The sequence below is a fragment of the Nostoc sp. NZL genome (assembly GCF_015714705.1).
Lineage (GTDB): Bacteria > Cyanobacteriota > Cyanobacteriia > Cyanobacteriales > Nostocaceae > Nostoc > Nostoc foliaceum_A.
The window spans coordinates 1-57,671 of record NZ_WBKL01000185.1 but is presented as its reverse complement, the minus strand read 5'-3'; the positions used below and the strand labels follow the sequence as shown (position 1 = coordinate 57,671).

Annotated in this window: 56 protein-coding genes and 1 pseudogene (1 of these 57 running past the window's edge); 41 read left to right on the top strand and 16 right to left on the bottom strand. The window is 41.9% G+C overall.

From position 1 onward, the window contains the following. On the bottom strand, nt 1-1,859 hold the 5' portion of the coding sequence (locus F8R90_RS27790) for a sucrose synthase (RefSeq protein WP_196513362.1). It extends 559 nt beyond the left edge of the window; the window shows 1,859 of its 2,418 coding nt (coding positions 1-1,859); the start codon lies at nt 1,857-1,859; its stop codon lies off the left edge, out of view. Nucleotides 1,860-2,402: 543 nt separating this feature from the next. Between F8R90_RS27790 and F8R90_RS27785 the strand changes: the two genes are divergently transcribed. Beyond that, nucleotides 2,403-2,720 (top strand): HetP family heterocyst commitment protein, encoded by a 318-nt coding sequence (locus F8R90_RS27785; RefSeq protein ID WP_196513361.1) that lies wholly within the window; start codon nt 2,403-2,405, stop codon nt 2,718-2,720. 325 nt (nt 2,721-3,045) lie between these two features. Here the strand turns inward: F8R90_RS27785 and F8R90_RS27780 are convergent, their stop codons facing one another. From F8R90_RS27780 to F8R90_RS27770, 3 genes are all read right to left on the bottom strand, one after another. Continuing rightward, nucleotides 3,046-3,429: a beta-lactamase hydrolase domain-containing protein gene (locus F8R90_RS27780; RefSeq protein WP_196513360.1), complete on the bottom strand. Its 384-nt coding sequence runs from the start codon at nt 3,427-3,429 to the stop codon at nt 3,046-3,048. A 115-nt stretch (nt 3,430-3,544) separates the two neighbouring features. Beyond that, entirely contained in the window at nt 3,545-4,978 is a 1,434-nt protein-coding gene (locus tag F8R90_RS27775; RefSeq protein ID WP_196513359.1) for an ATP-binding protein, read from the bottom strand. Nucleotides 4,979-4,986: 8 nt separating this feature from the next. Then, nucleotides 4,987-5,355 carry a response regulator transcription factor gene (locus F8R90_RS27770; protein WP_196513358.1) on the bottom strand — a complete coding sequence of 123 codons (369 nt, stop codon included), beginning with the start codon at nt 5,353-5,355 and terminating at the stop codon, nt 4,987-4,989. On the opposite strand from F8R90_RS27770, the gene F8R90_RS27765 reads away from it, so the two are divergent. Then, complete coding sequence (locus tag F8R90_RS27765) at nt 5,347-5,508, top strand: hypothetical protein (RefSeq protein ID WP_196513357.1); 162 nt, start codon at nt 5,347-5,349, stop codon at nt 5,506-5,508. The genes F8R90_RS27770 and F8R90_RS27765 overlap by 9 nt on opposite strands. A gap of 52 nt (nt 5,509-5,560) precedes the next feature. Here the strand turns inward: F8R90_RS27765 and F8R90_RS27760 are convergent, their stop codons facing one another. After that, entirely contained in the window at nt 5,561-9,844 is a 4,284-nt protein-coding gene (locus tag F8R90_RS27760) for a PAS domain S-box protein (RefSeq protein ID WP_196513356.1), read from the bottom strand. 879 nt (nt 9,845-10,723) lie between these two features. Between F8R90_RS27760 and F8R90_RS27755 the strand changes: the two genes are divergently transcribed. Next, on the top strand, nt 10,724-10,975 hold the full coding sequence (locus tag F8R90_RS27755) for a hypothetical protein (RefSeq protein WP_196513370.1): 252 nt from the start codon (nt 10,724-10,726) through the stop codon (nt 10,973-10,975). Between the two features lie 54 nt (nt 10,976-11,029). After that, nucleotides 11,030-11,191 carry a hypothetical protein gene (locus F8R90_RS27750; RefSeq protein ID WP_196513355.1) on the top strand — a complete coding sequence of 54 codons (162 nt, stop codon included), beginning with the start codon at nt 11,030-11,032 and terminating at the stop codon, nt 11,189-11,191. A 321-nt stretch (nt 11,192-11,512) separates the two neighbouring features. Here the strand turns inward: F8R90_RS27750 and F8R90_RS27745 are convergent, their stop codons facing one another. Then, complete coding sequence (locus F8R90_RS27745; protein WP_190895342.1) at nt 11,513-11,734, bottom strand: DUF4327 family protein; 222 nt, start codon at nt 11,732-11,734, stop codon at nt 11,513-11,515. Between the two features lie 305 nt (nt 11,735-12,039). Here F8R90_RS27745 and F8R90_RS27740 point away from each other — a divergent pair, with 305 nt between their 5' ends. Continuing rightward, nucleotides 12,040-13,272, top strand: a complete 1,233-nt coding sequence (locus tag F8R90_RS27740; protein ID WP_196513354.1) for a cysteine desulfurase-like protein — start codon at nt 12,040-12,042, stop codon at nt 13,270-13,272. Here the strand turns inward: F8R90_RS27740 and F8R90_RS27735 are convergent. Then, nucleotides 13,269-14,534: a molybdopterin molybdotransferase MoeA gene (locus F8R90_RS27735; protein ID WP_196513368.1), complete on the bottom strand. Its 1,266-nt coding sequence runs from the start codon at nt 14,532-14,534 to the stop codon at nt 13,269-13,271. The genes F8R90_RS27740 and F8R90_RS27735 overlap by 4 nt on opposite strands. Before the next feature lie 259 nt (nt 14,535-14,793). On the opposite strand from F8R90_RS27735, the gene F8R90_RS27730 reads away from it, so the two are divergent. The 13 genes from F8R90_RS27730 to F8R90_RS27670 all read left to right on the top strand — a co-directional run bounded on the left by F8R90_RS27730 (nt 14,794) and on the right by F8R90_RS27670 (nt 26,188). Beyond that, complete coding sequence (locus tag F8R90_RS27730; RefSeq protein WP_196513353.1) at nt 14,794-15,351, top strand: RDD family protein; 558 nt, start codon at nt 14,794-14,796, stop codon at nt 15,349-15,351. A gap of 43 nt (nt 15,352-15,394) precedes the next feature. Beyond that, entirely contained in the window at nt 15,395-15,589 is a 195-nt protein-coding gene (gene rpmG / locus F8R90_RS27725) for a 50S ribosomal protein L33 (protein WP_094333178.1), read from the top strand. Nucleotides 15,590-15,591: 2 nt separating this feature from the next. After that, the gene (rpsR, locus tag F8R90_RS27720) at nt 15,592-15,807 is read left to right on the top strand and encodes a 30S ribosomal protein S18 (RefSeq protein WP_012411240.1); all 216 of its coding nucleotides are present in this window, start codon (nt 15,592-15,594) and stop codon (nt 15,805-15,807) included. A gap of 175 nt (nt 15,808-15,982) precedes the next feature. Further along, nucleotides 15,983-18,043: a ribonuclease catalytic domain-containing protein gene (locus F8R90_RS27715; RefSeq protein WP_196513352.1), complete on the top strand. Its 2,061-nt coding sequence runs from the start codon at nt 15,983-15,985 to the stop codon at nt 18,041-18,043. 199 nt (nt 18,044-18,242) lie between these two features. Continuing rightward, the gene (gene rpmI / locus F8R90_RS27710; RefSeq protein ID WP_109007939.1) at nt 18,243-18,440 is read left to right on the top strand and encodes a 50S ribosomal protein L35; all 198 of its coding nucleotides are present in this window, start codon (nt 18,243-18,245) and stop codon (nt 18,438-18,440) included. 19 nt (nt 18,441-18,459) lie between these two features. Beyond that, a complete protein-coding gene (gene rplT, locus F8R90_RS27705) occupies nt 18,460-18,816 on the top strand; it encodes a 50S ribosomal protein L20 (protein ID WP_069069781.1) in 357 nt (118 codons plus the stop codon). A gap of 12 nt (nt 18,817-18,828) precedes the next feature. Beyond that, nucleotides 18,829-19,644: a transporter substrate-binding domain-containing protein gene (locus tag F8R90_RS27700; protein WP_196513351.1), complete on the top strand. Its 816-nt coding sequence runs from the start codon at nt 18,829-18,831 to the stop codon at nt 19,642-19,644. A gap of 93 nt (nt 19,645-19,737) precedes the next feature. Continuing rightward, nucleotides 19,738-20,262: a tetratricopeptide repeat protein gene (locus F8R90_RS27695; protein WP_196513350.1), complete on the top strand. Its 525-nt coding sequence runs from the start codon at nt 19,738-19,740 to the stop codon at nt 20,260-20,262. Nucleotides 20,263-20,417: 155 nt separating this feature from the next. Then, entirely contained in the window at nt 20,418-22,424 is a 2,007-nt protein-coding gene (locus F8R90_RS27690; protein ID WP_196513349.1) for a primary-amine oxidase, read from the top strand. 119 nt (nt 22,425-22,543) lie between these two features. After that, nucleotides 22,544-23,113, top strand: a complete 570-nt coding sequence (locus F8R90_RS27685; protein ID WP_190895335.1) for a peptidylprolyl isomerase — start codon at nt 22,544-22,546, stop codon at nt 23,111-23,113. Nucleotides 23,114-23,590: 477 nt separating this feature from the next. Continuing rightward, the gene (gene bchB, locus F8R90_RS27680; protein WP_196513348.1) at nt 23,591-25,117 is read left to right on the top strand and encodes a ferredoxin:protochlorophyllide reductase (ATP-dependent) subunit B; all 1,527 of its coding nucleotides are present in this window, start codon (nt 23,591-23,593) and stop codon (nt 25,115-25,117) included. A 302-nt stretch (nt 25,118-25,419) separates the two neighbouring features. Continuing rightward, nucleotides 25,420-25,818, top strand: coding sequence for a hypothetical protein (locus F8R90_RS27675; RefSeq protein WP_196513347.1), 399 nt, complete (start codon nt 25,420-25,422; stop codon nt 25,816-25,818). A 16-nt stretch (nt 25,819-25,834) separates the two neighbouring features. Continuing rightward, entirely contained in the window at nt 25,835-26,188 is a 354-nt protein-coding gene (locus F8R90_RS27670) for a hypothetical protein (protein ID WP_196513346.1), read from the top strand. Between the two features lie 305 nt (nt 26,189-26,493). On the opposite strand, the gene F8R90_RS27665 is transcribed toward F8R90_RS27670, so the two are convergent. Beyond that, nucleotides 26,494-27,018 (bottom strand): hypothetical protein, encoded by a 525-nt coding sequence (locus tag F8R90_RS27665; protein ID WP_196513345.1) that lies wholly within the window; start codon nt 27,016-27,018, stop codon nt 26,494-26,496. A 547-nt stretch (nt 27,019-27,565) separates the two neighbouring features. Here F8R90_RS27665 and F8R90_RS27660 point away from each other — a divergent pair. Further along, a complete protein-coding gene (locus F8R90_RS27660) occupies nt 27,566-30,721 on the top strand; it encodes a plasmid replication protein, CyRepA1 family (protein ID WP_196513344.1) in 3,156 nt (1,051 codons plus the stop codon). A 114-nt stretch (nt 30,722-30,835) separates the two neighbouring features. Here F8R90_RS27660 and F8R90_RS27655 read toward each other — a convergent pair whose 3' ends face one another. After that, nucleotides 30,836-31,120 carry a DUF2470 domain-containing protein gene (locus tag F8R90_RS27655; protein ID WP_196513343.1) on the bottom strand — a complete coding sequence of 95 codons (285 nt, stop codon included), beginning with the start codon at nt 31,118-31,120 and terminating at the stop codon, nt 30,836-30,838. A gap of 253 nt (nt 31,121-31,373) precedes the next feature. On the opposite strand from F8R90_RS27655, the gene F8R90_RS27650 reads away from it, so the two are divergent. Further along, nucleotides 31,374-32,129 carry a metallophosphoesterase family protein gene (locus F8R90_RS27650; RefSeq protein ID WP_196513342.1) on the top strand — a complete coding sequence of 252 codons (756 nt, stop codon included), beginning with the start codon at nt 31,374-31,376 and terminating at the stop codon, nt 32,127-32,129. 154 nt (nt 32,130-32,283) lie between these two features. On the opposite strand, the gene F8R90_RS27645 is transcribed toward F8R90_RS27650, so the two are convergent. Then, entirely contained in the window at nt 32,284-33,147 is an 864-nt protein-coding gene (locus F8R90_RS27645) for a M48 family metallopeptidase (protein WP_196513341.1), read from the bottom strand. A gap of 376 nt (nt 33,148-33,523) precedes the next feature. On the opposite strand from F8R90_RS27645, the gene F8R90_RS27640 reads away from it, so the two are divergent. Next, on the top strand, nt 33,524-34,057 hold the full coding sequence (locus F8R90_RS27640; RefSeq protein ID WP_190895322.1) for a DUF4330 domain-containing protein: 534 nt from the start codon (nt 33,524-33,526) through the stop codon (nt 34,055-34,057). A gap of 96 nt (nt 34,058-34,153) precedes the next feature. On the opposite strand, the gene F8R90_RS27635 is transcribed toward F8R90_RS27640, so the two are convergent. Together F8R90_RS27635 and F8R90_RS27630 are read right to left on the bottom strand one after the other, a co-directional pair. Then, nucleotides 34,154-35,146 (bottom strand): metal ABC transporter solute-binding protein, Zn/Mn family, encoded by a 993-nt coding sequence (locus tag F8R90_RS27635; protein WP_196513340.1) that lies wholly within the window; start codon nt 35,144-35,146, stop codon nt 34,154-34,156. Nucleotides 35,147-35,716: 570 nt separating this feature from the next. Beyond that, nucleotides 35,717-35,854 carry a hypothetical protein gene (locus F8R90_RS27630; protein WP_196513339.1) on the bottom strand — a complete coding sequence of 46 codons (138 nt, stop codon included), beginning with the start codon at nt 35,852-35,854 and terminating at the stop codon, nt 35,717-35,719. Nucleotides 35,855-35,918: 64 nt separating this feature from the next. Here F8R90_RS27630 and F8R90_RS27625 point away from each other — a divergent pair, with 64 nt between their 5' ends. The 6 genes from F8R90_RS27625 (at nt 35,919) to F8R90_RS27600 (ending at nt 40,714) form a co-directional block, all read left to right on the top strand. Further along, nucleotides 35,919-36,245, top strand: coding sequence for a hypothetical protein (locus F8R90_RS27625; RefSeq protein WP_196513338.1), 327 nt, complete (start codon nt 35,919-35,921; stop codon nt 36,243-36,245). A 94-nt stretch (nt 36,246-36,339) separates the two neighbouring features. Then, on the top strand, nt 36,340-36,690 hold the full coding sequence (locus F8R90_RS27620) for a YtxH domain-containing protein (RefSeq protein WP_190895319.1): 351 nt from the start codon (nt 36,340-36,342) through the stop codon (nt 36,688-36,690). Between the two features lie 11 nt (nt 36,691-36,701). Then, nucleotides 36,702-37,241 carry a DUF948 domain-containing protein gene (locus tag F8R90_RS27615; protein ID WP_196513337.1) on the top strand — a complete coding sequence of 180 codons (540 nt, stop codon included), beginning with the start codon at nt 36,702-36,704 and terminating at the stop codon, nt 37,239-37,241. A 410-nt stretch (nt 37,242-37,651) separates the two neighbouring features. Next, complete coding sequence (locus F8R90_RS27610; RefSeq protein ID WP_190895317.1) at nt 37,652-38,461, top strand: TPM domain-containing protein; 810 nt, start codon at nt 37,652-37,654, stop codon at nt 38,459-38,461. Between the two features lie 104 nt (nt 38,462-38,565). Continuing rightward, complete coding sequence (locus F8R90_RS27605) at nt 38,566-39,195, top strand: precorrin-8X methylmutase (RefSeq protein WP_196513336.1); 630 nt, start codon at nt 38,566-38,568, stop codon at nt 39,193-39,195. 100 nt (nt 39,196-39,295) lie between these two features. After that, nucleotides 39,296-40,714 (top strand): DUF1565 domain-containing protein, encoded by a 1,419-nt coding sequence (locus tag F8R90_RS27600; RefSeq protein ID WP_196513335.1) that lies wholly within the window; start codon nt 39,296-39,298, stop codon nt 40,712-40,714. A 427-nt stretch (nt 40,715-41,141) separates the two neighbouring features. On the opposite strand, the gene F8R90_RS27595 is transcribed toward F8R90_RS27600, so the two are convergent. Next, nucleotides 41,142-41,828, bottom strand: coding sequence for a phosphate ABC transporter permease (locus F8R90_RS27595; RefSeq protein WP_190895314.1), 687 nt, complete (start codon nt 41,826-41,828; stop codon nt 41,142-41,144). Between the two features lie 39 nt (nt 41,829-41,867). Next, nucleotides 41,868-42,704, bottom strand: coding sequence for a 4-hydroxy-tetrahydrodipicolinate reductase (gene dapB / locus F8R90_RS27590; protein ID WP_196513334.1), 837 nt, complete (start codon nt 42,702-42,704; stop codon nt 41,868-41,870). A 540-nt stretch (nt 42,705-43,244) separates the two neighbouring features. Between dapB and F8R90_RS27585 the strand changes: the two genes are divergently transcribed. From F8R90_RS27585 to F8R90_RS27575, 3 genes are all read left to right on the top strand, one after another. After that, nucleotides 43,245-43,427, top strand: a complete 183-nt coding sequence (locus F8R90_RS27585) for a hypothetical protein (protein ID WP_196513333.1) — start codon at nt 43,245-43,247, stop codon at nt 43,425-43,427. 42 nt (nt 43,428-43,469) lie between these two features. Continuing rightward, the gene (gene psbP, locus F8R90_RS27580; protein ID WP_196513332.1) at nt 43,470-44,015 is read left to right on the top strand and encodes a photosystem II reaction center PsbP; all 546 of its coding nucleotides are present in this window, start codon (nt 43,470-43,472) and stop codon (nt 44,013-44,015) included. An 82-nt stretch (nt 44,016-44,097) separates the two neighbouring features. After that, nucleotides 44,098-44,691: a Maf family protein gene (locus F8R90_RS27575; RefSeq protein ID WP_196513331.1), complete on the top strand. Its 594-nt coding sequence runs from the start codon at nt 44,098-44,100 to the stop codon at nt 44,689-44,691. Here F8R90_RS27575 and F8R90_RS27570 read toward each other — a convergent pair. Continuing rightward, a complete protein-coding gene (locus F8R90_RS27570; protein WP_196513330.1) occupies nt 44,672-44,938 on the bottom strand; it encodes a hypothetical protein in 267 nt (88 codons plus the stop codon). The two genes, F8R90_RS27575 and F8R90_RS27570, sit on opposite strands and share 20 nt — an antisense overlap. Nucleotides 44,939-45,139: 201 nt before the next feature. Between F8R90_RS27570 and F8R90_RS27565 the strand changes: the two genes are divergently transcribed. From F8R90_RS27565 to F8R90_RS27550, 4 genes are all read left to right on the top strand, one after another. Beyond that, on the top strand, nt 45,140-45,889 hold the full coding sequence (locus tag F8R90_RS27565) for a phycocyanobilin:ferredoxin oxidoreductase (RefSeq protein WP_196513329.1): 750 nt from the start codon (nt 45,140-45,142) through the stop codon (nt 45,887-45,889). Between the two features lie 947 nt (nt 45,890-46,836). Next, nucleotides 46,837-48,261, top strand: coding sequence for an HlyD family efflux transporter periplasmic adaptor subunit (locus tag F8R90_RS27560; RefSeq protein WP_196513367.1), 1,425 nt, complete (start codon nt 46,837-46,839; stop codon nt 48,259-48,261). A 263-nt stretch (nt 48,262-48,524) separates the two neighbouring features. After that, on the top strand, nt 48,525-49,679 hold the full coding sequence (devC, locus tag F8R90_RS27555) for an ABC transporter permease DevC (RefSeq protein WP_196513328.1): 1,155 nt from the start codon (nt 48,525-48,527) through the stop codon (nt 49,677-49,679). A 127-nt stretch (nt 49,680-49,806) separates the two neighbouring features. After that, nucleotides 49,807-50,517, top strand: a complete 711-nt coding sequence (locus F8R90_RS27550; RefSeq protein WP_196513327.1) for a DevA family ABC transporter ATP-binding protein — start codon at nt 49,807-49,809, stop codon at nt 50,515-50,517. Between the two features lie 43 nt (nt 50,518-50,560). Here the strand turns inward: F8R90_RS27550 and F8R90_RS27545 are convergent, their stop codons facing one another. After that, nucleotides 50,561-51,382 carry a hypothetical protein gene (locus F8R90_RS27545; protein WP_190895349.1) on the bottom strand — a complete coding sequence of 274 codons (822 nt, stop codon included), beginning with the start codon at nt 51,380-51,382 and terminating at the stop codon, nt 50,561-50,563. A gap of 104 nt (nt 51,383-51,486) precedes the next feature. Between F8R90_RS27545 and F8R90_RS27540 the strand changes: the two genes are divergently transcribed. The 7 genes and pseudogenes from F8R90_RS27540 to F8R90_RS27510 all read left to right on the top strand — a co-directional run. Beyond that, entirely contained in the window at nt 51,487-52,284 is a 798-nt protein-coding gene (locus F8R90_RS27540) for an HAD-IIB family hydrolase (RefSeq protein ID WP_196513326.1), read from the top strand. Between the two features lie 50 nt (nt 52,285-52,334). Continuing rightward, nucleotides 52,335-53,075: a Uma2 family endonuclease gene (locus F8R90_RS27535; RefSeq protein WP_196513325.1), complete on the top strand. Its 741-nt coding sequence runs from the start codon at nt 52,335-52,337 to the stop codon at nt 53,073-53,075. A gap of 784 nt (nt 53,076-53,859) precedes the next feature. Continuing rightward, entirely contained in the window at nt 53,860-54,027 is a 168-nt protein-coding gene (locus F8R90_RS27530; protein ID WP_190895302.1) for a hypothetical protein, read from the top strand. A gap of 226 nt (nt 54,028-54,253) precedes the next feature. Further along, nucleotides 54,254-55,048: a 30S ribosomal protein S2 gene (gene rpsB, locus F8R90_RS27525; RefSeq protein WP_190895301.1), complete on the top strand. Its 795-nt coding sequence runs from the start codon at nt 54,254-54,256 to the stop codon at nt 55,046-55,048. 221 nt (nt 55,049-55,269) lie between these two features. Further along, nucleotides 55,270-56,214, top strand: a complete 945-nt coding sequence (gene tsf, locus F8R90_RS27520) for a translation elongation factor Ts (protein ID WP_196513324.1) — start codon at nt 55,270-55,272, stop codon at nt 56,212-56,214. Nucleotides 56,215-56,433: 219 nt separating this feature from the next. After that, nucleotides 56,434-57,297, top strand: coding sequence for a hypothetical protein (locus F8R90_RS27515; RefSeq protein ID WP_196513323.1), 864 nt, complete (start codon nt 56,434-56,436; stop codon nt 57,295-57,297). A gap of 70 nt (nt 57,298-57,367) precedes the next feature. Next, nucleotides 57,368-57,671, top strand: a pseudogene (locus tag F8R90_RS27510) (ATP-dependent DNA helicase RecG); the annotation flags it as partial.

Genomic DNA, 57,671 nt, shown 5'->3' with positions numbered 1-57,671 from the left:
ATTTCTTCTGCTTCTTCTAGGTTTGTAGCTTCATGTGGATGCAGTTTACTACTTAAGAGGATCAGATTACAACGCTCTTGCAACGCCTGACTTTGACCAAAGCATTCAGCTAACCCAGTGAGATTTTTGATTGAGGTGATGGGAGCAAGGGCAAAGATTGGTCGCTTATTAAGGTGATCTAAATGTCCAAAGATTTGGGGGTCTTCGCGGCTAAAGAGTAGGTCGTGGACTTGTGTGCAAAGTTTAGAATCTCGATCTTCTTTTCGGCTATAGGGAAAGAAAATATTTTCATTTACTCCCGGCGGCACTAAGTTGAATTTAGGACTAAACAAATCAATCCCATCAACTACATGATACAACTGCGGCATTGTAAAGCACTTGTACGACTCGTATTGCCCTACAGTATCGGGTGTACCAACAATTTCTTGATAGGAGGATGTGATGATAAATTCGGCTGCATTCATGCTAATCAAATCGGCAGTGAATTGTACCGAGAAGTGATATTGGTCTTCTAAATCTTGCCAATATAAATTACTAAATAGATATTTAGGTTTTTCCAAGGAATGGGCAATGTTGCATTGGGTAACTTTCATCCGGCGAGATAAAAGAAAAGCTACTAAGTTACCGTCGCTGTAGTTGCCAATAAGAAGATTAGGTTTACCTTGGAATTGGGCTAGTAATTCTTTTTCTGCATCTAGGGCAAATTGTTCTAAATAGGGCCAAATCTCAAATTTAGAAATCCAATTGTTAGTAATTTCGGGATTGAATTCACCAAAAGGAACGCGCAATATCCAAGCATTTTCAGTATCTTGAACTTTTTCTAAGCGCAGGTTGCAAAATGTCCCTTCACAGTTAGGGATTAGCCGGGTGAGAATAATCACATGGGGTTTTATACCCAGCCTGTCAAGACCGGCGAGTTTGATTTGTTCACGCAGTTCGTTTTCTAAGCTGCGGGCTTGTTCGAGGACGTAGATAACTTGACCGAGTGTTTCATCTCTTCCCAAAACATCTTCCTGTCCAACCCAGCCGTGGATGGAAATCAGGACAACGCGAAAGACGGCGGGGACGCGGGCTACAAATGCTTCTAAGATGCCAGGTTCTGGAGAGTAAATGAGTCGGTCGAGGAGTTCTAGGGTTTCGGAGACTCGCCCCGCAGTGTTACCCCAACCCGGCTCAAAGCCGAGTTCTTGGAGAGCAAAGCGGAATTTTTCATAAGGTTCATCAGGCGATCGCTGATTCAGCAATTTGAGTGCTAGCTTAATTTGTTTGGCTAGGTGAATCCCTGAGGGAATGCGATCGCTCAACAGCAGGCGAATTCCATCGTGTTGCAGCCCCTGTAATGCTTGAAATAACATTTCTAGCCAATATTGGGGGTCAGCCAACAATTGATTGCACAGGTAACGATTAAGGAAGGTTAAACCTTGACCAATATTTCTGGGGTCGTCAATTCTTGGGGAACTTTCGTAAAAGGGGTGGAGGTCGATTTCGAGAATGTGGGGTTGGTAGCGATTGACTAAGCGATCGCTCACATCTAGCAGTGCTTGAGGTGTCATCTGCTCGAAATTATTAAAATCGGCTGTCAGTTTCCAAACTTCCTGGTTAGCAATTTTGGGTCGAACTACGAACCAAGTACTTTCCTCTTCGAGAATTATTTCGTGGGTGTACTGGATCAGTTTGCCAACATCAGAAGAGTAATAAAAATAGGCTGGCTTTTGGGATTGATGACAGTAATCGGCAAAGAAGAGCAAAATCTCATTTCTTAGGAAGTAACGCTTCCCTGAAGCACTCAACGCATAAATTAACTGACGTAGAGCAGTTTTTTCATCACCGTTGAAGACAGCTTGAACTAGTTCATACATGATGACGAATTCCAGAACTTTAGCTAGGTCACGACCTCATATTTTTCTCCAGTTCTGTGAGGTACATTTCCCCTTTAATGCTATACAACCATGAAAACCCCTCGCTTCTAGCTCTGGGATGAAACGCTGTGAGGACTTCAAATCTATGGGATGAGAGAGAGCAGGAAGTTGGGGGAGTGCGAGAACCCAATGCCCAATTCAAACAAAAAACTGCCAATTTGGCTGGAGTAGTGGCAAAGAGAGATTATTCTATGTATATAAGTTAGTTCTTATCAGGCATAAAACACTATTCCCGGTCAAGCAGTACAGTGAAATTTGCGCGATCGCCAGTAGAACATCACCCTATAAATAAATTAAATCCAGCAAGTTTTAGCATAATCAAACCAAATGTAAGCAGATTAAAGGCTGCTAAAACAGTCACTGCCAAAATTATCATCTGTCGTCGTTGTATTGCAGATATACTGTTCAACCCAATTCAGGAAACAGAATATTGTGGGATAAACTGATACACCTCGATTTAGATAAGTTACATCAGGGTTAGCTATGAACTACCACATTTCTCCTTCTCAGAAAAATGCTCAAAAAGCCATTAGTCCAGAACAATTAGACCAAGTGATGGAAGCCATTTCCGATGGTCGATATTCCTGGGCTTGTGTACTGATTTTACGTTTCGTTGGTTACAATCCACTGCATTTCATTCCCCAACGGACTTACAGTCGTTTAATCAAAGACAATAACCATCTTCCAAACTCGCCTGCATCTACAACAAATCAGAACCAAGTAAATACCAAATCCTCTGTGACTAGCTCTAGTGGTCAAGCATCTTCTCAGGTTTTAAATATGCTGAAAAATTTAAATTAATAAATTAATTTAAAAAACATGACATGAGTGCCTAATGCACCATGTTATACCATCTCACAAAAATCTTGAATATAGATTAGATTCCCGTGGGGCGCACATCTGTCATCCGTGTCAACTTAAGCTAAAACTCCTTTAAAACCTCGTTTCCAGCAAGAGGCTAGAAATGCTACTCCTAGCGGCTCTGCCGCCAGCAAGAGAGGCGGCAGCCTCAACGACGGGCATTCCCAGTCGGAGACTGGGAACGAGGTAAGAGAAAATCTTTAAAAGCTTTTTCTAGACTGGCTTTCACCTTAAGTTGACACCAATGCACAGATGTGATTTCATACTATATCAAGCCTAAGGTAATAACTTTTTGCAGCGCTTTTTCAAATGTTATGCCCTGTTTGATGGCGATATACAACAATACTATTGCGGCTGAACGAATTGAATTATCACAATGTATCAGAGTGGGTTTGGGTAATTCAGTGATGGTCTGATATATCTGAAGCATACCTTCATGATTTATGTCTTCAGTTTTAGTTGGCACGTTAAGGTAGTACAACCCCAAAAACTCAGTTTTCTCCTGTTCATTAGCCAGCAAGTCTATTTCGTTGGGCAAACGTAGGTTTAATATAGACTTATAACCCTCGCTAGCTATTTGTTCTAGCTGGTCTAGTGTAATTTGTCCAGCGATCGCTAACTCATCATTAATCTTCCTAACAGTATTCATCAGCTGGATTAACCCTATTTTGCCGATTTTGCCCACATTCTAAATTTAGGAAAATAATTTGAGGAACTTGTGAGGAAATTATCGAATTAAAAGCGATTGGGAAATGGGGCATGGGTCATGGGTCATTTGCGATCGCTTTTAGCGGTAGGCAAATCGTAAAAGTTGCGCCCTGACTGGCGACGCTGTTGGCTGTAATGCTGCCTTTATGGGCTTCTACAATGCGCTTGGCGATCGCTAACCCTAGCCCGTTACCGCTGCCTTTACGGGAGGGGTCTGTTGTATAAAACTGCTCAAAAATTCGGGGCAAATCACCCTCACTAATACCTGTTCCCTGGTCTTGAATTTTCACAACTGCTTGCTTACTCTCGCTATATCCAGAAATAAAGACTAGAGAATTGGGTACTGAATGTTTGATAGCGTTGTCTAGCACATTTAAAATCGCCTGTAATAGCCGCTCTGGATCGCCTTCTAGTTGTAGGTCAACCACGTTTAGGCGCACAGATACGCCAATAGCTTGCATTCGAGGTTCCATCGCGCTGACAGCACGGTTAATCAGACCACGCAGTGAGAAATTCTGCTGTTCGAGTTGAGTAACTCCTGCTTCCAAGCGTCCGAGATCCAGCAGATCATGAACCAATCGTGATAGGCGTTTGATTTCGTTCTCAATAGTTTGAAAAAAGCGATCGCGCAATTGTGGTTCTTCGTATGCGCCACTTCTAAGTGCATCTATCGTTACCTGAACGTTGCTGATCGGTGTGCGGAGTTCGTGGGAGACATTTGCTAAAAAAGCCCGGCGTTCTTGATCTAGCGAAGCCAACCGTTCACTCATTCGGTTTAACTCTGCGGCCAACTGATCTAACTCATTGTTTTCATGGATAATCAGCTTGTCACCAAAATGACCACTACCTAAGCGAATCGCAAAGTTCCGCATAGTTTCAATTGGTTTTGACAGACTCCGAGCAAAGCGAGTACTGATTAGCGCACATAGCAAGATTGTCAGCGCCAGCGTTCCCAAAACACTCCAAATCACCCTAGCGAACTGACGCTGAAGCTGATCTAAAGTGATAGACATTCGCAGCACACCTAAAAACTGACCGTTACGCACAATTGGTCTAGCGATGTAGAGGCGATCTTCAGTTGATAAAATTCCTTTTGCGACCCCTTGTCCCGGACGATTTTGCAGAGCTTCCCATACTCCGGGAACTTTGTACCAGTCTTTAACCTGTTTGTCTCGCTTTGGATCAGAAGTTGCTAAAAGACGACCTTGTTGATTAAAAATACGAAGTGTGACAGTTTGTGGTGCCCCATACCGCCGCACCAATAATTCTACGCGTTGCAGATTATTTGCCTCTAAAGCATCTGCTGCACTTTCGCTCAAAGCAGCTGTCCAGTTATCCAAATCCATTTGCCGCGATCGCATAAAGTATGCGTGGAATGACCATAGGATATAGCCTGCCATCAAGGAGGTTCCCAAGGTGATCAGTATCAGGTAAGTCGCTAGCAATTTAGCATGAATGGAATTTAATTTGATGCGAGGCAACCAGCCCATTTTTAATACTAATCCCCAGAACGACGGCGCAACACTGCTTTTATCCGTGCCAGTAGTTCACGGGTATTGAATGGCTTGGTGACATAATCATCTGCTCCTGCTTCCAAGCCCCAAATTTTATCAATATCTTGATCTTTTGCTGTCAGCATGACTATGGGAACATCCGAAAATGCCCGAATTCGCCAACAGATTTCCATGCCGCCAACCTCCGGCAGCATAAGGTCGAGCAAAATTACATCCGGTACTTCCTTGTGGAACTGTTTGATCGCACTATGCCCATCTGCTGCTGTTGTCACTGTATAGCCTTCTTTTTGCAGCGTGTAAGTTAGGCTTTCGCGTAGAGGTGCTTCATCATCTACTAGTAATATATGCGGCATTTTACATTAGTATATAGTCCAGCATTAAGTCCTAATTTTACCTTGTCAATGATCCGGTTTTCTGCCATCCATCTCAGGACACAAAGATTGGCAGGCAAGGCAGCAGAAGGCAGGGTAAAACGTGACAAAATTACCTCATTGCGATCGCAATGAAAAGCAATCTCAAACATTGATTTTAGAGTATTCCGAATGAGGTGTAGCGCTACTAGCCTCTGAATAGATGATGTAAACTTTTCAATAATTCTCTGGCCGTATAAGGTTTTGATATAACTGCTTGCACATTAGCATCAGCAGCTTGAGCAAAGAGTTCCATTGAGTTAAGTCCGCTACAGGCAATAATTTGAACCTGCTTGTTCATTCTTTGCAAGGTGCGAATAGCGGTGATTCCGTCCATTTCTGGCATCATTATATCCATCACTACGGCATTGATTTGATGCTTGTGTTGGGCATATAGTGCGATCGCCTCTATGCCATTACTGGCAACTAGTATTTGATAGTTATGGTTTTCCAGGATGATTGTGACAATCTCCCGAATTTGGGCTTCATCATCTACAACTAAAATCAATTCTCCCTCTCCTGGGAGCAGATCCTTCTCTTCTATTTTGAACGCTTGAGTTGCTTCCACTGCTGGTAAAAACAGGTCAAATTTGCTGCCTCTACCAACATTGCTAGACACTTTGAGAAAACCATTGTGGCTTCTAATGATGCCAAGCACTGTTGAAAGACCGAGGCCTGAATTTGTACTGATCTCTTTTGTAGTAAAAAACGGCTCAAAAATTCTATCTAATATTTCTGGCGGTATGCCAATTCCGTTATCGGCAACCGTAATCATAATATAATGCCCAACTTTAGCATCGAGGTTCATTCTGGTATAAGCTTCATCAATAAACTTATTTTCCGCAGAAATTGTGATATTGCCCCCATCTGGTAAAGCGTCGCGGGCATTAAGTACCAGATTCATCAGCACTTGATGCAGTTGTGTGGTGTCCCCAGTGACAGCCCTAATGTCTTCTGAGATCACCGTGGAAAACTCAATAGATTTGGGAAATGTCTCTTTAGCAATTTGGATAATTTCTGAAATCAGGTACTCGACTTGGATAATTGTCTGCTCTCCTTTGAATCCTCGCGCAAAGGACAAGACTTGCTTCACTAAAGCTGCTCCGCGTTTAGCGTTGGTTTCTACAAGTGCCAGCAGTTGTCCAGAACGCTCCTCGTCTTGGAAAAAATTTCCCTGTACCAATTGAGCCGCAGCCAAAATTGGTGTCAATATATTATTCAAATCGTGGGCAATACCACTTGCAAGGGTACCAAGGCTTTCCAATCGCTGGGTGCGAAAAAACTGCTCTTCGAGTTGTTTCTTTTCGGTGATGTCAGTGTCAACAGTCAGGATAGATTTGGGTTCTCCCGCAGAATTACGCATTAACGTCCAGCGGCTTTCCACAAGAATTTTCTTACCAGATTTCGTAACTTTACATAACTCACCTTGCCACGAGCCACATTCAATTACGCTTTTTAGTGGTTTTTCTAGTTGGTGCTGATTTCCTTCTGGGTAAAAAATCTCCTGGAGGTTTTTTCCGATCACCTCTGGAGAAAGCCAACCGTACATCCGCTCTGCACCTTTATTCCAGAATAAAATTTGAGACTGGAAATCTCGAACTAATATGGCATCGGTGGCAATATCAAGGAGAGCGGCTTGTTCGAAGATTTTTTGTTCTGCCAGCTTGCGCTCAGTGACATCCCTATTTGTGCCGATCATCCGAATCGGCTGACCAATTTCGTTATAGTAGACCTGACCTTTGCAGTTTAACCAGTGTAGGCTGCCGTCGGGCCAGACAACTCGATATTCTGTAGATCCCTTTCCTTGCTCAATCATGCGATTTCTACTCGCAATCACAGATTCGCGGTCTTCTGGATGGATTAAATTGAAATAGTCTTCAACGGTTGGACACAATGTAGCGCTTGGCAGACCATAAAGTGGCCCCATATTGGCAGACCAAATAGTCGTATTGGCAATCAGGTTCTGATCCCATATGCCCATTTGGGCTGCTTCGGTAGCTAAACTCAATCGCGCTTCACTTTCTTGCAGTGATTCTTCGGCCAGTTTGCGTTCGGTGATATCTTCGGCGATGCCACCATAGTACTGAACTTTTCCTTGGCCATCATACATAGCAAAGCCCCGATCCCAAATCCAGCGCATCGATCCATCAGGTCGCAAAATTCGATATTCTAGTGAAGTGGACTCATCAATAAACTTTTGCTTTGCTGCAATGGTTAAACGATCGCGATCATCTGGATGAATGCTCTCTATCCAGGACTCAGGGTGCTCCAATAGACTTTGGCAAGAGCGACCCCAAATTTTTTCATAAGCAGGATTAACGTACAAGGTTAGAAATGAATCTAGGTTGGCAATCCAGATAACTGCGTGGGTGTTTTCGGCATAATTGCGAAATTTTTCTTCACTTTGGAGCAGTGCCTCTTCTGCCAGTTTGCGCTCGGTGATATCTTCGGCAATGCAACCATAGTAGTCAACTTCTCCTTGGTCATCATAGACAGCAAAGCCCCGATTCCAAATCCAGCGCATCGCTCCATCAGGTCGCAAAATCCGATATTCTACTGAACAAGATTTAGTACTAAGTAGTTGCTCTACTGATTTGGTGACGCGATCGCGATCGTCTGGATGAATTGCATCTAGCCAAGAGTCTGGCTGGTCGTAAAGACTTTGGCAAGAGCGACCCCAAATCTTCTCATAAGCAGGACTAATATACAAGGGATGGAATGAATCTGGGCTAGCAATACTGATGATGACCTGGGTGTTTTCGGCAAAACTGCGAAATTTCTTTTCGCTTTGGCGCAGTGCTTCTTCTGCAAGTTGGCGTTCGTGCAGCGCTGCTTTCTGTTCGGTAATATCTCTGCCTACGCCTTGTATTTCAACAACCTCTCCTTTGTCATCATGAATTGCGATCGCATTCCATTGAAACCAGCGGATACCGTTGGCTGTCAATGCACGTCGCTCACAATTAATCAAGGGATGCAATGAAGATTCTAAAATTGTCATATCTTCCATCGCTTCAGGTAAGTCATCTGGATAAATAAACGGGAAAAATGACTGACCACAAAACTCATCTTGTTTCCAGCCGAAGGTTTGACAAGCGGCTACGTTGGCAAAGGTAATCTGTCCTTGCAAATCAATGCGGAGAATTATGTCAGTTTGGCTTTCCACGAGTTGGCGATAGAGGTTTTCGCTCTGCCGTAATGCAACTTCTACACGTTGGCGTTCCCTTCGGGCAGCTTCGCTAACGGCAATTTCTTGTTGCAACTGGACGTTGGAAATAACAAGTTCTGCTGTCCGTTCCGCCACTCGTTGTTCTAATTCCTCATTAGCTTGGCGCAGTAACTCCTTTGCCTGTTGACGTTCGCTAATATCACAGAGTAACCAGCGCCAGCCAACTGGCTTACCCTCTGAATCGTACATGGCAGCGGCTCTAATGCTAGCCGGAAAATTTCTACCTCCTCGTGGCTTTAGGTAAATTTCCCACTCCTGTACCTGCTGCCAATTATTCAACCGGGTGGTAAAAGTCTGACGGTCTTGGGGAGCAATAAATAAAATTAATGGTTTGTTTACCAAATATTTTTGGCGGACAGCTAGCAAGCTTGCTGCTACTCGGTTAGCCTCTTGGATAACCCCTGCTGCATCAGTTACTAAGTAACCATCTGGAGCGAACTCAAATAAATCCTGGTAACGCTGGCGCTCCAATTCTACTAGCTCACGGGCAACGGCCAACTCCTCGTTTTGTTCGCGCAGTTCTTCTTCCACAACCTGGAGTTCTTCGAGGGCTACCTGAAGTTCGTGATTAACTTGCATGATTTCAGCCGATTGGGTTTCAACCCATAGTTTTAAGTTGTTTTGAGTTTGACAGCGGACTTGCTCTATCTCAATTGGCTGATTAACTCGTCGGAATTCATCTGGGGATTTTTGTAAATATTGCTGTAAGCCTTCAATGACCCCAACCATTTTTATCAGGTCAAAGGCTTGTAGCAAGCTAGTCTCAGTGATGATTCCTAGCAATTGCCCGCGATCGTCCAAAACGGGCAAATAGTGAGTCTGATGCTGACGCAATAACGATAAGGCGATGAAAATATCCTGAGTATCTGATTGTCTAAGGGTCACCACTGGCTGCGTCATCACTTCAGCCATTGTCACTGTGGATAAATCTATTCCCGAAGCTATCAGCCTAACTACATCTTTTTCGGTAAAAATACCTAATAAATCTGCTCCTTCCAGAACCAAGACACAACTAGTGAATGGTTGACTTCTGTCGCCTAAATTTAATGACGAATTTAAACTGTTATGTGCATAATTACTACATCTTTCCTGACTCATCAAGCCAATAGCTTCAACTACAAAACTATCAGAGTTAATCGTTAAGGGAGAACGATTAATAACATGATTTAAGCTAGGTAAGCTAATCAGATGATCGTTGAATCGCATAGTTAATTCGTCAATTCTAATGATCTCTTTGATATCAGTACGAACTAGCAGAAGCTAGAGTAAGTAAAATGTTAAAAATCAGGAATTATTCTGCTGTAATTGATAAACAATCAATTATCAATCAATTAAATTGATAAATTCATCCAGTAAATATTACTAGACCTTATACAGGGAACACAATGCAAGTTATGAACTAAACCAGGAAGTAGATAGAATTTTAGAGCCGACAAACTCATTCTATTGTCAAATTAGAGATAGCAGATCATCTATCTCAAGAGATTACCTTGATTGATGGTCTTGGTAGTCTTGTTAGTGTGAAATCTTTGAAATTAATTGATGAATGGAAATATTAAACCCTTGCTGCCGAATGTCGCCAGAAAGGTTGTGCTTTCGCCTGTTTTGATAAACCTCCAGCAAGACTTTCAAGAAACGAGGCAGGAGGTGAGCTACTAAAATAGACGGTTTCAGAGCATAAAGCAGCCAGCCGACTAGTGTTAAGCCGTAGTGACGTAGGAGTATCAACCAAAGGACAGAAGGTAAAAAGGAAGAAGATTTGACTTGTTTATTGTATTCATAGAAGATGGCACGCCATAAGTAAGGCTGCTCTTAAGTCACACATTTCATATTTATAGTTATACGAATTTATACGAAGATAATTTGAGGATCTTGTGAAGAGATAGCTAAATAACCTTGAGGTCATTACTTAAGAAATATGTATAAATCATACGTAAATATTAAGTGTTTTGAATTTCCTCACAAGTTCCTCATTTTTTTACACTATAGTCAAAATATAGACACCTAGTTTTAAATACTTACGGGCAGGTCAACTGCCTACCCTCATTTGCAATAACACTTTTATCAACACGATTTGAGAAGAATATGAATTACTGTCCTTGCTGTTCAAGTATACTTTTAGAACATATACGCGGTGCAGAGAGTTACTGGTTTTGTCGCCACTGCTGGCAAGAAATGCCTGTTTATAATCTGAACGACTCCAGTTCATTCACCGAAGCTATCGTGAGAAAACTACTTAGAACACCTGAAAAACAAGAACGTAAAAGTACTACTGTTTACGCAGGACAATTGCAATCTATTACTGAATGGATAGGGGTACAAGAATTGTCTGCCTAATACCAAATCACTGAAATTTGTTTAGTATAATTTTTTCTTTATTCCAGCAATTAATTGTCGCAAAATTCCAGGCTGTGGCTCATCCATGAGGTATTACCTGACACAGCTAGAAAGATAAAACGGGGAATTTGTCTCGTTCCCAGTCTCCGACTGGGAATGCCTACTAGGGGGGCTGCCGCCTCCGTTACTGGCGGACAGCAGGCAGCAGCCCAATGAGATGCATTTCCAACCTCTGGCTGGAAACGAGTTTTTAAAGGAGTTTTGGGTTAAGTTGACACCAATAGACCGCAGTGGCTCGCCTTAAAAAGAGCGACTTTGAGAAGTTTTTGCTTTTTAAGACGGGTTGGGGAGATTAAAACCTTGTGGAGCAGTTCTAGAAGACTTGTGTGTACACCGTAGCTGAGATTTATTGCTTACTTTAATAATCCTTGCTTATAACCCCCGACTTAATTCGAGGGTTTTTAATGCTGAAAAATGAATTTGTAATTTTGTTTTTATGGGGATGCTGCTAATAAAGTTGAGCTTCTAGATACAGCCTCAATCGTCTTCCCAAGATTCATGATTCAGTAGGTCAATAATTCTATCTCTGAGTAGAAATTCGTTTTTTTCTAACTCAAGTTCAAAATTAACCCAATCCCGGTGAGGAATATATTTACAAAGGGTATAAATTGGCTGCTGACGGTTAATAAGTCCCCTTTTAACAAGTTGAAGTGCTTCTTCCTTGATAACTTCGATGTCGTATTTAACCGTAGTGTTCATAGCTAGTTCCTCTATTTTCAATCAAGGAATTAAGAATCAAAACAAAGTTGCTTTGACTGTATCTTAAACTTATCAAATAAAACTGACGAGAATTGTGAAGAATCAAGACATTAACCCTTGCTGGAAGTTAGATATATCAGTAAGATACTCTTTGAGTTCCCAAGTATACTCCTCTAGAGAGATTTTTGCAGAGCAAGAAGGCTAGCACAACAAGCTGCAAACATCAAAAGATGATGTAGACGCTCTCTGGGCGACTTGCCAAAAGGTAGGCTAGGGTAAAGAACATTCTCTAGAAAACTTATACTATGCTCCTGAATCTTGATAAAGTTCGGCAATATTTTCCCGCCCTAGCTGGTGAATGGACTTTTTTTGATAATGCCGGTGGGTCACAAACCCTGAAGAAAGTAGTAGATAGAATTAGCGAATTTCTCCTAAGTTCTGATGTGCAGTTGGGAGCTTCTTATGCGGTTTCTCAACTTGCAGGAGAACGATTAGCTCTAGCAACTCAGGGAATGGCTACTTTCATTAATGCCAATTCTTCTAAAGAAGTGGTCATGGGGCCATCTACTACAATGATGTTAAAAGTTCTCTCAATTTGTCTGGGTCAAACCTTCACGCCTGATGATGAGATTATTGTTACTAATTGTGACCATGAGGCTAATATTGGTGCTTGGGTCGCTCTTGAAAAACAAGGAATGAAGGTTAAAGTGTGGCAAGTTCGACCAGATACCTTGGAACTTCATTTAGCAGATTTAGAACAATTGATGAGTCAGCGGACAAAATTAGTAGCCTTGACTCATGCTTCTAATGTTCTGGGAACTATCAACCCTATTAAAGAAATTGCTGCATTTGTACACGATCGCAACGCGATGATTTGTGTGGATGGTGTAGCTTATGCACCCCACAGATTAGTTGATGTCCAAGATTTGGATGTTGATTTCTATACTTTGAGTTTTTATAAAGTCTATGGGCCACATCATGCCTTACTCTATGGCAAAGAAGAGCATTTATTAAGATTACCTGGTCTTAATCATTATTTTATTGAACAGACAGATATACCTTATAAATTTCAGTTAGGAAATGTCAATTTTGAATTGAGTTATGGAATGTTGGGTTTATGTGATTATTTAAGTGAATTAGCACAACTCCACTACGGCGATCAAACTGCAACTGATTTGAGAAATCAAATGGTGCAGGCGTTTGATTTAATTAGCATACATGAAGAAAAAATTAGCGATCGCCTGCTAAATTACCTCAACAGCAAGTCTAATGTGCGAGTGATTGGTCAATCAAAGGCTGATCGTCAATTCCGTGTGCCAACTATATCTTTTGTGGTAGATGGAATGCATAGTTCAAGCATTCCGGCAAAAATTGACCAACATTATATTGGGATTCGCTACGGTGACTTTTATGCTAAACGGCTGATTGAATCCCTGGGGTTAGCATCCAAAGGTGGAATAGTCCGGGTGAGTATGGTGCATTACAACACCCTTGAGGAAGTTAACAGCTTGATTGAAGCTTTTGAGCAGGTATTTTAACCGTTACTAAGCTGTAAAACTTGCACCTCTTCTTGTGGGTAAATTAATGTTTGACCCACCGGGAGAACAGCTAAAGCATTGGTTTGAGCTAAATTAATTAAATTGCCAGAACTGTGGCTACCACCAGCTTTGTGAAATTCGTAAACTCCATCAATTAAATGCAATTTACCCCAAAGGTAAGTTTCACGCTTGCCATCCGATCGCAATTCATCATGCGATCGCACTTTCAAAAACACTGGTTCCCAACCTTCAGTAATTCCCGAAAGTTTCTTGATTGCTGGTAGCACAAATCGCCAAAATGTCACCAACACAGCCGCAGGGTTTCCTGGTAAACCAAAATAAAGGGCTGAGTGGGGAGAGACGCGATTAATCGCCTCTGTAGTCGGGAAAGTGGCGACGGTGAGGGGTTTCCCTGGTCTCATCTGTACAGCCCGAATGTGGATTTTTGCTCCTAGTGACTCTAGAATTTTGTCAACATAGTCATAATCTCCCACTGAGACACCACCAGAAGAGAGAACTATATCAGCGATCGCAACGGCGTGGGTAATAACTTTCTCCAGAGCAACTGGATCATCTTTGACAATACCTAAAATTAACGGTTCTGCCCCACTTTGTCTCACCAAAGCTGCCAGCACATACTGATTAGAATCCACAATTTGCCCTGGTTGCAACGGTTGATCAACTGTCACCAACTCATCACCAGTGGAAAAAATTGCCACACGCGGACGGCGATAAACACCTAATTTTGGACACTGTGCTGCTGCCAATACGGCAATTTCTGGGGCCTTTAACTTGATTCCTGCTGATAGTAGTTGTGTTCCAGCTTGATAAAAAGATGCTTTGTGTCTGACAAATTCTTGCGGTTTTGGTGCATCCAGGATAAATACGCGGTTTTCCTCCCGACGTGTCTTTTCTTGGATGACTATAGTATCCGCACCTGCTGGAATCACCGCACCTGTAAAAATCCTTGCTGCTTGCCCTGCTTGAATCGTAGACTTGGGCTGATACCCAGCCGGAATATCTTCAACAATTTCTAAAACGGTTGGATTTTCGGCGTTAGAGTGCTGCACATCTTGATAGCGAACTGCGTAGCCATCCATTGCCGAATTATCCCAATGGGGAAAATCTAGCGGACTAGTGACAGGTGTTGCCAAAATGCGACTATCGGCTGTCAATAAATCTACAACTTCTGTATCCCGTTGATGATCCAACGGCTGCACCAAATTTAAAATAATTGCTTGTGCATCGTTGACTGATAGCATAGCGATCGCCTCCGACTTTTTACCTGTATCCCTGTAAAGTAACACTGACCAATTTTAGATTTTGGATTTTGGATTGAATTTCTCTGGACTGCAAGTTATTCGTAGCTCCCAAACCTGCCTCAGAAATGACGCTTAGAGCAGTTGTTGTGTCGTAGTTATATGGGCAACAGTTTAAACGCCAAACCCAAGCCATCACCTTAATATAAAAAACAGGAGCAATCATTATTTCCCAACCCCTAAATAAAAATACCTATTTTGTATGACTATCGAACGACTTCCCCAAAAACACTATCCCAAGGCTGAAATTGGGCGGCGAGGTATGGCATTGGGACTTGATTTCCTTGGTGTCTGGTTATTCAGTTCCCTATTGGGAGGCGGCGATATCGGGATTCAAGTTGTGCAAATCCTAGTTTTTGTAATATTTTGGCTGATTTTGCGGGTGCTGGTGGTATACAACAATCAAGGGCAAAGTTTAGGGCGTTGGGCGTTCGATTTAAAGGTGTTGGAAGTTGAAGATGGGGAAGTAGTCGGCAGAATTCCAGATTTGCTCTCACTAGTGAAGCGAGAGGCGATCGTAGGCTTGGGTGCCCTTTTAGTGTCAATTGCCCTCAGCAATATTAGAGCCAATCCCACTGCTATACTGCTAGTACTTCCCCTAGTAATTGATTGCGGAACTGCCTTATCTGATGCCCAGATGCGGCAAGCTTTACACGATCGCTATTGCGGAACTTTCGTAGTTTCGTCACGTCGTGGCTACTCGCTTGATATAAAAATTAAAAGATTAGTTGAAAATATGCGGCGGAATGTGAGAAGATAGTCATTTGTGTTAATTCTCTTCAGGCTTCACTGTTTGTAAGATTATGGCTAAGAGTAAAGGTGCCCGCATTATTGTGACACTAGAGTGTACCGAGTGTCGGACAAATTCAGACAAGCGTTCTGCTGGTGTTTCACGTTATACCAGCACCAAGAATCGCCGCAACACCACTAACCGGCTAGAACTGAAAAAGTTCTGCACCCACTGCAACAAACATACCGTTCATAAGGAAATTAAGTAGAGATGAGTTATTTCCGTCGTCGCCTTTCTCCGATCAAGCCAGGAGAACCAATCGATTATAAAGATGTTGATTTATTGCGTAAGTTTGTCACCGAGCGCGGTAAAATACTGCCACGTCGGATTACTGGGCTGACATCTCAGCAACAGCGAGAGTTGACATTAGCAATTAAACGTTCGCGGATTGTGGCTTTGTTGCCATTTATCAATGCGGAAGGCTAAAAAGAGGAGAGACGCGATTATACTCTTACGAGAAGCCGCTCTTTGAGCGTCTACGCGTCTATACAGGAGAGACGCGATTAATCGTGTACAGGAGTTAAGAATCAAAACTCCTAACTCCTAACTCCTAACTTAAAACTATTTTTTAAACTGTTCACCAAATTAAAGTGCGAGAGTTGTGGAGAAGGGGACGCTAGTTGAATTTAGGGTTCAAGGCGATCGCCGTCTGGGCATCGTAGAACGCCCAGACGGTAAAACCCGCTGGTTTGTGGTAGACGAACGTGGTCAATCCCACAGCCTCGCGCCGAGACAAATAACTTATACAGTTACCAAAGAGACCTACAAGCCCTCTGAGATTGCCAGTTTTTTGGAGCAGGTCAAGCCTTATTTAGATCCATCTAGCTTAGAAGTAGCTTGGGAATTACTGGTTGAAGATGGGGAAACAGTCACCCCAGATCAAATGGCAAATTTGCTATTTTCTGAATCAACTGCGCCTCCTTGTTACGCCGCCTATTGCTTGTTATCAGACGACAAACTCTATTTCAAGCAAAAAGGAGACGCTTATGAAGCCCGAACTGCTGCTCAAGTGGCAGAACGCAAGCACCAGATGGAAGTAGAGGCACTAAAAGCTAAGGGACAGCAGGAATTTTTAACTCGTGTAGAGCAGGCGCTCAAAGGCGAAGCAGTAGAGTGGCAGCGCCACGATCGCCAGCGCTTAGAAGGACTCGAAAAATACGCCGCGCTGATTGCTGACACCGTGCGAACAGGGGTCAATTATGACTCCTTGGCTCGCGCTTATCCGCCAAGCGCTCCAGTATTAGAAACTATGACCATGCTGGGACGGCCTACAACACCCCAAGGGGCCTTTCAACTATTGGTGGATTTGGGTTGCTGGAGTCCTTATGAAAACTTGTTCCTGCGTCGTTCTTCAATTCCGATCCAATTTCCTAATAAGGTATTAGAAGTGGCGCAACAGCGTTTGGATTTCCCGCCGATTGACTCAGATACAAACCGCCTTGATCTGACTCACCTGAAGGTCTACACCATTGATGATGAAACTACCACAGAGATCGACGATGGTCTAAGTTGGGAAGTACTCCCCGATGGACGGGAACGCCTGTGGGTGCATATCGCCGATCCCACTCGATGGTTAGTGCCGGAAGATGAATTAGATTTGGAAGCCAGAAAGCGGGGTAGTACAGTCTATTTACCTACGGGCATGATTCCCATGTTTCCAGAGGTATTGGCGACTGGGCCAATGAGTCTGATCCAGGGACGGGTTTGTTGCGCTCTCAGTTTTGGGATTATTTTAGGTACAACTGGGGGAGTGGAAGATTACAGCATTCATACCAGCTCGATTAAGCCGACTTATCGCCTCACCTACGAAGATGTAGATGAAATGCTGCAATTACGGGTACAAGCAGAACCAGAAATTGCTGCGATCGCAACTTGGGCACAGCGGCGCAAAGCTTGGCGTTTCGCTCAAGGGGCAATTAGCATCACCATGCCCGAAGCGATGATCAAAGTCAAAGATGATGAGATCAATATTGATATTTTGGACGATTCCCCATCCCGGCAAGTGGTAGCAGAAATGATGATTGTTGCCGGCGAAGTGGCGGCTCGTTATGGTAAAGCTCATAACATACCTTTGCCCTTTCGTGGTCAGCCCCAACCGGAATTACCCCCAGAAGAGGAACTGCTCCTACTTCCCGCCGGATTCGTTCGCGCTTGCGCTATGCGTCGTTGTATGCCCAAGAGCGAAATGAGCATCACGCCTCTGCGCCATGCTGGTTTGGGTTTGGATACTTATACCCAAGCAACCTCTCCCATCCGCCGTTACAGTGACTTACTTACCCACTTCCAAATTAAAGCCCATTTGCGGGGTGAAGTTTTACCATTTTCCGCAGATCAACTTAAAGAAGTGATGATGACTGTTACCAGCATCACCCAAGAGGTGACGATGGTGGAACGGCAAACTAATAGATATTATGCTTTAGAGTATTTACGCCGTCATCCAGAGGAAACTTGGGATGTAACAGTGTTGATGTGGCTGCGGGAAGACAGCAACTTAGCCCTAATTTTGATCGAAGATTTGGGTTTGCAGTTACCAATGGTTTTCAAGCGTTCTGTTAACTTGGGCGAACAGATAGTGGTGAAAGTCAGCCACGCCGATCCGCAAAAAGATATGATCCAATTTCAAGAAATAGTTTATCAAGAAGCCCAAACAGCAGCGAATTAACTAATTTGTAATTCGGAACTATTGGTGGAACACTCGCGCATAATTGTCTTTACTTAAGTAAAAATTGAGGGTTTGAAACCCACGGAGTTTAGTAACCCTTCGTTTAGAAGCGGTTTATGAGCACCGATTTAACTTAATATTCCATTCGAGCAATTTTTATAGTATATAATAATGGATCGTGTCGAATTAAAGCTAAACAATGCCTAAACTAAAGACTCGTAAAGCCGCAGCGAAGCGATTCCGTGCCACCGGCACCGGCAAAATCGTCCGTCGTAAAGCGTTCAAAAGCCACCTTTTAGAGCACAAATCTTCTGACAAAAAGCGTAGTATGCGTCAGAGTGCGCTTGTACATGAACGCGATGAACTCAACGTGCGCTTGATGCTCCCATATTTGTAAGTATTTTAGGAAATAAGTTATGACTCGGGTAAAACGCGGTAATGTAGCTCGGAAGCGCCGCAATAAAATTCTCAAACTAGCTAAAGGTTTTCGCGGTTCTCACTCAACTCTGTTTAGAACTGCCAACCAACAAGTGATGAAGGCGCTACGCAGTGCCTACCGCGATCGCAAAAAGAAAAAGCGCGATTTTCGCCGTCTCTGGATCACCCGGATCAACGCTGCTTCAAGGCAACACGGCTTGAGTTACAGCCAGTTGATCGGTAACTTGAAAAAAGCTGATATCCAACTAAATCGCAAGATGTTGGCACAATTAGCAGTCCTCGATCCAGCTAGCTTTGGCAAAGTTGCTGAACTAGCAAATCAAGCTAAAGGATAAAGGTGGCAACGGATGTATAACGGATGTAACAGATGGCAAGAAATTACTCGGTTACATCTGGTATTATCCGCCACTATTTTTTGGATATCTTGCTTTTCCATAGTGGGAACAGGATTAACTGCGTCTGCTGCCGAAATGCCAGAAATTCAGCAGCGGGGCTATCTAAATGTTGCCGTTAAAGATAACTTGCGTCCGTTGGGATTTAGAGATGCCAAGGGGAATTTGCAAGGCTTGGAAATTGACTTGGCACGGCAATTGGCACTTGACTTGCTTGGGAAGGCCGAGGCTGTAAAATTGGAACCTGTAGCGAATCGCGATCGCTTGTCTGTAGTCTTAGACAAGAAAGTTGATTTTGCGATCGCTAGGGTAACAGCAACTGAATCTCGCAGCCGCATAGTTAGTTTCAGTGTTCCCTACTATTTGGATGGCACTGTATTAGTTACAAAAGATGCCTCTGTGCAGCAGTTAAGTGATTTGGCAAAACAAAAAATTGCTGTACTGAATAACTCCAGCACCATTGCTCAAGTGCGGTACTATGTGTCAAACGCCGAGTTGGTAGGAGTGAATTCATATCAAGAAGCGCGAGAGAAAATAGAAAGTAATGCAGCTTTTGCCTTTGCCGCAGATGCTAGCGTTCTGAGCGGTTGGGTGCAACAATATCCCCAATATCGCTTACTGCCAATTAAGCTATCAACTGAACCCTTGTCTGTAGTGATGCCCAAGGGATTGCAGTACGATAAGTTAAGACGAAATGTGAATGAAGCGATCGCTCGTTACTTAGCAGAAGGTTGGCTCCAGCAACGTGTTCAATATTGGGGCTTACCGTAAGTTGGTCATTAGTCATTAGTCATTCACAAATGACAAAGGACAATAGGCTGATAATAGATAGAGAAACAACTTTTAATATTTGTATTTGCAGCAATGGATAACAGTCTAGCCGTTGTTTATCTCTCAGTTTTGGTGGTTATACTCACAATTGCAGCCGTGGGTGTTTTTCGCCAGATTTTCAAAACTCGCAAGATTGAAGGCTCCTTTGCAAGATTGCGGAAGAAGTTAGAGAAAGAAAAGGGTACGACTCAAGAATATTATGAGTTAGCCAGTATTTATTCAGACAAAAAACTGTATTCTCAAGCGATCGCGCTATTTCAAAAAGCTCTCAAAGCTGCCCAAGATGAGGAAGAAGAAAATATTGCCCCTATTTACAACGGGCTGGGTTATGTTTATTTTACCCAAGAGCAATATGATCTAGCAATTCGTCAGTATAAAGAAGCCCTAAAAGCTAAACCAGACTACGTAACAGGGTTGAATAATCTTGCTCATGCCTACGAGAAAAAAAAGTTAACTACTCAGGCGTTACAAACTTACGAAGAAGCATTGAAGTTTGCTCCAAATAACCCTATTGCTAAACGCCGTGCTGAATCTTTACGTCGTTTGGTTTCTGCCTAAATGAGAACATGAAGTATGGGATAAGAAAACTCTTCACTAGTCCCCAGTCCCTTCAACTATTAACAAATTAATTTAGCTTTAGCCTCTTAATTTATCGGTTTTCCGGCTTAGGCATGGAAATAGATAACTATAAGTCTTTTGTAAAAATGTAAAAGATGATTAAGCGGCTAAAGCGTTTTTTGTGGCTACCTATTGCCATCATTGTCGTCATTTCTATCTCACTGGGACTAATGGGAATATTGACGGCTCAACAGCCTTCGATTTCCCATCCTCTCACTTCGTTAACAGAGGCAGAAATTAGTACAGCCGTTTCGGTCATCAAAAGAGAAAAAACTTTGAGCGAAATGGCAGCTTTTCCACTTATTGCTTTACAAGAACCAGATAAAGAAGAAGTTCTGAAATTTACACCGGGTAAAGCTTTCCAACGAAAAGCTTTTTTGGTAATCTATGAGCGATGCCTGCGGCAAGGACTCTGTACTACGCTAAATAAAACCTATGAAGCAATTGTTGATCTAACAAGCAAAACCTTAAATTCTTGGAAAGAAATACCCTCTGTTCAACCTGCGATCGTTGCTTCAGAATATGAATTGGCAACTCAAGCTTTTAAATCCGATCCCCGATGGCAAACAGCGATGCGAAAGCGGGGAATTACAGACTTCAACCAAGTCAAAATTAGTTGTTGGGCCCCAGGAATCCTGAGTAAACAGGAAGAAGCAGCAGGAAACCGTCTTTGTCGGGGTTTGTTCTACTACAAAGGCCAACACTGGAATTATTACGGCAGTCCAATTGAAGGAATATTAGGAACCGTCAATTTGAACACAGGTAAAATTTCCAGTTTCGTGGATAGGGGGATAGTTCCTTTTTCCAAGGAAAACTGGAACTACGATGTAAAGTCCTTGGGTAAATTACTTTCACCACTTAAAGCATTAAAGATACTGCAACCAAATGGTGCAAGTTTCCAGATCAAAGGCAATGAAATTAGCTGGCAAGGTTGGAAATTTCGCTATGTAATGCATCCCCGCAGTGGATTGGTGCTTTACCAAGTAACCAACAACGATGGCGAAAATATCCGACCAGTTTTATACCGCGCTAGCTTATCAGAGACGGTAGTGCCTTACGGCGATCCAGATCCCACTTGGTCATTCAGAAATGCTTTTGATGTTGGGGAATACAATTTTGGTTCCCTAGCAACCACGATGGAGTTAGGTAAGGAAATTCCTGAAAATGGTCTTTTGCTGGATGCTGTCTTTGCTAATGGCGACGGAGAACCTTATGTTATGCCAGGAGTTATCGGCATATACGAGCGAAATAACGGTATGCTCTGGAAGCACTATGAGTATGGCACTCAGCGTAATGATGTCCGTCGCAGTAGAGAATTAGTCATGACGATGACGGTGGCGATTGACAACTATGATTACAGCATTAATTGGATCTTTCACCAAGATGGGACTTTGGAAGTCCAAAATGAATTAACGGGTATCGTACTGGCGCAGGGAACAGCTTCTGAAAATCAATCTGCCGATCATTCCTATGGTCGATTGATCGCAAAAAACATTGTGGGGGTGAATCACCAACACTTTTTCAACTACCGCCTAGATTTCGATGTCGATGGTCAAGCTAATTCTGTGATGGAAATGAACGTGAAAGCTTTGCCGATGGATGATAAAAATCCTTTAGGAAATGCGATCGCAGTTGCAGAAAACCCACTAACAAAAGAAACGGCTGCTGTGCGCGATCTGGATATGAAAAGCAGTCGAGAATGGATGATTGTTAGTGCAGATAAGAAAAATATGCTAGGGGCTGCACCTGGATATATGCTGATGCCTGGAGGTAACTCCATATTTTTGCCTGTGGAACGCTCAAACATCCGTCAAAGGGCAGAATTTGCGACTCATCACGTTTGGGTAACAAAATATAAACCTACTGAACTTTATGCTGGGGGAGATTATCCCAACCAGACTCAACCAGGACAGGGTTTGCCAAAATATATTGCAGACGATGAATCCTTGATGGGTGAAGATATCGTGCTGTGGTACACAATGGGCGTAACTCATATTCCGCGATCGGAAGATTGGCCTGTGATGCCTGTTCACCGAGTTGGCTTTAAGCTAGTCCCTAGAGGATTCTTTAGCCGGAATCCAGCGATTAATTTACCAGAGTAAAATATTCGTTTTCTAAAGTTTCCTTAGTTCAGTTTTTCCGCAATCTGTAAACCTGTAACTTGAATACTGATAAGCTTATCGTAGTCCAAAAATTGGCAGTTTTCAAAATAGGATACCTTATGAATTTTCCCGAAATTAATATTCCCGGTGAAGGCACACTGCACGCTCGTTTAATTACTTCCTTGGGTCAAATTATAGTTCGTTTGGAGGAAGACAAAACCCCCAACACCGTCAAAAACTTCGTAGGTTTAGCAACCGGGACAATCGATTGGAAAGACCCTAAGACAGGTCAATCTCAAAAGGGGACTCCTGCCTACGATGGAGTTCGCTTTCATCGAGTCATCCCTGATTTTATGATTCAGTGTGGCGATCCCCTTAGTCGTTATACGGATATGGCTAACCGCTGGGGTACTGGTGGCCCAGGATATCAATTTGAAGATGAGTTTCATCCTGAATTAAAGCACTCTAGTGCGGGTATCCTCTCAATGGCAAATGCAGGACGCGGTACTAATGGTTCGCAATGGTTCATTACAGAAGGGCCAACGCCTCATCTTGACCGCAAACACAGTGTTTTTGGTAAAGTTATTGAAGGTATGGATATAGTCAACCGTATTGCCAATGTACCTACGACTAGAGATCGTCCAAATCAAGATGTAGTGTTAGAAAAAGTAGAAATTTTTCGGCAGTAACTAACACATCTCTAGGTTAATTTCTACTCCATCGAATGAACAAATTCCGCTAGTGTTATTCCGCCCTTTTTTATCCTTGTTTAAGGAGGATTAGGGGGGATATTGATACAACCTGATTCTTTACAAACATCCTCTCAGAGGATGTTTGTATTTTTGGAGAAGTTGTACATAAATTTTATAAATTTATTGGTGATGGTTAACACGCCGCCCCAAATGGAAAACAAATTTGCCGAAAAATTAAGATTTATTTTAATAAAGTAACAGTAATATTGTTAAATTCAGAAGCTAGATTCCAATCAGGAACAGGGTTTGAGCGATACTTACACCTACACACCGCAGCTAAAACCCTTACAAGTCTTCACTTCATCAGGGATACAACTTTTGAGACAATCAGAAACGATTTAATAATAATCAAGCACTTATAGTCCACTCTTATCGGACTCCGTGTTATTTCTGTTGAAAAGGGAGAACACAAACATGAAATTAGCTTACTGGATGTATGCAGGCCCAGCCCACATCGGCACTCTGCGAATCGCTAGTTCTTTTAAAAATGTCCATGCGATTATGCACGCCCCCATTGGCGATGACTACTTTAACGTCATGCGCTCCATGCTATCGCGGGAGAGGGATTTCACTCCAGTGACAACCAGTGTCGTTGACCGCAACGTTTTGGCACGTGGCTCCCAAGAGAAGGTGGTAGATAACATCATCCGCAAGGATGCCGAGGAACACCCAGATTTGATTGTGTTGACTCCCACCTGCACCTCTAGCATTTTGCAAGAAGACCTGCACAACTTTGTTGAGCGATCGCAGTTGGAAGCAAAAGGAGACGTAATGCTGGCGGATGTAAACCACTACCGCTACAACGAACTGCAAGCCGCCGATCGCACTTTGGATCAAATCGTCCAATACTACATTGAAAAAGCCCGGAAGCGGGGCGAATTGCCAGAGGGCAAAACTGCAAAGCCCTCAGTTAACATTATCGGTACTACCACCCTTGGTTTCCACAATAATCACGACTGCACCGAACTGAAACGGCTGATGGCTGACTTGGGAATTGAGGTAAATACCTTAATTCCCGAAGGTGCTTCGGTGAACGATTTGAAGAAAATGCCCAAAGCCTGGTTTAACTTGGTGCCTTACCGTGAACTCGGTTTAACCACCGCTCGTTACCTGGAAGAACAATTTGGCACACCTTATATAGACATTACTCCAATGGGTGTAGTGGAAACTGCCCGTTGTATTCGCAAGATTCAGCAGGTAATTAACGCTCAAGGCGCAGAAGTTGACTACGAAAACTTCATCAATGAGCAAACCTTGCATGTATCTCAGGCTGCTTGGTTCTCCCGTTCAATTGACTGTCAAAACTTGACTGGCAAAAAAGCTGTGGTCTTTGGTGACAACACCCACGCCGCAGCCATTACCAAGATTCTGGCGCGAGAAATGGGGATTCATGTTGTTTGGGCTGGAACCTACTGCAAATATGATGCAGACTGGTTCCGCGAACAGGTTAGCGAGTATTGCGATGAAGTGTTAATCTCCGAAGATCATGGTGAAATTGGGGATGCGATCGCCCGCGTTGAACCCTCCGCCATTTTCGGCACCCAAATGGAACGCCACGTTGGTAAGCGTTTGGATATTCCCTGCGGCGTAATTGCTGCACCAATCCACGTTCAAAACTTCCCCATTGGTTACAAACCATTTATGGGTTACGAAGGCACGAATCAGATTACAGATTTGATCTACAATTCCTTCACTTTGGGAATGGAAGATCACCTATTAGAAATCTTCGGTGGTCATGATACCAAAGAAGTAATTACTAGAGGAATTTCTGCTGATTCTGATTTGAATTGGACAAAAGATGGTCAAGCAGAATTGAATAAAATTCCTGGATTTGTTCGCGGGAAAGTGAAGCGTAATACTGAGAAATTTGCCCGCGATCGCGGTTTCAAAGAAATCAACGCTGAAGTATTGTACGCCGCGAAGGAAGCTGTCGGGGCTTAGATTCGGCAGTTAGCGATTATTTAAATTAAAGGGTGTCCTGTATGGATGCCCTTTTTGCTTATATACAGCACATTTCAGGTAAATGAAGTACATACATAAAACCCAAAACCTTGTAGAGACGTAGCACTGCTACGTCTCTACGTGTATTCGATTAGAGCGCAATCTGCTGTATCTCTGATTTACTCATCATGTACAAAAAACTGTAGTATGTACAGTTTTTTTGTACATTTAATATTTTGACAGAAATTTTATATTTTTGACTGCTAAATTATTAGAGAATAAGAAATATAAATTATCTAGAAATGAATATTGAAGAAAGCCATGAAAAATCAGTATTAATTGCCGAACTGGTCAAACTTAGTATCAAGCATAATCCTGAAAAAATTGTTCGTATTGCCAAGCAAGCTGATGGCAAAATCGTATTTTTAGAAGAGGGCAAAGCTGGTAGAAGAGGTAGTGGATTATCACACATCTTAAAGGAACATCAAGATGATTTTGCCAGACGCGGAATCTCTCAGAATGAAATCCCTGATGCTGTTATGGCTGCTGTGACAAGAGGAAAGTTTTTTGGTTATCAAGGAACAATAGAACCTCGCCGGGAAATCTATGAGGTAATTTTTAATGGACAAACACAATACATAGCAGTGAGTGTGGGCGATAATGGTTATATAGTCGGAGCTAATCCCGCCTCCTTACCATAATTTCACCTGAATAGCTATGGCAATAAAGATAAAACTAATGGCTGATTATGGGTGCGACCCTTTATGGTGGGCAGATACTGACAAGGTTGGTAATATCGATCCAGCAAAACTGCCCCTCAGTCAAGAAACCATTAGCCATCTGAGAAAATGGGCGGCTGATTATAATGCAACATTAAATTGGCAAGATCCTGCTAACTCACCAGATTTGAGTGCAGAGGCTGAAGCGGCTTTTGAAGAAGAAGGAATTAGTCTGTGGAAGCAATTGCAAACAGAACTTGCACCTAATTATCAAGTTGTTTATTTCAGTGAGCCATTAGGCAAAGTTTTAACTCATCCTAGTGAATTACAAGTTTTACGTCCTATTCAGTAATGATTTCACGTAACAGAATATAAATCTAGTGCAGACCAATAAATTTAATTGCGATCGCGGTTTCAAAGAAATCAACGCTGAGGTGTTGTACGCTGCGAAAGAAGCTGTCGGAGCTTAATTTAGCAGGTTAGCTATTTTTAATTTTGAGATTAACTTTAATCGTTTCGGTGATGTTTCAGCGAAACGATTTTTTAGTAGTATTACTCAGGACAACTGTAGTCAGTTCAGTTCAGTATAGTTTTTTGCCAGTTTTGAATTAGGTATGGCTTTACACATAATTTGAGCTACTTTTGTTATATTGTTCACTATTTAATTTCTCTGTGTGCATTTCTGTTTATATATCTGTGTGCATTTCTGTTTATAGAATAGCTGCTTCCCCTAAAGCTCAATTTATAGGTTACTGGTGGTGTAATTATTCCAGCCGATTGGGTATTAGGATTAGCGCAAACAAAATAAGTACATCCCCGAAAGATCAATTTAGGGGTTACTAATGGTATCGTTTCTGCATTTGATTTGGCATCAAGGTCAGGACGATAGGAAGCCCCACGGTAGATTAAGTTATAATCTGGTTCAGACTTGGTAACTGGCTCTTGTGGATATTGAATTTCGCTGCTGACTACCTTGCTTGTATAGTATTCGGAGCTTGTACTGATAAGAATAAGAATTAATAGTAGAAGTAAAATCTGCCAGGGAGCTAATATTAAACCCAAAATTAGGCTTATAGCTGCAAATACAGCTACTAAATGCGAGATTTCATTATTACTTTTTTTTAATAAAAAATAGCCAGTAATGAAACAAGCACACGGTAAAATTAAAAAGTACAAAGCCATATTTCCTACATTCGAAATTAAAAGTAAAGGGTTTATAAAGCAGATTGAACTTTTCTTAAAAGTCGTTGTCTATTTTACATCCAATTAGCTTTTGAAGTTACCGTGCTACTTAAGTAAAAGTTAGAACTTACGCAAAACTACAAGCGGTAGGGGCAATTAATGAATTGCCCCTACCCGACTTGATTCATTGAGATATGTCACATCCTAAACATGAGGCGCGATCGCAGGTGGATGCTCGGTGTAAAGTCTTTTATCGAAATAGATGAAGTTACCCTATGACGATACCTGTAGCAACCCTTCTAGTGATCGCATTCCTTAACGCAGAGATTTACTGATAAATAAAAATTAAAATAGAACAAATATCACAATACAAAATTATTACTTTGGGGATCTAAATAGGCAGAATAACCTACTAGAGGCTTAACCGATGTGTCTCCCGCCACGAAGTAAAAAAAGCATCATAAAAGCCTAGCAATCTCGCTTATAGAAAAAAAACAGATGCGTGCTAATGTTTTAATCTCATAGTCTTCTCTCCGGGTCTTTCCCTATGCATCTGCACTATTTACACCCCCAACACCTTGAGGAATTAGTCAAGAGTAGTGGTATAGACTTACACTTAGTGCAACTCAATTTTAAGTCACTCCAAGGCGTAACTGCTTATGAGTACCTATTGATTTCTGAACTGCTCCCCCGCAGCAATACTGGAATGGTGAAAAGTGGATGGTTGCAGCGTTATGCTCATATTACTGAAGGTGGTTGGTGGTGTTCGGGGCTAGATCCTTTGAATAATTGGCAAATGATGGAATGGGGATGCTTTAAGCCAAACCAACCCCGACAGAATCACAATGGTAAATCCATCAAATACGAGCATCCACCCAGCACGCCAACGCGGGTGTTTTGTTTGCGGGTAACGCTGCAAGTATGGCAGCAAGTTGCTGCACATTACAATCTAGTCATGCCTGACGAGATCAGCATTACTGCTGATGGTGAAGCTAGAGGCTTTTGGCAATGGGTGATGCAACAAAATATTCCCCTGATTCTCTGCGAGGGTGTGAAGAAAGCAGCCACACTGTTGACGCAAGGATATGTAGCTATTGCCATTCCCGGAATTACCAGTGGTTATCGGGTTGTTAAAGATGAATTTGGCAAAGTTACCCTTCGTCGGTTAATTCCTGACTTAGCAGCATTTGCAATTACAAAGCGTAGCTTTTATATTTGTTTTGATTTTGAAACTCAACCTAAAACAATTGCTGCTGTAAATAATGCTATTTCTCAACTTGGTTGTTTATTCCAGCAAAAAAATTGCCCTGTTAAAGTTATCGAACTTCCAGGAATAGAAAAAGGGGTTGATGAGTTTATCGTTGCGAAAGGTGCAAGTAGTTTCGAGAAAGTTTATCGGCAAAGCGTTGACTTAGAAATTTATCTTGCTCAAACCAAACCCCACACTGAGTTAACTATTCCTGCTGCACTCACCTTAAATCGCCCTTATATAGGTGAAATCCCTTTCCCAACTTCTGGAATAGTAGGAGTCAAGTCTGCAAAAGGAACAGGTAAAACTACAGCGCTGCAAGCCGTTGTTCAGCAAGCAAAGATTAGAAATCAACCTGTTTTATTAATTACTCACAGAATTTTACTAGGACGATTTTTGTGCGAAAAAATTGGTATTCAATGGGGAACGCATAAAGAAGATAGGGATAAAAGGATTAATAAAACACTTACCCCCGCTCCTCCCATCCTCCGTTCACTCTCTCCACAGCAATCCCTTGGACTGTGCGTTGATTCTATTTGGAAGCTTAATCCTGAAAATTGGCATGGGGCAATAATAATTTTAGATGAAGTAGAGCAATCTTTGTGGCATCTACTAAACAGTAATACTTGTAAACACAAACGTGTAAAAATATTAAGATTATTCCAGCAACTAATTTCCACAGTTTTAACAACTGGGGGTTTAGTAATTGCCCAAGATGCTGATTTGTCAGATGTATCACTTGAATATCTACAGGGATTAGCAGGAATTAAATTAACCCCTTGGGTAGTTCTCAACCAATGGAAGCCTCAACAAGGTTGGGACGTAACTTTTTATGATTCACCGAACCCAACACCGCTAATTCACCAACTGGAATTAGATTTACTTGCTGGACGTAAATGTTATGTTACTACTGATAGTCGCGCTGGGCGTTACAGTTGTGAAACAATCGAACGTTATCTCAAAGAACGGTTACAAAAATTACGAAGGCAATTTCCTAAAACTTTGGTAGTTAGTAGCCACACTACAAACACACCTGGTCATGAAGCGGTTGATTTTATCGCAGCAATCAATCAAAAAATCTCTGAATATGACGGCGTTTTTGTTACCCCTAGCCTGGGTACAGGAATTAGTATTGATGTCCAACATTTCGACCGAGTTTATGGCATTTTTCAAGGTGTAATTCCTGACTCGGAAGCAAGACAAGCATTAGCGAGAGTGCGAGATGATGTGCCGCGTGTTGTTTGGTGTGCGAAACGAGGTATTGGCTTAATTGGTAGTGGTAGTACAAATTACCGCTTGCTATCTGACTGGTATCAAGAAAATCAAAAAGAAAACTTAGCGTTGCTTAGTCCACTACATAAAATAGATGTCGATTTACCTTTAGTTCATGACCCAATTCATTTGCGAACTTGGGCTAAGTTATCTGCACGGGTAAATGCTTCTATCCGCCTTTATCGTCAATCAATGCAAGATGGTTTGATTGCTGATGGGCATCAAATTCAGATGCGGAGTAATGCTGTTCACAATAATATTATTCGAGATTTACGGCTGGCATTTTTGGCAACTGATGCCGATGATTTAGCTACACGCAGAAGATTAGTTTTAGAAATTGTCAAAGTTCAAAAAGATTGGGCGCAAAGCCGTCAAAAGGCTAAAGATATTAAACGCAAAATTAAAGATATTAAGCAGCAAAATCAACTATCAGTAGCAACTGCTGTAGCTAATGCTAATGATATCGATTATGTAGAATATGAGCAACTATTAGTGAAGCATTCCCTGACTGATCGAGAACGTAACCAAATTAATAAATATGTTCTCAGACAAAGGTATGGTGTAGAAGTTACTCCTTGGCTGAAATTGCAAGATGATCAAGGATATTATCGTCAATTGTTAATTCATTATTATCTAACTCACGAAAGCGAGTATTTTCACGTCAGAGATCAACAAGAATGGCATCAGCAATTGTCTTGGGGTGAAGGGAAAGTTTTTCTGCCAGATTTAAAAACTTACACGCTCAAAATTGAGGCGATGAGAGCCTTAGGAATGCTTCAGTTTCTCGAAGCAGAAAGAGAATTTACCGAGAGTAATCCAGATTTGATAATGCTGAAAAATGTTGTTTTTCAGCATAGTAAGCATATTAAAAGAGCGCTTGGTATTAACTTAGTTGGGGAGAAAGAGCAGGTTTCGGCAATAAAGATACTCAGCCGACTGTTAAATTTGTTGGGCTTAAAACTAAAGCGGGTAAATGAGGTTTATCAAATCGACCTAGAAACGCTTTGTGATGGCAGAGAGAAAATATTTGCAGTTTGGCATCAACGGGATGAGTTGATGTTGGTTCATATTAAGAGTGTTGGCTATGAGTTGCCTGATTATTCTTCAGATTGGAAGTTTGAAATTATCCCAACCAAGCCTTATGCCGCATTAGTCAAGGAAGAGGCAGCTATCTCTGGGTAACAGCTCAGGTGAAGCGAAACGGCAGTCTTTAGACCGCCGTTTAGTATCGATTTAGAATCTCCTTATTTTGGGGCAGGGGAGAAGTCAACATTAGTTATGCAATTATCCCAATTTTTACTTTGTCTTCACCCGCGCCTGCTTCACCATCGCAATTAAAGTTTGATGGGCATCTTCCGCATCTGCTAAAACATGATCAAACTGAATGCGAACTGGCACAGCTTCCCCATTCACTTGCGCTGTTAAATCCATACCTTGTGCATCAATTGACAGCATTTGTGCTGCGATCGCATCTGTTACACCGCCAAAAGCCTTAGCATAAATAACTATGGCATCAGCATGATCATCATTCATATGCTTGCAGATGCGCGAACTAATATCAGCAGAAAAATCCTTAGACATTGTTGAGATAGAAAGTGAGTAATACAGCAACAGCTTAAATTTTAAGCTAACAACGTGAATGAAATTTGCTGATTTTCTTTCTTAGCACTAAAGACTATGCATTTCAACCCATTGCCATCATAAATTAATTTTATTTCTGGGAGAATAATTAAATTAAAATAAAACTTATTCAGTATTTTTACCTTCTATTACGGAAACCAGACAGCTTAAACTGTAGCAGAAGTATTAGCCAAACTATTGAAGCTAAGAGACAATGAGCGAAACTAGCCCCAGACGAATTGTAATTGGGGATGTGCATGGCCACTATGAAGGTTTGATGACATTGTTGGAGGCGATCGCCCCCACGTCAGACGATCAAATCTATTTTCTGGGAGACTTAATTGATCGTGGGCCTCATAGTTCACAAGTAGTTAATTTTGTCAAGCGGCATAACTATCCATGTTTGCTGGGAAATCATGAGCAGATGTTATTAAACATTCTGACCAATGAAAGAACTTCCTCCCCAACTATGCAAGCATGGTTGTGCAGTGGGGGGCAAGCTACCGTAGCCAGTTACCATGAGGCTCCAATCCCCGATGACCATCTGGATTGGTTCAAGAGTTTGCCTACATATCTTGACTTGGGGGATATTTGGTTAACTCATGCTGGTGTTGACCCTTCCAAGTCGGTGGCAAAACAAACTGCCGATGAACTGTGCTGGATACGAGAGGAATTTCACAGCATTGAAAAACCCTATTTTCCAGATAAGCTAATTATCATCGGTCACACCATTACTTTTACTCTGCCGGGTGTTTCTCCTGGTAAATTGGCACAAGGAGAGGGATGGCTAGACATAGATACTGGCGCTTATCATCCCCGGAGTGGCTGGTTGACTGGACTGGATGTCACGAATAACTTGGTTTATCAAGTTAACATTTATAAAAATTATCTCCGTACCTTGCCCTTAGAAGATGTAGTGATCAGAATTGATCCAGCTAAAATCAAAGTTGATCGCCGCAACAAAAAATGAGCATCATCCGAGATCAAGTAGATGAAAAGATAAAAAAAGTGTTTTCCCAATAATTTCACTTGCTTCTCCTACCGGAGACGCTGTGCGTAGCTTGCTTCGACCTAGGAGTACAAGCCGGACATTGCCGGCCCAACGCAGTAGCTTCCCAGTAGGATTAAGACCGCGCTAATGGTCGAATATTAACTTTATAACTAGCATTATCCAACCCATAATTTCCATTACTCGGTTGAGAGTTAATTGCACGTCTGAGACCCTCAATGCGATCGCTGGTTCCGGGGTGCGTACTCAAAAATGTCGGCACAGAACCACCCTTTTTCAGCAGCTTTTGCATAAAAGTAACCATCCCAGACTGGGCATAACCAGCGCGTGTCAAAGTTCTCAACCCTCTTTGATCGGCATCAAATTCATCACTACGACTGCGGGGACGATTCAAAGCAAGTTCTACACCAATGCCTACAGCTGTATTGCGATCTAAACCAGTTGCTGTTGCTAAACCGCTAGCGATCGCTTTTTGCCGCATCTGTTTAACCAAGTGTTTCCCGCCAATGTGACCAATTTCATGGGCAATAACACTTGCGAGTTCTGCTTCATTATCTGCGGCTTTCAGCAAACCTGTGTGGACATATACATAGCCTCCTAAAGTTGCAAAGGCATTAATAGCATCATCATCAACTACTTGGAAGGTAAAGGGAAGGTTGGGGCGATCGCTACTAGCTACTAAACGCCGACCAATCTGTTCGACATAGCGATTAACTTCAGAATTCCGGTAAAGTTTGACTTGACTCCCCAGTATTTGCTGATTAATCTGCTTGCCAATATCACTTTCCTGGCGATCGGATATATTAGAAAGCTGAAGTACCTGGACTCCCTGCAATATAAGAGGCAAGAAGTCTAAAGTTCTTCCAGGCAAGGGTGTACTCAGGCACAGACTCAGGGCGACTACCACCGAAATTAGGGGATAAAACCAGCGACGCCGCCACACACGGTAACTTGCAACAAAACCTTTCCAATTAAACATAATACGCTCTGAAGATTATTTCGGGAGAACATAAATGGGACAAATGATGAGACGGATTTAGAGTATTCTAAGTTGCATTCTTAACTCAAGAGCAAAGGAGTTGTGATCCAGCTAATGCTTACGCAAATCTACCGAATTGCGGGGGGTTAAAGATTCTCTCTAGAGTTAGGCTTAAACACTAGATATTACTTTCTGGGTGCGTCAGTCTTAACAGGCAAAAATTTGAGGGCTAGCTGCCGCACGAACTCGTGATAAACTGTCGCATAACCTAACGCCCAGCCGCTTTGAGTTATTACCAAATAGGGAAAATTGCCGTTCCCATCGAAAGCCTTCTTGCTACAATCAATTACTTCGCTATTACCTCGGAAAAGTTTTTATGGCTATTTTAGATTCAAAAGGCCGTTTGTTCGGCAAAATCAACCTTCTAGATTTAGGTGCTGCGCTGGTAACTCTGCTAGTTATATTTGTCGTCTCGTCTAGCATCTTATCTAGCTTGGGTGTTGCCCAAGTTGGTGAGAAAATAGTACCCATAGAAGTAGATTTAGTAGTTCGTGGTTTGAATGTCCGCGATCCTGAACAATTATTCAATAACGGTTTAAAAAAAGGCGGAAAAACTAATGTTATTATCCGCAATCAACCCTACGGACAGATTGAGATTAAATCCGTTCAACAGCTACCTAGAACAGTCAATGTTTTCCAACCTGATGGCACTGTTAAAGAATTGCCAGATCCAAAAACCAACAATTTTAGTACAGATATGCTTTTGACCTTAGAAGGTAAAGCTAAAAGCACAGAAAGCGGACTAGTACTAGGTAGTAGTAAAGTTAAAATTGGAATGCCATTTGAGTTGGAAGGCTTTAACTACAACTTCAATGCAACTGTTATTGATATCAGATTAAAAGACAAATAGCATTCACATTTTCGGTTTCTAAATTTAATCTGATAAACCGATTTTTATCTAAGCTACAAAAGCTCGGTTTATCAGATTAATAAACTGATTTTATAGCTACTTTGCAGCTTTCATTTGAAACATTAAATACGTTCCTCCTAACCCTTCTACAATTGTGCGTGTATTGGCAATCATCATTTTCTGATAAGTGTCCGTCTCGCTTCCGGGTTCACCAAGTCCCTCAGCATGCAACTTCCTATCAGAAATTTTCACTTCGGCTTCTCTGGCTACAGATTGAAGAACATTAGGGTTAATTACTGCTTCAGGAAAAATTGTTGACACTTTAGCCCCTTTAATATTTGCAACCAAATTTTTCCCTCTTGAATCTCTCAGGTTTTCGTCAGTACTAATACCTTGTAATCTCCCTGCTAATGGAATACCGTATGCTTTGGCGTAATAGCCAAGTGCATCAGAGGTTGTAACCAACTTGCGTTGTTTGGCAGGAATAGTGGCAATTCTTGACTTAATCCAGCTATCTAGTTGAGTAAGTTCATTTGTGATTTTTTTGGTATTGCTGTTATAAGTCACTGCATCAGTAGATTCTAATTTTATCAGGTTACTATTAATTACCTCTACCATCCTGATAGCATTCTTAGTATTGTGCCAAACATGAGGATCAGTTACATTCTTACCGCCTTTCTGGAATTTTTGTGGCTTAGACACCGCCAGTTGTCCGACAGCTATTTTCGGTGCAGTGTTTTTAGCTGCTTTAATTAATTTGATCAGATTCGGTTCTAAATTATAGCCACTATAGAGAATAAGATTAGCTTGCTCAATGGCTTTACGATCTTCCGGTTTTGGTTTATAAAATTGGGGGTCAGCAGTAGGAGAAATCAAGCAGGTAAGGTTAACAGTATTCCCCGCAACCTGTCTGGTTAAGTCGCATAGCACACTTGTAGTTGCTACGACTTGGGGAAGATTCTCATTTATCTGGGTGGTAGTTTGAGTGAATGTAGTTCTTGCAGTTTGATTTCCACACCCAACAAATCCAATCGTTAAGGCAACAAAAATAGCTCGAAAGGATTTAGTTGATGGTAATTTTTTTGACATCCTCAACTCCTACTGGATGTATAGAAAAAATAATCATTATCAGTAACAAACTAGTGAAATACCAGGGGCAAGCCTTCAACAAGGAAAAGGTTAAAGGTTAAGATGAGTAAGCCTTTGGTTGGGAAAATTGTAAAAGATAAGGGAAGAGGAATTAATAAACTCTCTCCTTGACCACTTTCTTTTTCACCAGCCCACATCTAGCAATTTTTGCTTGGTGAACCACTAGTGAGGTTTTTACAGGCAAAATGTTGGTTAACTTGATGCGACAGACTAGAAAACTGGTAGAGGTAAGAGCACAATAATAAAGGTGATGCTGGGGAGGCTCCGGTAAAGAGTGTAGTGTAGTTCTCTTACCGTCTGTTGAAGGGGCTATGCCATTGTGCTTACATCCCACAAAGGTCGCAAATTGACTAGGATTATCAGATTAGGGAGTAGAACGTAGTAATGCTGGGGCTTATTGAGCATACGGGTTGATTTCGCAAACCGAGTCGTGAATCTAAGGCAATTGTAGCTGTGGTTTTGCGAGGTGTGAGCATATGGTTGTGACAAAATTGGCGAATTGGCGATTTTTTAGGCATCAGCCTTTGTTACACTAATTTTCACCGAGTAAAGCCTTTCAATAGCCCTCACAGCATCATTTAACTGCTCTTTCTTGCCATCATCCCGGCTGAATGTGCCGGAATTTTGATCCTTTAGTTTCTTCATCATTAAATAAAAGCCAAGTCAAGTATATAGAACAATTCCTCAAAGCTGATATTGGTGAAGATAAACAATGGTAATTTTAGTTATCCTCCTTAACACCCTCGTTTCGCTGATACTATTTTATGTGGCTTGGCGGGTATGGCAACTCAAGCAGCAGCTAGCATACATATCAGATAGGTTAACTGTCTATGAAAGTTGTACCCATGCAGCACTGAATAAAGCACCTGAAAATATTTATCTCAGCCAGGAAAATATTTATAACTTACGGCAAAAAAATCAAGCGCTACAAATGCAAATCCAACAAGTGCGGCAAATTATCAGTCTCCTTTTGCTAGGACAGCAAATCTGGCAGCGTTATTTTCGTAAGCTTATGAATAAAAGCAACATTTTTGGCTGATATTTTGTCACCATAGATTAACTGAATAAAATCGGTGGAGTCTTGCAAGGAGAGAAAACCCACCTAAAATAGGTGTAAGGAGAGAAACAACAAAATGTCTAATAACCGTTCTGGAGTATTTATTGGCGGTTTGATGCTGGGAGCTACCATCGGTGCTTTAACCGGTTTGCTTGCGGCTCCCCGCACAGGGCGCGAAACGCGTAAAATTTTGAAAAAATCTGCTAATGCTATCCCAGAATTGGCAGAAGATTTATCAACGAGTGTGCAAATCCAGGCAGATCGTCTCTCTGCTAGCGCATTGCGAAACTGGGATGAGACTTTAGATAGATTACGAGAAGCGATCGCAGCAGGTGTAGATGCTAGTCAGAGAGAAAGCCAAGTCTTGAAGCGGCAAACATCTGTTGAAGACTCAGATTCTCTTCCCCAGCAATTAGAACGCTCATAAATGACATAACCGTGATTGATCCCCTGTTTTGGTTGGGACTTTCCTTACTCTTAGTCGCCACAAGTTTGACTGCGGTTTTAGTGGCGGCAATACCTGCTTTGCAGGAGTTAGCACGCGCTGCTCGTAGTGCAGAGAAGTTATTTGATACACTCTCACGGGAGTTACCGCCCACTCTAGAAGCAATCCGTGTGACTGGTTTGGAAATCACTGACTTAAGTGATGATGTTAGTGAAGGTGTAAAAAGTGCTAATAAAGTCGTGAAACAAGTCGATCAAAGCCTTGATAGTGCAAGAATTCAGGCTCAAAATCTGCAAGTAGGTACACGCAGCATTTTTGTGGGCGCGAAAGCTGCTTGGAGAAACTTCACACGCCAAAAACCCGCGAGGCGAACAAGCGATCGCTTGCCAAGCAATGAAAAACCACCACTAACGTTGCGAGAACGAGAAGTGCTCAGGCAAGAAAATCGTCGGGTCAAAGCAGAAGTATACCGCGTTAATGACGGTTACAGCGATGCCGCTAGCTGGGAAACCAATTTTGATGATGAAGATTGATCGTCGCTTTGCTCCAATCCAAAATCGTGCCCTGGGATCTCAAATTAGCTACCAATATCTAAACCATGTATCATCGGAACCATTCTGATGAATGCGCTGATTACACCTTTGAAGGTGCACCCTGCACATGGACGAATGATGACAAGCCGCCGCTGGAGCTTCTCTAGAAATCCAAAAATAATTAATAACTAAATAAATAATAATTTTTAATTTTTAATTCTTGACAAGAGGATTGGTAAGGATTAGAGAATTTTCTAGTCCCTATCCCCTATTTGCCACTCCTCAAAAACGCTTTGCTTTGATCCCTTAGATTAGAGTAAAGTAAACAAGTGTAAAGAAGTATCACTTTTCCAGTACTCTTTTAAAACAACTTGTTCAGTTCTACCGTTGATATTTGTATAAAAACGTCCATGCAATCTTGTTTTTGGCGACGAATTCTGGTATCTATTGCAGTATTTTTCCTGGCTGGGTCAATTTGGGTGATGCATTCTCCCCCAGCGCTGGCTTATGACAATCCTGACTTACTTCCTAGCACCTTTACCCCAGTTGTAGACTTAGCAAAATCTCTTCCTGTCCTGCAAGAAGAAAAGCTTGTCAAAGATTTAGAGCAGTTTGAAGCCGATACGGGCTGGAAACTACGAGTATTGACTCAGTATGACCGCACCCCAGGTCGGGCAGTCATAAAATATTGGGGTTTGGATGACAAAAGCATTCTACTAGTTGCCGATTCTCGTGGCGGTAACATCCTCAGTTTTAGCGTCGGCGATGCTGTTTATGAACTTTTACCCCGGACGTTCTGGATAGAACTGCAAACCCGCTTCGGTAATTTGTACTTTGTCCGCGAACAAGGCGAAGACCAAGCCATTCTGCAAGCCTTAGAATCGGTTAAAGGCTGTTTACTCAAGGGTGGTTGCAATGTTGTCCCCGGACTGCCACGAGAGCAGTGGATTCTCACTTTGATTACCTCAGTGATTGGTGGGGTCATTTGTGGATTTGCTGCTCAACCCCGCGATAAAGGACAAGTTTTCGCTTGGCAATGGGCTTTAATTTTCTCACCTTTGTGGGGAATCTTATTTCTTGCCTTTGGCATTGGGCCAGTAGTGACACGCACAAGCGACTGGTTACCTCTAGTTCGCAATATCTCTGGGTTTCTCATTGGTGTCTTGGTTGCTTACCTATCTCCTGTCTTCAGTCGGCCTTCTTCCAGTAATGAGTTATGAGGGCTGAGTTAGGAGTTATGAGTTTTTAATTAACTTATAACTCCTAACTCCTAACTCTCTGAAGCTGATAAGCTGAAAGCTAATATTTGAGAAGCTCAACAAAAATGGAATGGCACGTAACTGATGCTCAAAGTTTAGCAATCATTGATAGTGAAATTGAAAATCATGTCTTTTCACCCGCAGAGTATGAGATTGTGCGTCGGGTAATATACTCTACAGCTGACTTTGAGTATAAGTCTTTGATTCGTTTCTCTGAGCGTGCCTTGCAAGCAGGAGCAGCAGCACTAGCTGCACGTACTACGATTGTGGTAGATGTCCCAATGGTACAAGTAGGTATTGCCTACGAGATTCAAAACACCTTTGCCAATCCGGTGTATTGCAGTATGGAAGCACTGACACGCCCTCAAAAAGAAAAAACTCGGGCAGCATGGGGAATAGAAACCTTAGCCAAGCGTTATCCAGAGGGAATTTTTGTGGTGGGTCAAGCGCAAACAGCACTAACAGCACTGGTGGATTTAATTGAAGCTGAGGAAATTAGACCTGCTTTGATAATTGCGACTCCAGTGGGATTTGTAGATGTTGATGAAGCGAAGGGGCGCTTACAAGACTCTCTAGTGCCTCACATTACAATTGACAGCCGCAAAGGTAATGCAGTTGTGGCAGCTGCGATCGTTGATGGATTGGTAGACTTGGCTTGGCAAGCTTATGGACAAGATAAAAATCAGGGAAGTTAGGAAAGTCGGCTCTATCATACCCTTTATGCCAAATAGTATTTTAAAATACTGAAGATACCGATATTGTTGTTAAGTACCGCCGATCAAGGAGCCTTTTCTTGTGGTAATTCAAGGTTTCAGTTTAAGCGTATATCTTGCAATTCCCGTGGTGTTAAGTCTTTTGGCAGAGGGAGAAAAGATAAAATTATCTGTAGTTGAAAAAGTCCCTCAGGTATCCACTAACAAGGAAATTATCCTATCCAGTCGCCAGCTAATCAGCACTAAAGCGACTCCGAAAACATATTATGTTAGTGGTACTGGAAACGACAAAAATAGCGGAGTTTCTTCCTCATCCCCCTTTAAAACCATTCAAAAGGCGGCAAATCTTACGAAGCCTGGGGACACTGTACTGATTATGAACGGAGTGTACAGGAATGCAACCCCGAATGGGGATGTATTATCTATTACTCGCTCTGGAACAGCAAATGCATGGATTAAGTTTAAAGCATATCCCGGCCATAAGCCGAAAATTCAGCACAATGGATGGCATGGGATTTTGATTCACAATGGAGCGTCATATATTGAAGTAAACGGTCTTGAGGTAATAGGAAACAATGCTAACGTAACCCTTGATTATGCTATGAGTCAGAAGACTAACAGGCTCAACCCGCTAACGAATGGAAACTGCATCAGTGTGGATGGACGAAAAAATGGTCATACTCACCATATTCGTATTGTCAACAACAAGGTACATCAGTGTGGAGGAGCAGGCATTTCAGCGATTGAATCGGACTATGTGACAGTAGATAATAACGTAGTGTTCGATAATGCTTGGTACAACGTTTATGCTTGCAGTGGCATTTCGATGTTGAATAATTGGAGCTTTGATAGCTACCAAGGATATAAAATGTTCGTGAGGAATAACAAGATATACAACAATCGACAATACATTCCCTGGATAAAAACCGGGACGATCACGGACGGTAATGGCATTATTATTGATACTTTAAGAAATAACCATAAGAACTCAACATTGAAGGCATATAAAGGACGTACTTTAGTTAAAAACAATCTCACATTTAATAATGGTGGTTCAGGCATTCATACATACGTAAGCGAGCGTGTTGATATTGTCAATAACACAGCGTTTTTAAATAATCAAAGTCCAGAGATTACAGGTGGGCAAATATTTGCTAATGAGTCATCTGACATCAAAATTTTAAATAACATTCTCTATGCTTTTCCTGGCAAAAATGTTAATAGTAAGTGGAAAAGTACAAATGTGATTTATGACTATAATATATACATCAATAGTGCCAAGGTAAGTGTTAAGGGCCCTCATGATATTGTTGCAGACCCGGAGTTTATAAGGAAGCATCCTATCTTGAAAAGAATAGCTGGCGATTGGAAATCGCAGTTGAATAAACAAAAACCACCTACGCAGACTTATGTACAGCCTAAATCAGGAGGTTTTGTTTGTGAACCAGTTACCTATAAGTTGAAAGGGAAACTCATCAAAGTAGGATGCTCCCAATCGTAAGCTCTTTATTGCTGACCAAATAATTCGCAATTCGTAATTAAAAGTTACAGCGCAAGGACTGATTGGAAGTACAAATGACGTTAGTGATACCAATTCTGTATGAAGATGCGCTAAACCATAAGTAAAAGAAAGAAAAACGAACCGCAAAGGACGCAAAGGACACAAAGAAAGAAGTTAAAAGGGTTTGGCACAGCCTCACAAAGAAATGGTATGAGTCCGCAAACAGAACTTGCACCAGTCCCAATAACCGCCTCAGAATCAATTCTGGGGCTACTAGCTAAAGTCTTCTAAAGAAGACTGAATAAGGATTGGAGTCCACTTGAGTGAACTTGCGCTATTAGCCCGATAATTTATTCTCTGAGGGGAAAGTAGGTAGGTGCAAGATATAACCAAACGTCATGATTAATTACGAATTATTTTGACTTCTTCAATCCTCTGCTCTACGACGCCGCCTACGCGGACTTTGTTGTTGGTCTTCACGCAAGCGGCGACCGACTTCGTTAAAGAAATCTCGCCGCAAATAAGGATAATCGCTAACCCACAGGTCACGACTGGGAAAGTATATATCACTAAATTCTTCAATAGTGCTCAAATCTGGGCGATTTGACATTACTACCATTTCTGCAATTTGACCACGAGTAATAACTTTGTGGGCAGGACGTAATGGTGCTACAAACTCAATGCTAAATCCTGTTTCATCACCCACTTCTAAGTTAATTTGTTTTTCTCGGTTTTCCACAATCACCAATTCGCCTTTGCTGTTGACTGTTTCTTGTTTACCCATCAACTGGTCTGTAATCCACCAATCTAAAACTCGACCACGGAAAAAGCCACCATACTTATAACGGCGGCATTGCAAATTCCGCATACTTGCTTGAAACACTGGATACCACAGCCAAAAAAAAGCGCTAACTATCCCCAACACAAATTCTATTGAAGCAAACTCAAGCCTAAAAACGACTGTCACAAGCAATATAACAACTACGGCAACTACAGAAATTAACAGCCGTTGCAAAAAATTTGAGAACTTCCCCCAGTAGTACTTGTACTGCAAACCAGTAGCAATTAGCGGAACAACTTGTTCAAATTTTTGACGAGTCAGTGGTACTAACATGAGTGCTCAGTGATGAATGCCCAATAGTGTGTTTAAAGTTTAAAGTATCTTTTCTAATCCATATACTAACGACTTTAGCGCTAATACTTTGCGAATCGCTAGTAGTACTCCTGGCATATAGCAAGCGCGATCGCTCGTATCATGTCGTAAAGTATAAATCTGTCCCGCTGCGCCAAAAATAACTTCTTGATGAGCAATTAATCCAGGCAAGCGCACGCTATGAATTCTAATCCCCTCATCTGCTATACTGCCTCTGGCTCCTGGTAATTTCTCCGTTTCTTCTACAAGAGCAGGGTTAAAAGTTTTACCTAATTCTCCTAGTAACTGTGCTGTTTGAATGGCAGTACCACTAGGAGCATCAGCTTTTTGATTGTGATGCAGTTCGATAATTTCCACATGGTCAAAATATTTTGAGGCCGCGACTGCGGCTTGTTGCAACAGCACCATACCAATAGAGAAGTTAGGAATAATTAGACAACCAGTGCTAGCTTTGTCAGCAAAATCTGCCAAGTCTTGAATTTGTTCTGGACTTAACCCAGTAGTACCGACTACAGGACGAATACCGTAAGCGATCGCACTACGAATATTGTCATAAACTGAATCGGGATGGGTAAAGTCTACAATCACTCCTGGAGGAGACTGTCTGTCACCAGCCACATAACCCAACATCGGTTCTAATTGATTGGTAATTGGCACTTCCAAGGGTTCGCTTAAACCCGCCAACTCTCCAGCGTCTTTATCTTGATGTTCCAAACTGTGGTCAATTGCACCCACTAGGTTTAAGTCAGGCGCAAGCGCCACAGCCTTAATCACCTCACGGCCCATTTTACCAGCAGCACCGTTGACAATAACCGGGATAGGAGCTTGATTCGTCATAGGTCAAGAAATACTTTTTGAGCTAACAAGGGAATTGTAAAGACTTTGGTGATCTAGTAGCTAGCTTCTCAAATCTCTGGCTTAATTCCGACTACCCTGATTTTTGCAGCGAACCACTAACTTTTGTACTCCCCATTTTCATCCCACTATCTTAGCCAGTAACCCGTTTGATTTTCCCTACTTCATACACCTCCAAAAATAATTCCATACTTTCCCTGATAAGTAGCTCTTATAAAAGCTATCAGTCTTTTTTTGTCAAGTCCAATTGACTATTTGTAATATTTTCGTTAAAATTGTTTACATAACTTAGCAAAACCCCAAAATAAATTACATAGTTAAAATTTGCATCTTATTTATTACTTATGTAGTGTTGGTTGTATTGAGTGTTACCTAAGAAAAGCAGATTTCGGTATCGCTATATATCATCGACATTTGGACTTCTCCCATCTACCTCGATTATCAAGTCGGGGTTTTTTGTGTTCTCGATTAGCCCCTTATCTATTGAACTTTTCTTTAGTCATCTCAAATATGACTTGAGCTATGAGCCTTGGAATTTCTTCCGAGGCTGTTAGGGCTGCAACGACTACGACAACCTACGCTTACGCATTTCGCACTAAGGCGATACACCTGGAAGTATCTGCCGACATTTGGGCATTGATTCCTCCCTATATAATGCGTCATCCGAAGCGTCCCGGTTGGTGGGAGAATAATAACGAGAAATGATGCAAGTCTGGTGTTGTCTCCAGCCCAAAGGAATCTGTAAAAATGTGGAAACGAATTATATTAATTTTGCTATTGGTGTTGAGCTTCAGCCTGAGTAATTCTGATGTAGCGGCTGGGGCTGGACTCAAAAGCTTTGTAGACACTAATGATGGCTATCAGTTTTTATATCCTAATGGCTGGCTGCAAGTTAAAGTTGCCAACGGGCCAGATGTGGTTTTCCACGATTTGATTGAGGTGTCTGAAAATGTTTCTGTTGTGATTAGCCCAGTTCCAGAAGGCAAAACTTTATCAGAATTGGGAACCCCAACAGAAGTAGGATATAAATTAGGAAAAGCAGCTCTGGCACCTCCTGACTCTGGTCGTTCAGCTGAATTAGTCAACGCCGCACAGCGAGAAGTAGACGGTAAAACATACTACCTTTTAGAATATGAGGTTAAACTCCCCAATCAACAGCAACGACACAACATCGCCAGCGTCGCTGTTAGTCGCGGTAAACTTTTTACCCTCAACGCCTCAATTCCTGAAAAACGCTGGCAGAAAGTTAAACGAATGATTGATGAGGTTGTAAATTCTTTTTCTGTTTATTAATTGGGGAATAGGGGATAGGGGATAGGGGATAAAGAAGAAACTTAATTACCAATGCCCAATTGTCAAATTTGTCAGAAATCTCATGAAAATCCCACCTTTTGTACTTGCCTCAGCTTCCCCAGCCCGACGCCGCTTGTTGCAAACTGTTGGTATTGAACCGATAGTTCGAGCAAGTGACTTTGATGAGTCACAAATTCAATTAAGTGAACCAGCGCAATTGGTCAAAACTCTTGCCCAGCACAAAGCAGAAACTGTAGCCCCGCAGTTTGAATCGGCTTTGATTATGGGTTGTGATTCAGTTTTGTCCATCAATGGTGAAATTTACGGCAAACCAGCAGACTTCTCTGAAGCGATCGCACGTTGGCAGATAATGCAAGGTAACTTTGGCGACTTGTATACAGGTCACGCCTTAATTGATACAGACCAAAATCGCACTTTAGTCAAGTCTCAAGTTACAAGAGTTTACTTTGCTCAAATGAGCGACAAAGCAATTAAAGCTTATGTTGCCACAGGTGAACCCCTCAAGTGTGCTGGTGCCTTTGCCATTGAGGGTTTTGGTAGTTTCTTCGTCGAAAAAATCGCAGGCTGTCACACCAATGTAATTGGACTCAGTTTACCCCTGTTGCGGCAGATGCTAGAAGAACTGGGATACGATGTCACAGATTTCTGGCAATAGTCCTTTGTCCAAAGTTATCGACCAATGACAAATGACTAATATTGAGTATTGCCTCCCCATGATCTGGAATCCAGACTAGCCACTCATCTGCTGAAACCGGACACAATAAAAGTGCTTCGTCAAAACTAAAGGGGTTGGGAAGTTGCAAAAGGGTTACCCAAGTAGAATTTCTTAACTGCTGTAAACCTTCCAGATTATGCCTTTTTAGTTGCACAGCAAAATCTGGTCTATGAGAATCTAGTTTCATAGCTTTCTATTAGCCTTCACCAATGGGCTAATCTAAAATTATTTCTGTAACCTAGAATACAAAATAAATAATCATTGTGGAAAGTAGCTGTCTTATAAATTTACGTTGGCTGAGTGCAAGTGTTTGCTTATATTGCAGACCACAACAGGTATGGCACCACAGGTTGTAGACTGGCCACTAGATCGCATTCCCAACTAGAATATGTCATTTACTTCTATGCCCTCGCTGCGTGAGCAACAACATCCCCTAATTCGTCAGCTAGCTGATTGTATTGAGGCAGCTTGGCATCAGCACCTGGATCTATCGCCCTACCATTTGCCTGATGAGTTGGGGTATGTGGAAGGTAGACTAGAAGGCGAAAAACTGACGATTGAAAACCGCTGCTATCAAACGCCTCAGTTCCGAAAAATGCACTTGGAACTAGCAAAAATCGGAAATATGCTGGATATTTTGCACTGCGTCATGTTTCCCCGCCCAGAATACAACCTGCCGATGTTTGGTTGTGATTTAGTTGGGGGTAGAGGGCAAATTAGTGCAGCGATCGCAGACCTTTCTCCAATTCACGTAGAGCGAACCTTACCAGAATCTTATACTTCTGCACTGACACAACTAACAGTGCTTAACTTTTCCCAACCCCGTGAATTACCAGAATGGGGAAATATTTTTTCGGATTTTTGCATTTTTGTGCGCCCCAGTTCTCCAGAAGAAGAAACAATGTTTCTCTCGCGGGTGCGAGAATTTTTAGACATTCATTGCACCCAAGCGATCGCCTCACATCCTGTTTCAGTTGAACAAGTCACACAAAATCTCGCCGGACAATACAACTACTGCACCAAACAGCAGCAAAACGATAAAACCCGCCGCGTACTAGAAAAAGCCTTTGGCCCAGCTTGGGCAGAACATTACATGACCACAGTTCTATTCGACCTCCCACAAGAGACTTCAAAATAAAAAAATCTCTAATTGCTCAAAAACAAGGAGGATAAGGACGATAAGGAAGAATTTACTTCCTCATCTCCCCCATTTCGCCCATCTCGTCTATCTGTAGGCTCTGTTACGTTTTCGCGTAATGGATAAATGTAGAATTCATTCAACGAGAGTTTAATGGAGTCCCAAAACAGCAACAGGAAGAGTGGTAAGGTCTTTGAAGCAAATATCACAAGATGGTTTGTTGTCTTGGTAGGTGCAAGCAAGTGGCCCTGCTAACTCATTGACCAGAAAGTTAAGGAAACTCTAATGTTAAAAATGCTCAAGTTGACAGATATTTTTTAGTTAGTTAATCGTTCATTGACTTAAGGAAGACTAACTTTTGTAGCAAGATTGTATCCAGCAAAGGTAACAGTCTATTTTTGATGTTTCTTTTCAATTTTGTGACTAACTGTAGCCGTAGTGAATGTAGCAGTACAGTACCGCATCATACCAATTTGGGATTTGGTGTAGAGACAAGATATATCGCATTTCTACATCTAGATTCATACTGCTTGTGAATTCTGCTAACTTCCATTGCACTCATGTCTCAATAATACTCAGAGTTATTGAATAGCCAGCTACTATAGCGCTTCTGGGTTCCAATACAGACCTAACAATAACAACCCCAACCCTTATAGCGTTGGGGAGTAAGTAAGCCTCAAAGGCTCTCTCCTTTTAGGAGAGAGGAATGGAAGTTAGGTCAGTGTATTGCATACAAACGAGCGTAGACGCGAAGTGGCTTGTCGTAAGACATCGCTATAGAAAACACCATTTTGCAAAGCCATAGTGTTGAATGTTTATCACACAATGGATTTTAAGCCATACCCAGCTTTAAACCAGTGTTGTTTGTCCTAAGTGGCTGGCCGTTGATTAAAAACCCTTTTATTTTTACTTCCATCAGCACAATTCAGGTAAACGGGCAACATACTATGTCAAGGGTGACTGAAAAGCCAAAGCCAAGTGAGCAGGCATTTAATGAAGAACAACCTAAGATTTGGTGGGGTATCGCTGTAGCCGTGCCAATAGTAATCGCTGCTGGGATACTAGGTACGGCTAAAATCGAGCAGTTAAGAAAACTAACTACATCAGCACCCGTAATGCCATCTACCAATAGCATTAGTGCTGTTGGGCGTTTGGAACCGCGAGGGGAAGTTGTTAAATTGTCCGCCCCATCCTCAGGATTAGCACCATCGTCACGAATTCAGCAACTTCTGGTGAGAGAAGGTGAACAGGTAAAACAAGGCCAAATTGTGGCAATTTTGGACAACCGCGATACCCAAATAGCCGGACTAGAAGAGGCAAAAGCCAAAGTGCAAGAAGCCCGTGCGAATTTAGCGCAAGTTAGGGCTGGATCTCCAAGAGATATTCAAGCTCAAAGAGCTGTTATTGCTCGCCTACAAGCGCAGTTAATTGGCGAAAGGAATGCTCAACAAGCTGCGATCGCGCGGATTGCAGCCCAGTTAAGTGGTGATAAACTTGTCCAACAAGCAACCGTGAATCGCCTAGAAGCTGAACTTAGTGGGCAAAGAGATGCTCTAAGAGCGACAATTACACGTATTCAAGCCGAACAGCGCAATGCTCAAGTCGATGCTGGACGCTATGATTATTTATACAGAGAAGGTGCTATTTCTCAGCAAGAGCGGGACAGAAGACGCTTGAGTGCAGTAACTGCTAATCAACAGGTTGTTGAAAGCCAAGCTACGCTAAAGCAGACATTGGCAACCCTACGACAGCAACTTGCTGAGGCTAGAGCTAACCAAATACAAAATTTAGCAGTTTTGCAACAGCAGCTAATCGAAGCCAAAGTTAACCGCGATAAAACCGTAGCAACTTTGCAAAGACAAATCGATGAAGAAAAGGCCAAACTGAGCAGAATTGTGGACGTTAGTCCCACCGATGTGCAAGTAGCGCAAGCCCAAGTTAGTAATGCGATCGCAAATGTCAGAAAAGCCGAAGCAGAACTGAGATTGAGCTACGTTCAAGCACCAATCGCTGGAGAGATTTTAAAAGTTTACACCAAGTCAGGCGAAGCCATCGGTGCAAATGGCATTGCTGAAATTGGACAAACCAGCCAAATGTTTGTGATTGCCGAAGTCGCCGAAGACAGCATTGGAAAAGTGCGTATTGGTCAAAACGCCACTATCACCAGCGATAATGGAGCATTTAGCGGCGAATTAAATGGAACTGTCACTGAAATTGGCAGAAAAATTGGTAAAAAAGATGTGTTGAATACAGATCCAGCAGCAGATGTGGATGCAAGAGTCGTAGAAGTCAAAATTGCTCTGCCTCCAGAAGATAGCGAGAAAGTTTCTGGTTTAACTTACGCTAAAGTTGTTGTCGAAATTAATAACTAATTAAGTTATAGGTGAGCAGTAACACCAATTCATAATTTGATACTTTGGATGAGAAATGTTCCTCAATAGACTGTTTAATTAACTTTAAACATTCTATAAATTCGATACTAACTTTACCAGAGTTGAATGAAAAATCTAAACCTTTTAACTAATATCGTAGTTTTAAGTCAATAGCAACAGTTAATTACGAATTACGAATTACGTTAGCGAAGCGGGGCGTAGCCCATTACGAATTATTTTAACTGTGCTTGGATGCCTAGAAAATGAATCAAAAAATACCTCTGTCATGGCTACAACTGACAAGGGAAAAAACTCGCCTAGCTGTGGCTTTGGCCGGAATTTCTTTTGCTGATATTTTAATGTTTATGCAACTCGGTTTTCGAGATGCTTTGTATTATAGTAACGTTCGATTTCATAGCAGCTTGCAGGGCGATATTGTTTTAATCAATAGTCAATCTAGTGCTGTTCTGGCCATGAGAAGTTTTTCTCAACGGCGATTATATAAAGCTTTAGAGTTACCCGCAGTACAATCAGTACATCCAATATATTTAGACTTTACAATCTGGAAAAATCCTGTAACAGGCCGCCCTCGTAGTATCCTGATATTTGGAATGAACCCAGAAAATAACCTAGTTAACTTACCTGGAGTTCAGGAAAATTTAGATAAACTTAAACTACCTGATGTAGTTCTATTTGATCGTTCTTCTAGAGTGGAGTATGGCCCAATTGCTGCTAATTATGACCAAGGAAAGACTGTAACAGCAGAAGTGCGAAGACGGCGAATTAAAGTCGAAGGACTATTTACATTAGGTGCATCCTTTGGTGCAGATGGTAATTTAATTACGAGTGATATTAACTTTTTGCGGATCTTCAACAATCGTCAAAAAGGATTAATTGATATTGGGCTGATTAGATTAAAACCAGGAGCAGATGCTAAAGTTGTTGCTCAAGAATTACGAAAATATTTACCCAACGAGGTAAATGTTTTAACTAAGCAAGAATTTATTGATTTTGAGCGTAATTACTGGGCAAATAGTACAGCGATTGGGTTTATCTTCACATTAGGGACTGTCATGGGTTTTATTGTGGGGACTGTGATTGTTTATCAAATCCTTTATACAGAAGTTGCAGATCACTTAGCTGAATACGCTACTCTTAAGGCAATAGGTTACACACAAAACTATTTATTATCAGTCATTCTTCAAGAAGCTTTATTATTAGCAGTTTTAGGATATTTTCCTGGTATAGTTTTTGCTTTATTTATGTATAAAAGTGCCAGAGAAGCAACACTTTTACCAGTTTTTATGAGTTTTGAACGTGCAGTGATGGTGTTGATTTTGACTATGCTAATGTGCATTATCTCTGGTGCGATCGCAGTCCGAAAATTACGTTCTGCTGATCCAGCAGATATCTTTTAATTAATTCAATATTAATTAAAAGGTATTGGTTAAAAACATAGCTTACAATTAATAATTAAGAAGCCTTGCTTTTTAGTAAGTACTACAGTTCCATTTCAAAAAAGCTAACATTATAACTAACAATAATATGACAGAAAAAGAACCTGTAATTGCCATTAAAAATCTTAATCACTACTATGGCAAAGGGGCACTTAGAAAACAGATATTATTTAATATCAACCTAGAAATTTATTCTGGTGAAATTGTAATTATGACCGGGCCATCAGGTTCAGGTAAAACAACATTACTGAGCTTGATTGGTGGTTTGCGGTCTGTACAAGAGGGAAGTTTGAAATTTTTAGGTGAAGAACTTGTTGGTGTCAGTCAAAACAAACTGGTGCAGATGCGGCGTAACATTGGTTATATTTTCCAAGCTCACAATTTGCTAGGATTCTTGACTGCGAAGCAAAATGTGCAAATGGCGGTAGAGTTGAATGATAATATTTCTCAAACAGAAGCAATGGCTAAATCAAAAGCCATGCTGGGGTCTGTGGGCCTAGAAGAACGAGTTGATTACTATCCAGACAATCTTTCTGGTGGACAAAAACAAAGAATTGCGATCGCCCGCGCCTTAGTTAATCGTCCTCCCCTGGTGCTAGCAGACGAACCAACAGCAGCATTAGACAAACAATCAGGACGCGATGTCGTAGAAATAATGCAGAGTCTAGCCAAAAATCAGGGAACTACTATCTTATTAGTGACACACGACAACCGCATTTTAGACATAGCCGATCGCATCGTGGAAATGGAAGATGGTCTTTTAACCCGTAATTCCCCAAATGCAGCTATTCAGTCATGATTTTAGTCATTTGTCCTTTGTGAATGACTAATGACAGCCATAATTATTGTCTAGCCGAGCCTGATTTTTTCATTCCAGGTGGCTTTTGTTGAGTTGAGGCATTTGGTTGGCGACTAGTACGAAAAGTCACATTTACGCCTTCATTCGATTGCTCCAGCACCAGTAGAGGCGTAGGTTTAGCCTTTTGATCCCAATGCATGGTAGCAATCCGACCTTGAATTGTTGGTTGCCAACTATCTTCGTCTTCTATAGGGCTTAGGTAAGTTTCTATACAGTCAATAATTTGGCTAATAGTCGCAGAAGTTGCTTGTGTCGGTAACTTCATTAACCGGATTTGAATGCGAAACAGCACTCGCTTGGCAGAGTTCCCTGGACTACCAGTTTCATACTCTACATCAAAAATTTCATCTACTTGCCGTCCAGCGCTATTAGCAATTCCGACTGATCCAAGTTGTGCTTGATTTGGACGCAGGGCTTGAGTAACTTTTTCTTTGATCTGAATCTTTATTTGATTAAGGATTGCAAAATGAAACACCTCCTCTGACATCCGCATTCGCAGATAATCTAGGTTAAAGTCCCGTGAGTTGACCAAATCGGGATTAGTTTCCATTTTGCGAATTGTTTCCAGCGCCAGCTTAAATTTTTTCTCTAGTTCTCGCGCGCGGAATTGTTCAAACTTAAGTTTTTTCTCCAGCTGATTCATCTGGAGCTTACTATACACAATTAAAGCAATCACCGCTAAAGCCAGTCCTCCAGAGGTTACCAACAATAATGGTGGTATTTGAGGATTACTTGCTGGCACTTCCTGGGATGCTTTTTTAGGCTTTGACCCTGGCGATTGGGCAAGAAACATCGAAGTGGGCATGGTTGGAAACTGAAAAACTTGACTCCTGATGTTTAGGATGCCCAAATCTTCAATACCATCTTGCTGTATCATTAATATTTTTTACAGCTTTTTACAAACCGCATATGTCCAGACATTTGAACCTCCCTGCTCTGTCTGAGGTTTCATCTACTTGCCTGAGCAATATTCGTCTGATAGCCACAGATATGGATGGCACATTAACCAGACGAGGAAAATTTACTCCCGCACTGCTGCAAGCTTTAGAGGATTTAGCAGCAGCTGACATTAAGGTGCTGATTGTCACAGGACGTTCTGCTGGGTGGGTGAGTGGATTGAGTAGCTTGATGCCAGTGGCAGGTGCTATGGCAGAAAATGGCGGTTTGTACTTTCCCCCTGGGAACAAAAAACCAGTAGTCTTAACACCCATTACCGATTTAACTAAACATCGCCAGCATTTGGCTATGACTTTTGAGAATTTACAAACTAAATTTCCTCAAATCCAAGAATCTGCTGATAATCGCTTTCGTATCACCGACTGGACTTTTGATGTAGCTGGTTTGCGTGAAGACGAACTACAAACCCTAGATAATCTCTGTCAACAAATGGGTTGGGGATTTACCTATAGCAACGTGCAGTGTCACATTAAACCCCAAGGACAAGATAAAGCTGTGGGATTGTTGCAGGTATTGCGTGAATATTTGCCCCAGTATTCATCAGAACAAATTGTTACTGTGGGCGATAGTCCCAATGATGAAAGTTTATTTGATCGGCGTTATTTTCCTGTTTCTGTAGGCGTGGCCAATGTGCTGGAATATGTAAATCAGTTAAAATATCAGCCTGCTTACATTACTAACGCTACCGAAGGCGAAGGATTTTGTGAGTTATCTAGTTATATTTTGAAAAGCTTGCACATCCTAATTTAGGGAGAAGTAGAGTTATTCTACAATAATCTCGTAGCACTGATTTTACAACCATGACGGCTACTATACCTGTTAATGTCGAATCAGAAATCTTCTACCCTAGTGCTGATGGTCAACCAGTGGCAGAAACCTACGACCACCTTTATGCTTTGCTAACTACTTTGGAAGTCCTGAAACAGTATCTGGCAAATCGTCAGGCAACAGTATTGGCAAATCAATTTCTTTACTATGCACAAGGCTTTCCCAAGTTGCGGGTAGCTCCAGATGTGATGGTGATTTTTGATGTTGCACCTGGCGGTCGGGACAACTATAAAATTTGGGAAGAGGGACAAGTACCCACAGTTATTTTTGAAATGACATCCTTTGGTACTAAGGGACAAGACGAAATCTTCAAAAAGACCCTCTATGAGCAGCTAGGCGTCAAGGAATACTGGCTATTTGACCCTAAAGGCGAGTGGGTAGAACAGCAGCTACGTGGCTATCGCTTGCGGGGAGAAATCTACGAACCTATACAAGATGGACGCAGTGAACCGTTACAACTACGCTTGGTAGTTGAGGAAAGGCTAATTGGGTTTTATCGAGAGGATACGGGTGAAAAATTACTGATTCCTGATGAACTGGTAGAAGCTTTACGACAGGAAATTTTTGCAAGACAGCAAGCAGAAGAACTAGTAGAACAGGAACGCCAACGAGCAGAACAAGAACGTCAACGAGCAGAACAGGCAGAATTGCAGATAGAGCACTTAAAGGCAAGGTTGCGATCGCTCAATGTAGACCCCGATACGATTGAGTAACACACAGGGTCGTCGCTGGACTATAAAAATTGCTGCACGCTGTAGTAAAGACAACCCAAATTGCCCACAATATTATATTTTTACACTTCTTCCACTTTCCTGACGAGTAATAATACTCATAATCGGAGAAGTAGAATTAAGGCACTCTTCACGCAGTTTACAGCTTTAGTTAAAATTCCCTTTTAGGTACTAGCATCTCTAACTTTATTAAAATCACCAATGTTTTTGTGACGTCTGTGTTTTAAATGCTACACATAACCCCAAGCGTTATCAGCAAGAAATGAGTAGCATTTTAGACAATACATGAAATCGATATATGTGTAGTTTTCTGTAAGACGGGTTGCAAAACTTTATCCTGTCTGGGTTTGAAAATTTGCTATATCTAAGTTTTTCACCCATAATTTACAACAGAAAATCAAGCCTTTCCAGATCATCTTGCAGGTTGTGGTTATATCTCAGCTAAATGCCAAGTAAACAATTTGTTACCTGTGTCTTTGCTACATTTATTACCTGAGACAGAATACAATAGATGAATGTCTATAGCGTTTCAATCTAGTAAGTCTCAACAATACTGATTTAATTGAGAAGACTGTTTTATACAGTAATTCGCAAGCAAAACTGAATCAAAGGGATAAATAAACCGCCAGACCTTTAAGCACCCAGAGACGCTTAGAGACAAATAGATACTTCGAGGACAGGTTAGCGTTTTATTTCCAACTTCCACTTGAAAGTCCAAGACCAATGTAGAGTCAAAAATTTACTTTAAATATCGAGGTATAAAATTATGCAAGAGATTGAAAGATTCTTTGGCAACTTGTTCAGTGGCGTAATCAACCGCTTTAAGTATTCTGCGATGGACGCTGCTGATCGGAAAATGAGAGAAACTATCGACGACCAGATCGAACAACGGCGACAAAAACCTAAACCCAAGGATCAAGAAGACCGCGAGTAGATGTTTAAAACAGCAACATTTTCATCACTAACAAGCATAGCGCTTCCCAATTGTTGAGTGGGCAGCGCTATTTTATTGCCCTCGCTCTGTCAATCAATCTACATGTCAACATAGTGTGTTAACCTAGTATGGTTAACTAATAATCTCGCACATCTAAGAATTCGGGTGTTTCCAGTTGGAAATACACTTGGATGGAGGTTTAACCCGAATAGGAGTTAGAAAATATATGCCAGTAGTTTCATTGGCTCAAATGATGGAGTCAGGGGTTCACTTTGGGCATCAGACCCGGCGTTGGAACCCAAAAATGTCTCCCTACATTTATACTTCCCGCAATGGTGTACATATTATCGACTTGGTGCAAACTGCCCAGTTGATGGATAATGCTTACAACTACATGCGATCGCACGCAGAACAAGGGAAGAAATTTCTTTTTGTCGGCACTAAGCGCCAAGCAGCTGGAATTATTGCCCAAGAAGCCAGCCGTTGCGGTTCCCACTACATTAACCAACGCTGGTTGGGCGGAATGTTGACCAACTGGGCAACCATCAAAACACGGGTAGACCGTCTGAAAGATTTAGAACGCCGTGAGGAAACTGGCGCACTAGATTTATTACCGAAAAAAGAAGCATCAATGCTACGTCGGGAAATGACGAAGCTTCAGAAATACTTAGGCGGCATTAAAACAATGCGGAAAGTGCCCGATATCGTGGTAATTGTAGACCAACGGCGGGAGTATAACGCAGTTCAAGAATGTCAAAAGCTGAATATTCCGATTGTGTCCATGCTGGATACAAACTGTGACCCAGATGTAGTAGATATCCCCATCCCAGCCAACGACGATGCTATCAGGTCAATTAAGCTGATAGTTGGAAAATTGGCGGATGCCATTTATGAAGGTCGTCACGGTCAGCTGGATGCTGAAGAGGATTACGAAGATTACGACGGTGGTGAGTATGACGAAGACTACGAAGAAACCGAATATACTGACGCTGTAATTCCCGACGAGGAAACAGAGGAATAAATAAAGCAGGGGTGAAGCACGTGTCCGAAGGAGGGCGGTGGCTGTCAGAGTAGCAGCAAGCCGCCCTAGCCTACGGCAAATGAATGGTAGGCAAAGGTAGAGAGGAAAAAACTCATACCTTATAAATTCATTATTTTTTCTTCCCCAGCCCTGAGTAAGATAGAAATACTCAACACCCGTGAGCGATTACAACTCGAGGTCAAGTTAGGAATTGAGGCAACATGGCGGAAATATCTGCAAAACTCGTCCAAGAGCTACGCCAAAAAACTGGTGCCGGCATGATGGACTGCAAAAAGGCCCTGATAGAGACTGAAGGCAACGTAGAAGAAGCCGCAGACTGGCTACGGAAAAAGGGCATCTCTAAGGCGGGGGCAAAAAGCGATCGCGTTGCGGCAGAAGGTCTAGTAGACACTTACATTCAGCCCGGTGGTCGAGTGGGTGTACTCATAGAAGTCAACTGCCAAACCGACTTTGTTGCTCGTAACGAGGCTTTTAAAGCTTTAGTTAAGAACCTAGCAAAGCAAGCAGCGACTGCTGATAGTGTTGAGTCTTTGTTGGCTCAAAAGTATGCTGATAGTGCAAGCGGGACTGTAGAAGAATTCATCAAGCAAACGATTGCTACGCTCGGTGAAAATATCCAAGTGCGTCGCTTTATCAATTTTGCACTAGCAGAAGGCACACAAGGTATAGTAGACAGCTACATTCACACCGGCGGTCGAGTTGGTGTATTGGTAGAACTGGGTTCTCAAACTGAGTCAGTGGCTACCAATCAAGAGTTCCAAAGCTTGGCACGGAACACTGCAATGCAAGTTGCGGCTTGTCCAAACGTCGAGTATGTGAGCGTAGACCAAATCCCCGCCGAAGTTGCCCAAAAAGAAAAAGATATTGAAATGGGCAAGGATGATTTGGCAAACAAGCCAGATAACATCAAAGAAAAAATTGTTCAGGGACGAATTGAAAAACGCCTGAAAGAATTGACTTTGCTCGATCAACCTTACATTCGCGATCAAAGTATTTCCGTGGAAGACTTGGTGAAGCAAGTGAAGGCGCAAGTAGGCGAAGAGATTCAAGTAACCCGCTTTGTCCGCTATATACTGGGCGAAGGCATTGAAAAGCAAGAAATTAGCTTTGCTGATGAAGTCGCTGCACAAATGGGCAGCAAGTAATAATTAGTCATTGGTCATTAGTCATTAGTCTTTACCAAGGGCAAATGACTAGTGACTGTTTACCAAACAGGTCAAGCAAATAGCCTGACCTGTATTTTATTATTAGAGACGCGAAATATCGCATTTAATTTAAAATCTAAAATCCTCTGGAAAGTTATCCTAAAATAAATTCGTACATTTGTACTATGTAATAGTTCACATGGACAAGAACGAAAAGATATGGCAAGAGCAATCGAGCGAATTGAACGGGATATTGCAGCACTCAAAGAAGCGATTCGGGCGATCGCAGTAGAACTACAAAGCGCTTATGCTAGTTATCTAGACACCTTGGGGCTAGCTGTACGAAAACAGTTGATTCTGGCGAGTTACCATCTCTGTACCCAAGGATATCCCGAAAACTTTCTGCATTTGTCATTGAATCAGCGCCAACAATTGCAACAAGCCATCCGCAAGCTAGGTCAAGTGGCAGCTGAACAGTTGCTCACTTGTATTAAAAGTGAGGAAGCTGGGGTAGATAAGGGAGATGAGGAAGATGAGGAAGATGAGGAAGATGAGGGGAATGAAGGAGTAACATCCTCTTCATCTTCTGGACTGCTGGATACTTCTAATTCTCAGTCTCTCACCGCCGAGACCTCGAATCCTATAGAACTAGCAAAATGGCAACAGAACTTAGAAGAAGTCACGCAAGAGATCCTGAAAAAACTTTCGCATGATGCTAATCTTTTATTACAAAAAGCTGGAGTATTACCCAAAAAATTACCAGAGCCAATTTTAGCAGCAGCGGCTGCGGCTGCATCAGAAGCGTCTGCCGAGGTAATGCCAGGGCCACCCAACTTATTAAACTTAGTAATTGAAATTGAAAATGAGCAGCAGTCAGAAGATTCTGGACTGACGCAAATTATGGCTATTAACCTGCGGCTAGGGGAAATTGAATTTGCTGATGTGGCACTCTCCTCTGAGCGTAGACAAATCCGCAGTATTTTAGTTCAGCTAAACAAGCTAGGACGAGAGTATCAAAAAAAACATCGAGAAAGGGCAGTCGCTGAAGCTGAAGCTGCATGGCGTGCTAGTTGGTTTGAATAAAGTTATGAGTTATGAATTATGAGTTATGAGTTATTTATTCCTAACTCCTCACTCCCATGTCTATTGACCAATGACTAATGAAAAACCAGATTGGATACGATTGCACAAAGCCTTGGCAATAGAAGCCGAACATGGCTTTACAGACTTGGTGGGCAGACAATACCGCTTCAGTGAATTTCTTAGCCTGACTTTGGGTAAATTCCCAACAGGCTTACCCCAAACTGAACGCCGCCGTTGGCAAGGACTAGCGGTGCAATTTGCTAGTTATCCACATCTAGCACTGGAAGAAAGACAACATTTAGTAGCAGAGACTCGTAGGTATCTCTCCCAACTACAGCAAGAGGAGCAGGGGGAGCAGGGGGAGCAGGGGAAGC

What these genes read in the sequence shown, in the direction of transcription:
- F8R90_RS27785 (WP_196513361.1), top strand. Translation starts at nt 2,403, where the DNA reads ATGAACTACCACATTTCTCCTTCTCAGAAAAATGCTCAAAAAGCCATT.
- F8R90_RS27780 (WP_196513360.1), bottom strand. Translation starts at nt 3,429, where the DNA reads ATGAATACTGTTAGGAAGATTAATGATGAGTTAGCGATCGCTGGACAA.
- F8R90_RS27775 (WP_196513359.1), bottom strand. Translation starts at nt 4,978, where the DNA reads ATGGGCTGGTTGCCTCGCATCAAATTAAATTCCATTCATGCTAAATTG.
- F8R90_RS27765 (WP_196513357.1), top strand. Translation starts at nt 5,347, where the DNA reads ATGCGGCATTTTACATTAGTATATAGTCCAGCATTAAGTCCTAATTTT.
- F8R90_RS27770 (WP_196513358.1), bottom strand. Translation starts at nt 5,355, where the DNA reads ATGCCGCATATATTACTAGTAGATGATGAAGCACCTCTACGCGAAAGC.
- F8R90_RS27760 (WP_196513356.1), bottom strand. Translation starts at nt 9,844, where the DNA reads ATGCGATTCAACGATCATCTGATTAGCTTACCTAGCTTAAATCATGTT.
- F8R90_RS27755 (WP_196513370.1), top strand. Translation starts at nt 10,724, where the DNA reads ATGAATTACTGTCCTTGCTGTTCAAGTATACTTTTAGAACATATACGC.
- F8R90_RS27745 (WP_190895342.1), bottom strand. Translation starts at nt 11,734, where the DNA reads ATGAACACTACGGTTAAATACGACATCGAAGTTATCAAGGAAGAAGCA.
- F8R90_RS27740 (WP_196513354.1), top strand. Translation starts at nt 12,040, where the DNA reads ATGCTCCTGAATCTTGATAAAGTTCGGCAATATTTTCCCGCCCTAGCT.
- F8R90_RS27735 (WP_196513368.1), bottom strand. Translation starts at nt 14,534, where the DNA reads ATGCTATCAGTCAACGATGCACAAGCAATTATTTTAAATTTGGTGCAG.
- F8R90_RS27730 (WP_196513353.1), top strand. Translation starts at nt 14,794, where the DNA reads ATGACTATCGAACGACTTCCCCAAAAACACTATCCCAAGGCTGAAATT.
- rpmG (WP_094333178.1), top strand. Translation starts at nt 15,395, where the DNA reads ATGGCTAAGAGTAAAGGTGCCCGCATTATTGTGACACTAGAGTGTACC.
- rpsR (WP_012411240.1), top strand. Translation starts at nt 15,592, where the DNA reads ATGAGTTATTTCCGTCGTCGCCTTTCTCCGATCAAGCCAGGAGAACCA.
- rpmI (WP_109007939.1), top strand. Translation starts at nt 18,243, where the DNA reads ATGCCTAAACTAAAGACTCGTAAAGCCGCAGCGAAGCGATTCCGTGCC.
- rplT (WP_069069781.1), top strand. Translation starts at nt 18,460, where the DNA reads ATGACTCGGGTAAAACGCGGTAATGTAGCTCGGAAGCGCCGCAATAAA.
- F8R90_RS27700 (WP_196513351.1), top strand. Translation starts at nt 18,829, where the DNA reads ATGTATAACGGATGTAACAGATGGCAAGAAATTACTCGGTTACATCTG.
- F8R90_RS27695 (WP_196513350.1), top strand. Translation starts at nt 19,738, where the DNA reads ATGGATAACAGTCTAGCCGTTGTTTATCTCTCAGTTTTGGTGGTTATA.
- F8R90_RS27690 (WP_196513349.1), top strand. Translation starts at nt 20,418, where the DNA reads ATGATTAAGCGGCTAAAGCGTTTTTTGTGGCTACCTATTGCCATCATT.
- F8R90_RS27685 (WP_190895335.1), top strand. Translation starts at nt 22,544, where the DNA reads ATGAATTTTCCCGAAATTAATATTCCCGGTGAAGGCACACTGCACGCT.
- bchB (WP_196513348.1), top strand. Translation starts at nt 23,591, where the DNA reads ATGAAATTAGCTTACTGGATGTATGCAGGCCCAGCCCACATCGGCACT.
- F8R90_RS27675 (WP_196513347.1), top strand. Translation starts at nt 25,420, where the DNA reads ATGAATATTGAAGAAAGCCATGAAAAATCAGTATTAATTGCCGAACTG.
- F8R90_RS27670 (WP_196513346.1), top strand. Translation starts at nt 25,835, where the DNA reads ATGGCAATAAAGATAAAACTAATGGCTGATTATGGGTGCGACCCTTTA.
- F8R90_RS27665 (WP_196513345.1), bottom strand. Translation starts at nt 27,018, where the DNA reads ATGGCTTTGTACTTTTTAATTTTACCGTGTGCTTGTTTCATTACTGGC.
- F8R90_RS27660 (WP_196513344.1), top strand. Translation starts at nt 27,566, where the DNA reads ATGCATCTGCACTATTTACACCCCCAACACCTTGAGGAATTAGTCAAG.
- F8R90_RS27655 (WP_196513343.1), bottom strand. Translation starts at nt 31,120, where the DNA reads ATGTCTAAGGATTTTTCTGCTGATATTAGTTCGCGCATCTGCAAGCAT.
- F8R90_RS27650 (WP_196513342.1), top strand. Translation starts at nt 31,374, where the DNA reads ATGAGCGAAACTAGCCCCAGACGAATTGTAATTGGGGATGTGCATGGC.
- F8R90_RS27645 (WP_196513341.1), bottom strand. Translation starts at nt 33,147, where the DNA reads ATGTTTAATTGGAAAGGTTTTGTTGCAAGTTACCGTGTGTGGCGGCGT.
- F8R90_RS27640 (WP_190895322.1), top strand. Translation starts at nt 33,524, where the DNA reads ATGGCTATTTTAGATTCAAAAGGCCGTTTGTTCGGCAAAATCAACCTT.
- F8R90_RS27635 (WP_196513340.1), bottom strand. Translation starts at nt 35,146, where the DNA reads ATGTCAAAAAAATTACCATCAACTAAATCCTTTCGAGCTATTTTTGTT.
- F8R90_RS27630 (WP_196513339.1), bottom strand. Translation starts at nt 35,854, where the DNA reads ATGATGAAGAAACTAAAGGATCAAAATTCCGGCACATTCAGCCGGGAT.
- F8R90_RS27625 (WP_196513338.1), top strand. Translation starts at nt 35,919, where the DNA reads ATGGTAATTTTAGTTATCCTCCTTAACACCCTCGTTTCGCTGATACTA.
- F8R90_RS27620 (WP_190895319.1), top strand. Translation starts at nt 36,340, where the DNA reads ATGTCTAATAACCGTTCTGGAGTATTTATTGGCGGTTTGATGCTGGGA.
- F8R90_RS27610 (WP_190895317.1), top strand. Translation starts at nt 37,652, where the DNA reads ATGCAATCTTGTTTTTGGCGACGAATTCTGGTATCTATTGCAGTATTT.
- F8R90_RS27605 (WP_196513336.1), top strand. Translation starts at nt 38,566, where the DNA reads ATGGAATGGCACGTAACTGATGCTCAAAGTTTAGCAATCATTGATAGT.
- F8R90_RS27595 (WP_190895314.1), bottom strand. Translation starts at nt 41,828, where the DNA reads ATGTTAGTACCACTGACTCGTCAAAAATTTGAACAAGTTGTTCCGCTA.
- dapB (WP_196513334.1), bottom strand. Translation starts at nt 42,704, where the DNA reads ATGACGAATCAAGCTCCTATCCCGGTTATTGTCAACGGTGCTGCTGGT.
- F8R90_RS27585 (WP_196513333.1), top strand. Translation starts at nt 43,245, where the DNA reads ATGAGCCTTGGAATTTCTTCCGAGGCTGTTAGGGCTGCAACGACTACG.
- psbP (WP_196513332.1), top strand. Translation starts at nt 43,470, where the DNA reads ATGTGGAAACGAATTATATTAATTTTGCTATTGGTGTTGAGCTTCAGC.
- F8R90_RS27575 (WP_196513331.1), top strand. Translation starts at nt 44,098, where the DNA reads ATGAAAATCCCACCTTTTGTACTTGCCTCAGCTTCCCCAGCCCGACGC.
- F8R90_RS27570 (WP_196513330.1), bottom strand. Translation starts at nt 44,938, where the DNA reads ATGAAACTAGATTCTCATAGACCAGATTTTGCTGTGCAACTAAAAAGG.
- F8R90_RS27565 (WP_196513329.1), top strand. Translation starts at nt 45,140, where the DNA reads ATGTCATTTACTTCTATGCCCTCGCTGCGTGAGCAACAACATCCCCTA.
- F8R90_RS27560 (WP_196513367.1), top strand. Translation starts at nt 46,837, where the DNA reads ATGTCAAGGGTGACTGAAAAGCCAAAGCCAAGTGAGCAGGCATTTAAT.
- devC (WP_196513328.1), top strand. Translation starts at nt 48,525, where the DNA reads ATGAATCAAAAAATACCTCTGTCATGGCTACAACTGACAAGGGAAAAA.
- F8R90_RS27550 (WP_196513327.1), top strand. Translation starts at nt 49,807, where the DNA reads ATGACAGAAAAAGAACCTGTAATTGCCATTAAAAATCTTAATCACTAC.
- F8R90_RS27545 (WP_190895349.1), bottom strand. Translation starts at nt 51,382, where the DNA reads ATGCCCACTTCGATGTTTCTTGCCCAATCGCCAGGGTCAAAGCCTAAA.
- F8R90_RS27540 (WP_196513326.1), top strand. Translation starts at nt 51,487, where the DNA reads ATGTCCAGACATTTGAACCTCCCTGCTCTGTCTGAGGTTTCATCTACT.
- F8R90_RS27535 (WP_196513325.1), top strand. Translation starts at nt 52,335, where the DNA reads ATGACGGCTACTATACCTGTTAATGTCGAATCAGAAATCTTCTACCCT.
- F8R90_RS27530 (WP_190895302.1), top strand. Translation starts at nt 53,860, where the DNA reads ATGCAAGAGATTGAAAGATTCTTTGGCAACTTGTTCAGTGGCGTAATC.
- rpsB (WP_190895301.1), top strand. Translation starts at nt 54,254, where the DNA reads ATGCCAGTAGTTTCATTGGCTCAAATGATGGAGTCAGGGGTTCACTTT.
- tsf (WP_196513324.1), top strand. Translation starts at nt 55,270, where the DNA reads ATGGCGGAAATATCTGCAAAACTCGTCCAAGAGCTACGCCAAAAAACT.
- F8R90_RS27515 (WP_196513323.1), top strand. Translation starts at nt 56,434, where the DNA reads ATGGCAAGAGCAATCGAGCGAATTGAACGGGATATTGCAGCACTCAAA.